General features: G+C 46.2%; 56 protein-coding genes and 2 pseudogenes (1 of these 58 only partly in view). 9 read left to right on the forward strand and 49 right to left on the reverse strand.

The window, feature by feature from the left end; all coding sequences use genetic code 11:
- Positions 1-277 precede the first annotated feature (277 nt).
- Together JEU20_RS04750 and JEU20_RS04755 are read right to left on the reverse strand one after the other, a co-directional pair.
- Positions 278-3,739, reverse strand: a complete 3,462-nt coding sequence (locus JEU20_RS04750) for a translocation/assembly module TamB domain-containing protein (protein ID WP_198243883.1) — start codon at positions 3,737-3,739, stop codon at positions 278-280.
- Positions 3,739-5,460: an autotransporter assembly complex protein TamA gene (locus JEU20_RS04755; RefSeq protein ID WP_198243884.1), complete on the reverse strand. Its 1,722-nt coding sequence runs from the start codon at positions 5,458-5,460 to the stop codon at positions 3,739-3,741. Before JEU20_RS04755 ends, JEU20_RS04750 begins: the two co-directional genes overlap by 1 nt.
- Positions 5,461-5,779: 319 nt before the next feature.
- On the opposite strand from JEU20_RS04755, the gene JEU20_RS04760 reads away from it, so the two are divergent.
- Complete coding sequence (locus JEU20_RS04760; RefSeq protein WP_198243885.1) at positions 5,780-7,324, forward strand: LysM peptidoglycan-binding domain-containing protein; 1,545 nt, start codon at positions 5,780-5,782, stop codon at positions 7,322-7,324.
- A gap of 222 nt (positions 7,325-7,546) precedes the next feature.
- Positions 7,547-7,864 carry a hypothetical protein gene (locus JEU20_RS04765; RefSeq protein WP_198243886.1) on the forward strand — a complete coding sequence of 106 codons (318 nt, stop codon included), beginning with the start codon at positions 7,547-7,549 and terminating at the stop codon, positions 7,862-7,864.
- A gap of 33 nt (positions 7,865-7,897) precedes the next feature.
- Here JEU20_RS04765 and JEU20_RS04770 read toward each other — a convergent pair whose 3' ends face one another.
- From JEU20_RS04770 to JEU20_RS04825, 12 genes and pseudogenes are all read right to left on the reverse strand, one after another.
- On the reverse strand, positions 7,898-8,638 hold the full coding sequence (locus JEU20_RS04770; RefSeq protein ID WP_198243887.1) for a flagellar motor protein: 741 nt from the start codon (positions 8,636-8,638) through the stop codon (positions 7,898-7,900).
- Positions 8,638-9,678 carry a protein-glutamate methylesterase/protein-glutamine glutaminase gene (locus JEU20_RS04775; RefSeq protein ID WP_198243888.1) on the reverse strand — a complete coding sequence of 347 codons (1,041 nt, stop codon included), beginning with the start codon at positions 9,676-9,678 and terminating at the stop codon, positions 8,638-8,640. The genes JEU20_RS04770 and JEU20_RS04775 overlap by 1 nt, the downstream gene beginning before the upstream one ends.
- 96 nt (positions 9,679-9,774) lie before the next feature.
- Positions 9,775-12,030: a chemotaxis protein CheA gene (locus tag JEU20_RS04780; protein ID WP_198243889.1), complete on the reverse strand. Its 2,256-nt coding sequence runs from the start codon at positions 12,028-12,030 to the stop codon at positions 9,775-9,777.
- 13 nt (positions 12,031-12,043) lie between these two features.
- Positions 12,044-12,775 (reverse strand): protein phosphatase CheZ, encoded by a 732-nt coding sequence (locus JEU20_RS04785; RefSeq protein ID WP_198243890.1) that lies wholly within the window; start codon positions 12,773-12,775, stop codon positions 12,044-12,046.
- 21 nt (positions 12,776-12,796) lie between these two features.
- Positions 12,797-13,183 (reverse strand): chemotaxis response regulator CheY, encoded by a 387-nt coding sequence (gene cheY, locus JEU20_RS04790; RefSeq protein ID WP_198243891.1) that lies wholly within the window; start codon positions 13,181-13,183, stop codon positions 12,797-12,799.
- Between the two features lie 140 nt (positions 13,184-13,323).
- Positions 13,324-14,055 (reverse strand): RNA polymerase sigma factor FliA, encoded by a 732-nt coding sequence (locus JEU20_RS04795; RefSeq protein ID WP_281066796.1) that lies wholly within the window; start codon positions 14,053-14,055, stop codon positions 13,324-13,326.
- On the reverse strand, positions 14,052-14,885 hold the full coding sequence (locus JEU20_RS04800) for a MinD/ParA family protein (protein WP_281066797.1): 834 nt from the start codon (positions 14,883-14,885) through the stop codon (positions 14,052-14,054). The genes JEU20_RS04795 and JEU20_RS04800 overlap by 4 nt, the downstream gene beginning before the upstream one ends.
- A gap of 31 nt (positions 14,886-14,916) precedes the next feature.
- On the reverse strand, positions 14,917-16,356 hold the full coding sequence (gene flhF, locus JEU20_RS04805) for a flagellar biosynthesis GTPase FlhF (protein ID WP_198243892.1): 1,440 nt from the start codon (positions 16,354-16,356) through the stop codon (positions 14,917-14,919).
- Positions 16,353-18,470: a flagellar biosynthesis protein FlhA gene (gene flhA, locus JEU20_RS04810; protein WP_198243893.1), complete on the reverse strand. Its 2,118-nt coding sequence runs from the start codon at positions 18,468-18,470 to the stop codon at positions 16,353-16,355. Before flhA ends, flhF begins: the two co-directional genes overlap by 4 nt.
- Before the next feature lie 5 nt (positions 18,471-18,475).
- On the reverse strand, positions 18,476-19,606 hold the full coding sequence (gene flhB, locus JEU20_RS04815) for a flagellar biosynthesis protein FlhB (RefSeq protein ID WP_198243894.1): 1,131 nt from the start codon (positions 19,604-19,606) through the stop codon (positions 18,476-18,478).
- Positions 19,606-20,340: a flagellar biosynthetic protein FliR gene (fliR, locus tag JEU20_RS04820; RefSeq protein WP_198243895.1), complete on the reverse strand. Its 735-nt coding sequence runs from the start codon at positions 20,338-20,340 to the stop codon at positions 19,606-19,608. The genes flhB and fliR overlap by 1 nt, the downstream gene beginning before the upstream one ends.
- A pseudogene (locus JEU20_RS04825) lies at positions 20,325-20,935 on the reverse strand (IS5 family transposase); the annotation flags it as partial. The pseudogene JEU20_RS04825 and the gene fliR, both read right to left, overlap by 16 nt.
- A 60-nt stretch (positions 20,936-20,995) precedes the next feature.
- On the opposite strand from JEU20_RS04825, the gene JEU20_RS04830 reads away from it, so the two are divergent.
- Positions 20,996-22,021, forward strand: coding sequence for an IS630 family transposase (locus tag JEU20_RS04830; RefSeq protein WP_198243546.1), 1,026 nt, complete (start codon positions 20,996-20,998; stop codon positions 22,019-22,021).
- Here JEU20_RS04830 and JEU20_RS04835 read toward each other — a convergent pair.
- The 8 genes from JEU20_RS04835 to ilvA form a co-directional block, all read right to left on the reverse strand.
- A complete protein-coding gene (locus JEU20_RS04835; RefSeq protein WP_281066798.1) occupies positions 22,008-22,199 on the reverse strand; it encodes a transposase in 192 nt (63 codons plus the stop codon). The two genes, JEU20_RS04830 and JEU20_RS04835, sit on opposite strands and share 14 nt — an antisense overlap.
- 102 nt (positions 22,200-22,301) lie before the next feature.
- Complete coding sequence (gene fliQ / locus JEU20_RS04840) at positions 22,302-22,571, reverse strand: flagellar biosynthesis protein FliQ (RefSeq protein WP_198245888.1); 270 nt, start codon at positions 22,569-22,571, stop codon at positions 22,302-22,304.
- Positions 22,572-22,586: 15 nt separating this feature from the next.
- Entirely contained in the window at positions 22,587-23,291 is a 705-nt protein-coding gene (gene fliP, locus JEU20_RS04845; protein ID WP_198243896.1) for a flagellar type III secretion system pore protein FliP, read from the reverse strand.
- A gap of 38 nt (positions 23,292-23,329) precedes the next feature.
- Entirely contained in the window at positions 23,330-23,749 is a 420-nt protein-coding gene (fliO, locus tag JEU20_RS04850) for a flagellar biosynthetic protein FliO (protein ID WP_198243897.1), read from the reverse strand.
- Positions 23,749-24,234, reverse strand: a complete 486-nt coding sequence (gene fliN, locus JEU20_RS04855; RefSeq protein WP_198243898.1) for a flagellar motor switch protein FliN — start codon at positions 24,232-24,234, stop codon at positions 23,749-23,751. The genes fliO and fliN overlap by 1 nt, the downstream gene beginning before the upstream one ends.
- 35 nt (positions 24,235-24,269) lie before the next feature.
- Complete coding sequence (fliM, locus tag JEU20_RS04860) at positions 24,270-25,253, reverse strand: flagellar motor switch protein FliM (RefSeq protein WP_198243899.1); 984 nt, start codon at positions 25,251-25,253, stop codon at positions 24,270-24,272.
- Between the two features lies 1 nt (position 25,254).
- Positions 25,255-25,782, reverse strand: coding sequence for a flagellar basal body-associated FliL family protein (locus tag JEU20_RS04865; protein ID WP_198243900.1), 528 nt, complete (start codon positions 25,780-25,782; stop codon positions 25,255-25,257).
- 156 nt (positions 25,783-25,938) lie between these two features.
- Positions 25,939-27,468, reverse strand: coding sequence for a threonine ammonia-lyase, biosynthetic (gene ilvA / locus JEU20_RS04870; protein WP_198243901.1), 1,530 nt, complete (start codon positions 27,466-27,468; stop codon positions 25,939-25,941).
- Positions 27,469-27,556: 88 nt separating this feature from the next.
- On the opposite strand from ilvA, the gene rpiA reads away from it, so the two are divergent.
- Together rpiA and JEU20_RS04880 are read left to right on the forward strand one after the other, a co-directional pair.
- Positions 27,557-28,213, forward strand: coding sequence for a ribose-5-phosphate isomerase RpiA (gene rpiA / locus JEU20_RS04875; RefSeq protein WP_198243902.1), 657 nt, complete (start codon positions 27,557-27,559; stop codon positions 28,211-28,213).
- 79 nt (positions 28,214-28,292) lie between these two features.
- Positions 28,293-29,420, forward strand: a complete 1,128-nt coding sequence (locus JEU20_RS04880) for an aminotransferase class V-fold PLP-dependent enzyme (RefSeq protein ID WP_198243903.1) — start codon at positions 28,293-28,295, stop codon at positions 29,418-29,420.
- A 31-nt stretch (positions 29,421-29,451) separates the two neighbouring features.
- Here the strand turns inward: JEU20_RS04880 and JEU20_RS04885 are convergent, their stop codons facing one another.
- The 20 genes and pseudogenes from JEU20_RS04885 to JEU20_RS04975 all read right to left on the reverse strand — a co-directional run bounded on the left by JEU20_RS04885 (position 29,452) and on the right by JEU20_RS04975 (position 44,355).
- The gene (locus JEU20_RS04885) at positions 29,452-30,231 is read right to left on the reverse strand and encodes a TatD family hydrolase (protein ID WP_198243904.1); all 780 of its coding nucleotides are present in this window, start codon (positions 30,229-30,231) and stop codon (positions 29,452-29,454) included.
- Positions 30,232-30,305: 74 nt separating this feature from the next.
- On the reverse strand, positions 30,306-30,656 hold the full coding sequence (locus tag JEU20_RS04890) for a PilZ domain-containing protein (RefSeq protein ID WP_198243905.1): 351 nt from the start codon (positions 30,654-30,656) through the stop codon (positions 30,306-30,308).
- Positions 30,649-31,620, reverse strand: a complete 972-nt coding sequence (gene holB, locus JEU20_RS04895) for a DNA polymerase III subunit delta' (RefSeq protein ID WP_198243906.1) — start codon at positions 31,618-31,620, stop codon at positions 30,649-30,651. The genes JEU20_RS04890 and holB overlap by 8 nt, the downstream gene beginning before the upstream one ends.
- Positions 31,613-32,242, reverse strand: a complete 630-nt coding sequence (gene tmk / locus JEU20_RS04900) for a dTMP kinase (RefSeq protein WP_198243907.1) — start codon at positions 32,240-32,242, stop codon at positions 31,613-31,615. Before tmk ends, holB begins: the two co-directional genes overlap by 8 nt.
- Positions 32,239-33,231, reverse strand: coding sequence for an endolytic transglycosylase MltG (gene mltG / locus JEU20_RS04905; protein WP_198243908.1), 993 nt, complete (start codon positions 33,229-33,231; stop codon positions 32,239-32,241). Before mltG ends, tmk begins: the two co-directional genes overlap by 4 nt.
- Positions 33,224-34,069 (reverse strand): aminodeoxychorismate lyase, encoded by an 846-nt coding sequence (pabC, locus tag JEU20_RS04910; protein WP_198243909.1) that lies wholly within the window; start codon positions 34,067-34,069, stop codon positions 33,224-33,226. The genes mltG and pabC overlap by 8 nt, the downstream gene beginning before the upstream one ends.
- 3 nt (positions 34,070-34,072) lie before the next feature.
- Positions 34,073-35,317, reverse strand: a complete 1,245-nt coding sequence (fabF, locus tag JEU20_RS04915) for a beta-ketoacyl-ACP synthase II (RefSeq protein ID WP_198243910.1) — start codon at positions 35,315-35,317, stop codon at positions 34,073-34,075.
- 175 nt (positions 35,318-35,492) lie between these two features.
- Entirely contained in the window at positions 35,493-35,723 is a 231-nt protein-coding gene (acpP, locus tag JEU20_RS04920) for an acyl carrier protein (RefSeq protein ID WP_198243911.1), read from the reverse strand.
- A gap of 137 nt (positions 35,724-35,860) precedes the next feature.
- Positions 35,861-36,589: a 3-oxoacyl-ACP reductase FabG gene (fabG, locus tag JEU20_RS04925; RefSeq protein WP_198243912.1), complete on the reverse strand. Its 729-nt coding sequence runs from the start codon at positions 36,587-36,589 to the stop codon at positions 35,861-35,863.
- Positions 36,582-37,532 carry an ACP S-malonyltransferase gene (gene fabD / locus JEU20_RS04930; RefSeq protein ID WP_281066827.1) on the reverse strand — a complete coding sequence of 317 codons (951 nt, stop codon included), beginning with the start codon at positions 37,530-37,532 and terminating at the stop codon, positions 36,582-36,584. Before fabD ends, fabG begins: the two co-directional genes overlap by 8 nt.
- Positions 37,533-37,739: 207 nt before the next feature.
- Positions 37,740-38,708, reverse strand: coding sequence for a beta-ketoacyl-ACP synthase III (locus tag JEU20_RS04935; RefSeq protein ID WP_198243914.1), 969 nt, complete (start codon positions 38,706-38,708; stop codon positions 37,740-37,742).
- Positions 38,705-39,733, reverse strand: a complete 1,029-nt coding sequence (plsX, locus tag JEU20_RS04940) for a phosphate acyltransferase PlsX (protein WP_198243915.1) — start codon at positions 39,731-39,733, stop codon at positions 38,705-38,707. The genes JEU20_RS04935 and plsX overlap by 4 nt, the downstream gene beginning before the upstream one ends.
- Before the next feature lie 147 nt (positions 39,734-39,880).
- The gene (gene rpmF / locus JEU20_RS04945) at positions 39,881-40,063 is read right to left on the reverse strand and encodes a 50S ribosomal protein L32 (RefSeq protein WP_198243916.1); all 183 of its coding nucleotides are present in this window, start codon (positions 40,061-40,063) and stop codon (positions 39,881-39,883) included.
- Entirely contained in the window at positions 40,064-40,570 is a 507-nt protein-coding gene (locus JEU20_RS04950; protein WP_245395107.1) for a YceD family protein, read from the reverse strand. It lies immediately after the preceding gene.
- Positions 40,571-40,750: 180 nt separating this feature from the next.
- A pseudogene (locus tag JEU20_RS15060) lies at positions 40,751-40,932 on the reverse strand (type II toxin-antitoxin system HicA family toxin).
- A complete protein-coding gene (locus JEU20_RS04955) occupies positions 40,929-41,147 on the reverse strand; it encodes a type II toxin-antitoxin system HicB family antitoxin (protein ID WP_198243918.1) in 219 nt (72 codons plus the stop codon). Before JEU20_RS04955 ends, JEU20_RS15060 begins: the two are co-directional and overlap by 4 nt.
- 83 nt (positions 41,148-41,230) lie before the next feature.
- On the reverse strand, positions 41,231-42,007 hold the full coding sequence (locus JEU20_RS04960; RefSeq protein WP_198243919.1) for a pentapeptide repeat-containing protein: 777 nt from the start codon (positions 42,005-42,007) through the stop codon (positions 41,231-41,233).
- Positions 42,008-42,026: 19 nt separating this feature from the next.
- The gene (locus JEU20_RS04965; protein WP_198243920.1) at positions 42,027-42,887 is read right to left on the reverse strand and encodes an ion transporter; all 861 of its coding nucleotides are present in this window, start codon (positions 42,885-42,887) and stop codon (positions 42,027-42,029) included.
- 1 nt (position 42,888) lies between these two features.
- Positions 42,889-43,467 (reverse strand): NADPH-dependent FMN reductase, encoded by a 579-nt coding sequence (locus JEU20_RS04970; protein WP_198243921.1) that lies wholly within the window; start codon positions 43,465-43,467, stop codon positions 42,889-42,891.
- Positions 43,468-43,479: 12 nt separating this feature from the next.
- On the reverse strand, positions 43,480-44,355 hold the full coding sequence (locus tag JEU20_RS04975) for a ribose-phosphate diphosphokinase (protein ID WP_198243922.1): 876 nt from the start codon (positions 44,353-44,355) through the stop codon (positions 43,480-43,482).
- Between the two features lie 168 nt (positions 44,356-44,523).
- Here JEU20_RS04975 and JEU20_RS04980 point away from each other — a divergent pair, with 168 nt between their 5' ends.
- Positions 44,524-44,928, forward strand: a complete 405-nt coding sequence (locus JEU20_RS04980; protein ID WP_198243923.1) for a DUF1931 family protein — start codon at positions 44,524-44,526, stop codon at positions 44,926-44,928.
- 14 nt (positions 44,929-44,942) lie between these two features.
- Positions 44,943-46,500, forward strand: a protein-coding gene (locus JEU20_RS04985; protein WP_425356678.1) for an IS3 family transposase whose coding sequence is annotated in 2 segments (ribosomal slippage) — positions 44,943-46,214 and positions 46,216-46,500 — 1,557 coding nt in all. Because the reading frame shifts where the segments join, the coding sequence is not laid out codon by codon here.
- A gap of 238 nt (positions 46,501-46,738) precedes the next feature.
- Here the strand turns inward: JEU20_RS04985 and ppc are convergent.
- The gene (ppc, locus tag JEU20_RS04990) at positions 46,739-49,549 is read right to left on the reverse strand and encodes a phosphoenolpyruvate carboxylase (protein ID WP_198243924.1); all 2,811 of its coding nucleotides are present in this window, start codon (positions 49,547-49,549) and stop codon (positions 46,739-46,741) included.
- A 102-nt stretch (positions 49,550-49,651) separates the two neighbouring features.
- Between ppc and nhaR the strand changes: the two genes are divergently transcribed.
- Complete coding sequence (gene nhaR, locus JEU20_RS04995) at positions 49,652-50,551, forward strand: transcriptional activator NhaR (protein ID WP_198243925.1); 900 nt, start codon at positions 49,652-49,654, stop codon at positions 50,549-50,551.
- A 389-nt stretch (positions 50,552-50,940) separates the two neighbouring features.
- On the opposite strand, the gene JEU20_RS05000 is transcribed toward nhaR, so the two are convergent.
- Complete coding sequence (locus tag JEU20_RS05000) at positions 50,941-51,201, reverse strand: Rho-binding antiterminator (RefSeq protein WP_342590460.1); 261 nt, start codon at positions 51,199-51,201, stop codon at positions 50,941-50,943.
- Between the two features lie 172 nt (positions 51,202-51,373).
- Here JEU20_RS05000 and JEU20_RS05005 point away from each other — a divergent pair, with 172 nt between their 5' ends.
- Positions 51,374-51,712 (forward strand): DUF5335 domain-containing protein, encoded by a 339-nt coding sequence (locus JEU20_RS05005; protein WP_198243926.1) that lies wholly within the window; start codon positions 51,374-51,376, stop codon positions 51,710-51,712.
- Positions 51,713-51,842: 130 nt separating this feature from the next.
- Here the strand turns inward: JEU20_RS05005 and JEU20_RS05010 are convergent, their stop codons facing one another.
- The 5 genes from JEU20_RS05010 to JEU20_RS05030 all read right to left on the reverse strand — a co-directional run.
- Complete coding sequence (locus tag JEU20_RS05010) at positions 51,843-53,438, reverse strand: phospholipase D-like domain-containing protein (RefSeq protein WP_198243927.1); 1,596 nt, start codon at positions 53,436-53,438, stop codon at positions 51,843-51,845.
- A gap of 2 nt (positions 53,439-53,440) precedes the next feature.
- Positions 53,441-55,012, reverse strand: coding sequence for an endonuclease/exonuclease/phosphatase family protein (locus JEU20_RS05015; RefSeq protein WP_198243928.1), 1,572 nt, complete (start codon positions 55,010-55,012; stop codon positions 53,441-53,443).
- 34 nt (positions 55,013-55,046) lie between these two features.
- Positions 55,047-56,630, reverse strand: a complete 1,584-nt coding sequence (locus JEU20_RS05020) for a glycoside hydrolase family 57 protein (RefSeq protein WP_198243929.1) — start codon at positions 56,628-56,630, stop codon at positions 55,047-55,049.
- A 2-nt stretch (positions 56,631-56,632) separates the two neighbouring features.
- A complete protein-coding gene (locus JEU20_RS05025) occupies positions 56,633-57,223 on the reverse strand; it encodes a hypothetical protein (protein WP_198243930.1) in 591 nt (196 codons plus the stop codon).
- Positions 57,224-57,492: 269 nt separating this feature from the next.
- Positions 57,493-57,671, reverse strand: the final stretch of a protein-coding gene (locus JEU20_RS05030) for a gamma carbonic anhydrase family protein (protein WP_198243931.1). The gene runs 358 nt beyond the window's last position; only the last 179 of its 537 coding nucleotides appear in the window; its start codon lies beyond the right edge, outside the window; its stop codon occupies positions 57,493-57,495.

A 57,671-nucleotide genomic window follows, 5' to 3' on the forward strand; every position in this document is an offset into this window, starting at 1 on the left:
CAGAGAATGAAACCGTGCAGCAAGGATGAAATCAACAAATGTTTCTACAGGGTCGTTAATAACTGAATGAATCCAGAGCAGTCAATGGAATTAAACGATACAATATAACGATGCGTGCGCTGTGATCTGAAGTGTCTATTCATTAGACCTATTCGAGCCCGATCATCACCGTTTACCGAAATTTCTTGGGAATCGTCATTCCGGGGTAGCACAGTGGAAACTAAGAAAACCACAAAGGCACTGCGTAACATCAGCTATGTCCTTTCCTGGCGTTTTCTCAATCGCTCGAGAAATGATACTTCAAGTCAATACGCTGCGTTTCACCTGAACGTGTGTGTACGCTAAGATATTTATTCAATCGATAGCGTAAATCGACGGCGTAGCGATTAGCAAACAAGCCCATCGTCACACCAACATATAAGTCTGGATTTAAGTAATGGCCCAATTTAACGGCACTGTCGACCAAGGTATCGGCCTGTACAAATTCAAACTCATCAAGACCGAGTTGCTCTGTAATCCAGGATAACTGACCTGCACCATAGCTTATTGCGGCATTGGCCAATGCAGCTGAGTCGCCTTGGCCTAATTGTTTAAACGATTTACCGGTGACCAGGTAGGCTAAAGCGTCTGATTCCGGTAAAGAAGGTTCAGTATAAATACGGCTATAGGGATTTTTTAATGGCCCTGTCACACTTAAAATAGCCACCACGGGTTCTGACTTGGCTTTGCGTACGGCTTCAATATTCATCCAGGGGTTATCTGCCGGTCCATTGAACAAAAATTCACCGCGGCGCAAGACAAGCTCCTGACCATAGGCCTTGTATGTCGCCCCCTTCATTTCAGCTTTGCCTTGTAAGGATTGTTTATCTTGGTCAGCGACATAGCGCAACTTTCCCACCAGCTTGGTTTTAAGACCAAAGCCCGAGAAATACAGCTGTTCGCCCAAGAAAATAGCGACATCAATAGCAGTCTGTGCCAGCTTTATCGGTTTGGTTTTTTTGTTTTCGGCACCGATAACCACCTCATCCTCACTCGGCGCAACCACATTGTCCGGAATATCCTTGATTTCAATTTTGCCACTATCAATACTGACGTTACCTTCTATTTTGGTCAACTTATCGGCTGTCGTCACCGAAATATTCGGTGAAATAACGACTTCACCTTCTGCTAATCGGACGATTAGAAATTTTTCACCCTCAACCTTCAGATACATCGGAAAATCATTTTGTGTCGTTACATCCAGATAGCCATTTGTATTGATTGTTCCCTTACCGGAACTTAATCCCCCAACAATTGACAGTCGCCTGACGTTATCCGGCGCATTTTTAATATCGACAAAAACATTCTTGGCCGTTATCCCTAATGGCAGAATGTCAAAATGGCCATCATGAAATTGCGCTCGGCCACTGAGTAAAGGCTCGGCACTGTTACCCGCGATATTGAAATGGGCTTTAAATTGGCCATCAAGATTTTTGATCGAGCTAAGCAAGCTGTCGATAAAAGTCATATCAATGACTTCCGCATCAATTTCGCCGGTTAATGTTCTGATGTGTTGTCTCCCTTCAGCAGGCCCAGCATTTAAATGGGCACGAATAAAATCATGTTCAGTGACTCCCAGATACAAATCAGAGCGTAATTGATCATTCTCATAAATCGCCTCTAGTTTCGAAGCGCTAAACTGCAAACGATGTTCAATTTTTTTATCATCACGGAGAATAACCTGACCATCCTTAAGGTTGACGCGGATAGCCGCACGCGTCTTTTCAGGACTGACGCTGAACTGGCTGTCGGCGTGCAACTGGCCATTTATGCTAACTTCAGGCGGTAGCCAAGGCGTTACGGTTCGCAAGGCATTATCGACAAGCACAACATGACCGCTAAATTTTTGCCGTAGATTGCCGGCGGCCGTAAAGCAAAGTGAACTGCTGGCCTGCTGCAGACAGGTTTCGGATAAATCAAGCCAAACAGCGCCGTTCTCAGCTTGCAGGTTTATAGTGACCGGCGTCCGTAAACGCCATTTTTTTAGCTGCGGATGGCTAACACCCAATCGTGTAATAAGACCATGCCACCCTGTATTATCCCAGCGGCCATCGCCATCGAGCAGAAGCTGTAAAAATGGTGCTTCAAACCTTACTTTAACCGCATGTCTGGCCTGACTGCCATGGCCTGTGATTTCGATTTTATCGATGACTGTCTCTGCCAGAACAAGTCCTGAGGCCAGTAAGTTTACAGTCGATTGCCGTAAAGCCTGATGCACATAATCGGCATCTAACACCAAGCGTCTCAAAGCGAAGTCGTTATATCGCATCCTCTGCCCGCGTAATTTTGCATGGACAATGGGATTTGATAATGCCCCTTTGATACTGACAGCGCCATTCAATGTACCGGCCAGAGTAGGCCATGCTGTTTTCAGGTCGGATGCGGCAATATTGAACAGAAGGTCGGCATGCTGTTGATTGAGCCATCCTGTGAGCCATAGTTCATTGCGCCCGGCCCTGAGATTGAGTGCTTTAAAATGCAAGGTTTCCTTGGCCAGCTCAATCTCGCCGGATCCGTCAATATTTTGCCCCTGTAACTGGCCATTCAATCGTTTTAAATCCAGCGTCAATGTCATATTTTCATCGACAATATTTCCATGAGCATGCGCATTAAGGTTCAGTTTTCCAGCCACAGGTGCGCCAAATATTTGCGGGTTGATTTTTCTCGCTTCGGCATCCAGGTCAAAACCTATGCCATTTTGCCAATTCAGGCGACCATTGAGTTTTAGCCGGCCTTGTTTAGCGTGCAACTGCAGCAATTTGATTTTAAGCTGTGTTAAGTCACCCGTTGCCGTCATTATCAAACTGGAATCAGAATAGTCTGACGGCGATATGACCGCATCGAGTTGAGCCAGATAGTTCGATGTTGAACCTTTAATATGCAGTGTGCCCTGTTGACTGCTGATTTGTGGCTTCCCTGAGAATGGCCACTGTAATTTTCTCCACTGTGTTTTGATGTCAAATTCAGGCTTGGCACCATCGAAACGCAACACACCGGTTTGGCGACTCACAACAGCCCCCGAAATACGATGAGAAAATGTCATTTGTTGCAGATTGCCATCGAGCTGTAATTGCCCCTCCAATAATGCATTGTCCATGACATACGTCCAATTGATGTCGGCAACAAGCGGCCATCCCTGTTGTATCAGTACGCGACTTTTTCCTTCAACCTGCAAAGACGCCATAGCCAGTGAAATATCCCTGATGTCCAATTGATTATCCACCCATTCAAACGCCGCTGACAGGTGCTGGATTTGAGTTTTTGACGGCCCATTTTTCCAACTGACTTGTTCTGCGCTCAAGACATCGACAATGATGTCGATGGGAATAACGGGCAACGGCAGACTGACCTCTCGATTTTGTTTATCTTCCTGCGGTAAACCTTCAATGGCGATCTGCTGCAAGCTGAATTGAATAATATGCAACTGTCTCTGGAATAACGATGCAGGCTCCCAATCTAAGTTGAGCGTACCTATCACAACATTAAATCCCTGATCATCCGTATACTGCAATTTATTCAACTGTAACGGCCCAAGTAACGTGCCATTGATCTGCCCTATCTGCAATGATTGCCATTGTGAACTGATCGCCATCAACACAAAACGTGAACCTGTTTCTGTCGCCAACAAGCCGGCCAGACCTACAATCAGACTCATCGCCGTGATCAGGCAAAAACGGATAATGCGATAAACAGCCTTCATTACAATCTGTTTCCAGCCGCAAAATGTATCCGGAAAGAATCGCCTGAATCATTTAATGGCATCGCAAAATCCAGTCGGATCGGCCCGATCGGTGAAATCCAACGCGCGCCTAAGCCGGCGCTATATTTGATTGAAATCGAATTGGAATTGAAGGCATTTCCGCCATCCATAAAAACCGCCACCCCCCAGCGATCGTTGATCAATTGCTCATACTCCAGACTAGCGACAGAAATGTATTTTCCACCGACGATATCGCCATTATCGTCAGTCGGACCCAGTTTCTTATAGCCATAACCGCGGATAGAATTTGTGCCCCCCGCATAAAAGCGGTAAGAAGCCGGCAAACGATTCAAATCGGTCGTTAATGTCGCGCCTAGATTAACACGGCCGATCACCCGAGCCGGCCACGGTAAAGGCGCAATCACCAGGCCTGTCAGTGACGTTTGTATAAAGGAAACATCCGACAGTAATGGCTTCACTGCAGTCGACAGAGTTAGATCAAGACGATAGCCGGAAGTCGGTCGCACCAGCTGATTCTTATGTGACCGTAGCCAGCGCGCCCCAGGAACCAATAATGTGGTGGTTTGGGTAACATCGCTGACGGTAAATTTCTCTCGATTGAAATCAAGAAGTAGCGTCTGTTGCCACCGGCTTTTATACACATGTAAATATTGCAATGACAGTTTTGCAGACTCGGCTTTAAATGTACTCGGCTTCTCGTATTTATAACCGGCGCCAAAGGTAACACTATCGGTGCGCGGCCTAACGAAAGGAATGACATAACGCGCTTCGGCACTGGATAAAATCGGTGAAATATCCAGACTTACATTTAAATGATGGCCTTTGCGGTTGAGACGGCGGTTTTGGTAATTAGCCGAGGCAATCGGCCCAATATCGGTCTCATAACCGATGCCTACGGTATAGTCATGTCTTTTGGAAGGCTCCAGTGTAATCGCCACCGGCACGCGCAAGTCTTCAATTTCATCCATCTCGGGCTGAACATCTACATGGGTGAAATAAATGCTTTCTGCCAATAAATTATAGGTTTGTGCCAGTTTTTTGCTCGAATAAGGCTGGTCTGCCTCAATCACAATAAAGCGCTTTACAAACTCAGGATCAAGCACATCTTGTTTGATTGTAATCGTTCCAAAATAATGCTGCCGTCCTGAATTCATCACCAATTCAATTTCGGCACGATGTTTTTTAGGATCGACACGCAATATTTTTGTCGTCAACTTATGATTTAAATAGCCATACTCTAAAGCTAATGAATTCAGGTCAGATTTAATTTTCTCGTATTTACCATGATTCAGAATATCACCCTTTTTAATCGGCAAAAGGGCCATAAGCTTCTGAAATGCTGGCATCTTTCCGGCTTCGCCATCAATCCGTACACGAATAGATTCAACCCGAACCGGCTGTCCCGGATCAATTGAAAAGTCAGCTTGCCAACAGTCATTCGCAAAGATTAGTTTTTTTTCGATGGTCGGCGCGTAATATCCTAATGCGCGCAAGGCTTTATTGATTTCCTGGTCGCTATGTTCAAATAATTTTTGAATCCGCCACTTCGGTGTATGACAAGGTTCTTGCGCTAACGATAAAAACCCCTGTACATTCCGACTCTGTTCCTCATTGAGTCCTTCAATATGCAATGCCGGGTCAATAGCATAAGCCAATGCCGGCACCAACAAGATCAAAAGCACAAATTTAATGTGATGCATATACCGAGCCGTGCGCTTTCTGCCAGAGTAACCCAAAAGAATATGATACACGCCTGTTTTAAATCCACGAAAAGTTACATCAGCAATTCCGGCTGAAAATTTGACACAACCCAGCAATGGAGTGATCTTCGCAAAAAAGTTTACGAAACATATTTTTTCAATCTCTTATACACCAAGGCTTACAAGACGAGCGGGAATTGCTGAAGTTACATCACGCCATCGAACATTAGCTAAACATGTGGCGTGTCGTGTCTGAAAATGGCCTCCTCCTGCCTAACCCGCTATAATTGACGCGTTATTCCATTTAAAAAAACAGGGTATGCGTCAATTCAATCATTTTTTTTCGAGTCTGGCCTTTATTCTGATTACAGGGTGTGCGCAGCAATCGACGCCTAAACACCTGGCCATTCAGAATCCACCTGATCTATATGCGGCTATCGATAAGGCGACAGAAACAGAAATTGACAATAATGCCGCCAGCAATGCTATCGAATCGACTGTAAACCCCCCATCAATCGAAACACCGTCCAAATCGCAAACAATCTGGCAACGCATGAAGACCTTATATGCACTGCCTGAAATACAACATGACCGGATTGAACGCCATGTAAACTGGTATTTAAAACATCCCGAATATTTATCTCGTATCCAGACACGTGCCACACCCTATTTGCATTTTATTCTTGACGAAATTGAAAAGCAGGGTATTCCAGGAGAAATTGCGCTGTTGCCCGCCGTTGAGAGTGCTTTCAAACCAGAAGCCTATTCACCAAGTCATGCCTCTGGGCTGTGGCAGTTCATTCCATCAACCGGCCGCTATTTCGGCCTGAAACAAACGCCATGGTATGACGGACGCCGCGATGTGGTGGCCTCGACTCAAGCGGCAGTCAGCTATTTAAAACAATTGAGCGAAGAGTTTGAGGGTGACTGGCTATTGGCATTGGCATCCTATAATGCCGGCAAGGGCAATATTCGTAAAGCCATACGCAAAAACCGTAAAAAGGGTCGGAAAACGGATTATTGGTCTTTACGTCTGCGTCGGGAAACCATGAATTATGTGCCAAGATTATTGGCCATCGCTAAAATATTTTCTGATCCTGAAAAATATCATCTTGAATTGAATGATATTCCTAATGAACCCCATTTTGAAATCATCACACTTGACTCACAAATTGACATCAGCAAAGCGGCCGAACTGGCACAATTACCTGTGGATGATTTTCTTAAACTCAATCCGGCATTTAATCGCTGGATGACCTCTCCTAATGGCCCACACCGGCTGCTGGTGCCTAAAGATAAAGTTGCCATATTTAAGGAAAATCTGGCTAAACTGCCAAAAACCGAGCGGGTAAAATGGCGCTATCATACCGTTAAAAAAGGTGAAAGTTTAAGCCGCATTGCCAGAAAATACAGGGTTTCCATCTCGTCAATCAAAAACAGTAATCACCTACACAGCAACCGGTTGCAGACCGGAAAACAGTTACTTATTCCCTTATCCGACCGTCCGCGCCAAGTCGCGGGCTTGCAGAATATGCCGTATTACACCGTAAAAAGAGGCGACAGCATCTGGAAAATTGCGCGCCGCTTTTCGGTATCCCAACGCGATCTTGTGCGCTGGAATCGCTTGTCTTACAAAAAACCACTGCGCCCCGGACAACGCCTGCTGATTAAGCGTTCTTTGACAAGCAGAAACAATAAAAATATTCACTACACCGTTAAAAAAGGCGATTCCTTATTCCTGATCTCGAAAAAATTCAACGTCTCGATTTCAGATCTAAAAAAATGGAATCACCAGACCATTGACCATTTTTTACAGCCCGGTCAAACATTGAAAATCGTAGTTGACAGGAAACCTTCGACTTAATACGGCACCAAACCATTATTTTCCGTCTTTTTCTTGAACGCTTATGACTCAAACTTGTCTGAATAGACTCATCCGCAAATGAGCAATGACATGCCAGTGGTTCATTGTTTATCGAGGGCAAAGCGAAAAATTTTACTGTGGCCATCGACTGCTGGCGTAACATTGCTCATGTGTGAGAGGATAAATATAACCCTTTTTAAAAGAGTTCTTTAACCTTATGACATGAATACTGCAAACGACCCTCGTCTCTCGCAAAACAGACGCCAAACCGAACGCCGCCGCCAAGAGCGGCGCACCATTCAATATCCATATGGTTCGCCCGAATGGATTGCCGCCATTCAACAACATTATCTGCTTTGGCCTAAACAGGACCGACGCCAACGCGACAGGCGCCATCAAGATCGACGTTATACGGCGGCTGAACGGCGAACAGGAGAGTCAAAACGGCGCCTTTATAGAAAAAAAAGCTCACAAAGTTTACAGGACCTTTTAACAGAAGAAGAAAAACAAATGTTGTTGCAGCTATTATCTTCTGATTAAAGAATCAATGCTGTCTATTGCGAAACTCGGCGTTCAGACCAGATAGCCTGACAGTCTTAATTGAATATTTCTCGGATTTTCGCCTTCGGCAATCGAGCGAATGCCTTCCAGCATCATTTCCTGTGCATGTGAAATCACTAATGCCTGGTTCTTCAATTTATTGGCAATCGGCAAAAATAATAAATTGGCGAACCCAACCCCATAAATCGTAGCCACAAAGGCAGTCGCAATACCTGACCCTAACAGCTCGGGGTTCGCTAAATTCTGCATCACATGAATCAATCCAATAACGGCGCCTAAAATACCAATTGTAGGTGAATAACCGCCCATCGCAGTAAAAACACTAGCGGCTTTATAAATCCTTCTTTCCCGGGTATTGATTTCGACGGCCAAACAATCTGCAATTACATCCGGTTCGTTACCATCCACCAACAATTGCAAGCCTTTTGCGGCAAAAGGATCTTTTTCACGCTCAGCGACACCTTCCAACCCCAATAAACCTTCTTTTCGCGCCAGCGCACTCCAGTCAATAATCTTTTTTATCTGCCGTTGTAAATTGATCTTCTCCGGTACAATCACCCACCGCAGAATTTTGATGCTGTGCAAAATAGTCGCCGGCGGAAAATGCAATAATGTCGCACCCACGGTGCCGCCAACCACAATAAGAAAGGCATGAAAATTCAGCAGAAAAGACAGTGAACCGCCAGCTAATGAATTCCCCATAATAATGGAGGCCGCACCGACTAATACGCCTAATATGCTTAAAAAATCCATTAGTTCAACCTATCAAAAGTTTGCCCGATTTGTTCCAGATTCAGAATATTATCTGCAAGCCCCGCATCTGCAATGGCCTTAGGCATCCCATAAATAACACTACTCGCTTCGTCCTGCGCCCAAATTTCAGCGCCTTGTTTTTTCAATTGCTGCGCACCTTTCGCGCCATCAGTGCCCATACCGGTTAAAATAATTGCCAAGGTTTTTCCGGTAAAATTTTTAGCCACTGACATAAAGGTTAAGTCTACGCAAGGACTGTAAATCTCGCCCGCTTGTTTATCCCGTAACATTACCTGACAGCGATTGAATTGTTGACTGATTTCCAATTGTTTACCGCCAGGACAAACCATCGCTATCCCCGGCTTCAATAAATCGCCCTGTTCGGCCTGAACCACATTGATCTTACAAACCTCATCAAGCCGTTTGGCAAAGCTTCGGGTAAAGCTTCCTGGCATGTGTTGGATAATTAACACCGGCGCCGAGCAATGTGCAGGAATATGCTTTAAAATTTGTTGTACCGCCACAGGCCCACCGGTGGATGCTGCAATCAAAATCAAATCGAACTTACCTGATCTGTTTTTAAATGCCGCTGCTGATTTAGGCTGAGGTGTGATAATTCTTTTGCGTTTGTGCAAACGCTCTGCCTGCTGCGCGACCATTCTGACACGCCGTCGCAAAATAATCTTTGCAAGTGCCTTATCACTGTCGATATCGTCCAGTTTTTTGGGCAAGAAATCCAATGCGCCGGCATTCAAGGCGTCTAATGTCGCTTGCGCACCAACGTGAGTCATGGCGGAAAACATTAAAATAGGTGTCGGTGTATTCGCCATTATTTTTTTTACCGCGGTAATGCCATCCATAACCGGCATTTCAACATCCATGGTGATGACGTCGGGCTTTAATTCCTGAGCCAATCGCACGGCTTGCATACCATTTTCAGCAATACCGACAACCTGACAGTCTGGCTCTTCCTCTAATATCTGCTGGATTCGATGACACATAAACTTTGAATCATCGACGATTAAAACACGTATTGTCATCGCATTATGCCTGGCTTCCAGCATTGAAAAGTTTCCATTTGAAGGTGGGGCGTTACAACACCAGGCATCTACTGCATTCTCACAGTTCTTGAGACTTTAAGCGGCATACTTGACCATCAACCCGGGAACATCAAGAATCAAGGCGATTTTCCCATCACCGGTAATCGTTGCGCCAGACAAGCCATCTAATCCATGCAATTTTGCACCGAGCGGTTTGATCACCACTTCTTCCTGACCAATTAATTGATCGACGACAAAACCGACCTGCCTGCCACTGGCATTCACGACGACAACATGCCCGGTTGAATATTTATCCAGCACATAAGATGGGTCATTGACCAGCCATTCGCTCAAATAAAACAGTGGCAAGGCTTTTTCTCTGACCATTACGACCTGCTGACCATCGACAACATTGGTCTTTCTTAAGTCAAGGTCCAGAATTTCCAACACATTAGCTAACGGTAACGCAAAATTCTGGCCTCCAAGTTTGACCATCAGTGTTGGCATAATGGCCAGTGTCAGCGGCACCTTAATGATGATCGTACTGCCTTTGCCTTCTTCTGAATCGATCTCGACCACGCCATTCATCTGTGAAATGCGTGTTTTAACCACATCCATTCCTACACCGCGGCCAGATACATCCGAAATTTCGGTCTTGGTCGAAAAACCGGGCAAAAAAATCAGGTTATAACATTCTTTGTCATCCAGCCTTGAAGCGGTTTCCTCATCCATCAAGCCCTTTTCGACGACTTTCTTTCGTAAAACATCGGCATTCATGCCTTTTCCATCATCCTTGATCGATAACAAAATATGATCGCCTTCCTGTGAGGCGGTTAAAACCACCACGCCTTCCCGCGGCTTACCCGCCGCAACCCGCTCCTCAGGTGACTCTATGCCGTGATCAACCGCATTCCGAACCAGATGCACCAAAGGGTCTGCTAAAGCTTCGACCAGGTTTTTATCCAGGTCGGTGTCTTCGCCCACCATTTCAAGACGAATTTCCTTTTTCAGGCTCCGAGCCAAATCTCTGACCACGCGCGGAAAACGACCGAATACCTTTTTAATTGGCTGCATTCGCGTCTTCATGACAGATAATTGCAAATCCGCCGTCACCACATCTAAGTTGGCCACGGCCTTGGAAAACTCTTCACTTGGGCCTGAATTTGCATTCAGTGTTTGAAAACGATTGCGCACCAGTACCAGTTCGCCAACCATATTCATAATCTCATCCAGAACTTCGGTATCTACCCTGACCGTAGTTTCCGCAGGAGGTTGAGTACGCGCCGGCTTTTTAGCGGCAGTGTCTTTTTTGGTGGCTGTGGACGATGCTGGTTTTGGTTGATCGGGCTGTTTTTTTGCCGCTTTTTGCGCTGATTGCGCATTAGAAGAAGCTGACTGAGACTTAGACCCCGTTGTTTGAGCAACAACTTCGGGTTTGAATTTTCCTTTTCCGTGTAACTTATCGAGAACCTGTTCAAATTCTTCTTCGGTGATTTCATCGGATGCCATCGCTGTATTTTCCGGTGCTTTATCATCCGCCGACTCAGTCATACCGGCAGCGATTTTCTCCACTGAAAATTTACCCTTTCCATGCAATTGATCGAGTACCTGCTCAAATTCTTCTTCGGTGATTTCATCGGATTCCGTGCTCTTATTTTCCGGTTTTTCCGCATCAGCCGCTTTCGTATCACCAGTCGCGAGTTTATCCGCTGAAAATTTACCTTTTCCATGTAAGGCATCTAGCAAATCTTCAAACTCATCTTCGGTAATTTCATCATCACCGGATTCAGCGATGTCTTGATCTCCACCAAGCATGGATTCAAATTCCTGCTCAACCACATCCGCAATCTGCTCAGGATCGGCAATACCGGCACTAACCTCAGTGGGCTCCGTTATTTCAGGGGCGGTGTCGTCAACTTCAGTAGCGGATGATTGATCCGTCTGCGTTGCGTCTTCTCCATTATCGGGCGTGGTAAATTTCAATAGTGCCTGCAACAATTCGGGGTCGGCTTCTTCAGGATCATTGCCGGCACGGATTTGGTCGAACATATCGATTAAAACGTCGACCACACGCAGCACAACATCCATTAGGTCAGGCGTCACCTGTCGCTCGCCCTGCCTCAATACATTAAAAACATCTTCAGCTTTATGACACACTTCAACCAGAGCATCGATAGCTAAAAAGCCTGCACCACCTTTAACGGTATGGAATCCTCTGAAAATTGCATTCAATAATTCCAGGTCGTTCGGGGCTTGCTCCAGCTCGACCAGTTGTTCACCCAACTGATCGATAATCTCGCCCGCTTCGATCAAAAAGTCCTGTAAAATTTCATCATCTAGATCAATCGCCATACCCTTTTATCCTCTAGAAGCCAAGACTGGATAACAGATCATCCACATCATCTTGCGAATGCGCAACATCGCCTTTTTTGTCATCCACACCCGGCACTGCAGGCCCTGGTAATTTTTCATCAACAGTTTCTGCACTAACTGGCGTTGCCTTGTTTTTACCACCGGAAAGGCGAATCAAATCCACCATACTGAGTTCGAGATCCTGCACCAGCTCGATGACACGCCGGATAATCTGACCGGTTAAGTCCTGAAAACTTTGCGCCATCAAAATTTCATTTAAACCGGACTGTATTTGATGCAAGCCTTTTTGCGAGTACATAAAATGCTGTGCAATCTTTTTACTCATGATCCTGAATTCTTCGTACGGCAGCTCCTTATCCAGAAAACGCCCCCATTGATGCGCCAACTCTTCTGCTTGCTGGGTCAATTGCTCTGATACAGGCAACAACCGTTCAACAGCGGTTAATGTTTTATCTGCCGCTTCCTCAGTCATCGTCATCACATACTGCAAGCGATCTTTGGCATCTGGAATATCATTTTCTGTTAACTTGGCGACTTTGGCATCAATTTCGAAGCTGCTCAATGTATCATGCAATTGTCGGGTCAATTTTCCGATTTCCTGAAATAACTGGCTTTCTCTCAGTCCTGCAATTTCATCTAAAATCGCATCGGCTTTTGCTTCATTGTTTTCTTCCAGTGCTTTAACCAGGTCTTTTGCAAGCGCAAGACGTGTTTCTTGACTCATAACGTTCTCCGTAATGGGCAGCTATCCCTCAATGCGTTCAAAGATTTTTTCGATTTTTTCTTTTAATGTCGCCGCCGTAAATGGTTTGATGACATAACCATTCACACCGGCTTGAGCCGCCATGATAATCTGTTCACGTTTTGCTTCTGCTGTCACCATTAACACCGGAAGATTCGCAAGGTCCGGATTAGCGCGTACCGCTTTGAGTAAATCAATACCGGTCATGCCGGGCATATTCCAGTCTGTAACCAGAAAATCAATGCCTCCTTTTTCCAGAATAGGTAATGCGGTTTTTCCATCATCCGCTTCCACAGTATTGGTGAACCCAAGATCACGTAATAAATTCTTAACGATACGTCTCATTGTCGAAAAATCATCGACAATCAAAATCTTCATATTTTTATCCAACGCTCATCTCCAACTGTCTTATCATTGCTTGCATCATTTTCTTTATTCAGCTATCCCATTATTCAAATATCCCGCTTCGGGATTTAAGTATAAACCAGTTTAAAAAAATTTCCGGCCTGTACGCTTAAAATCACACCTGATTATTCTTTATCCAACCATTCTGCTAACCGGGCTTTAAGGCGTAACACGGCTTGTGAACAAATTTGACTGACCCTAGATTCACTGACCTCCAACACCTGCCCTATTTCCCGTAAATTCAATTCTTCATGATAATAAAGCGATACAACCAGTCTTTCGCGTTCTGGCAATTGTCGAATAGCGTCTGCCAAAGCACGATGAAAATCTTTGTCCAATAAATTATCCACCGGTTGTTGATTATTCGCGTGTGCTTCGCTGAGAAAAGCGTCACCGTGCTGATCCATCTCATGCATACTGAAAACTTTGCAGCCCACAGTATCTTGTAAAATATGCTGATACTCACTCACAGAAATACCCATATACTCAGCCACATCTTTTTCCAGTGCTTCCCGCCCCAGTTTATTTTCAAGCTCGCGTATAGCTTCTGAGACCTGCCGTGCTTTTTTATGCACAGAGCGCGGCGTCCAGTCCGAACGTCTGACTTCATCCAGCATCGCCCCGCGAATACGGATGCCGGCATAGGTTTCAAAACTTGCACCTTGTGAAGTATCGTAATTTCTTAAAGCTTCCAGCAAGCCCACCATGCCGGCCTGAATCAAATCATCGACCAACACGGTATCGGGCAATCGTCCTTGTAAATGATAAGCTATGCGTTTGACGAGAGGAATATGCTGAAGAATCTGATCTTCGGCACTTCCAGTTTGAATTGAGGCATACATTGCTGCGCCATTCACGCCACATCCTCTTCCGAACTGTATTGAATCATGCGTTCTACAAAAAATTCCAGATAACCGCCGGCCCGTGACTTAATTGGCCAATTATTAATGGTTTTTGCCAATTGTTTAAACGCCATTGTCACCTGGCTTTGTGGGAACAATTCGACGACCGGTGTTTGCTTTTGCACCGCCTTGCGTAAACTCTCATCCATTGGGATAGAGCCTGCAAATTGTAAATTCACATCCAAATAACGATCGGTAACCTTACAGAGTTTGGCGAATAAATTGCGCCCTTGTTGCGCCGATTGCACCATATTCGTGACAATATGAAATTTACTCAGTGCATAATCGCGGTTCAATAATTTGATATAGGCATAAGCATCGGTCAACGAGGTTGGTTCATCACAGACCACGACGATGATTTCCTGACAGGCACGGGCAAAATTGACGACACTTGCCGAAATTCCAGCCGCCGTATCGACGATTAACACATCCAAATCTTTATCGATCTCGCTGAAAGCCCGAATAACGCCAGCTTGTTCAACCGTCGATAATTCAGACATATGCTGGATCCCGGAGGAGGCCGGAATGATTTTCAACCCGGCAGGGCCTGTCAACATAATTTCGGACAGTGTTTTTTCGCCCCTCAAGACATGTGATAAATTATATTCTGGCGACAAACCCAACAATATATCGACATTCGCCAAGCCCATATCCGCATCGAGCAGCGCTACCTGACGCCGCATGCGAGCCAGGGTAACACCTAAATTAACGGCTAGATTTGTTTTTCCGACACCGCCCTTACCACTGGTCACAGCGATGACACGAACCGGTTTTGTTTGACTCATTTTTCTAATTCCAGCTGCCTGGTCCTGTACGTTAGGCATGGCCTTCGGCCACCCATTGTTCATAATCGTCTAATTCGTCCTGCGCTTGCTCCAACGCCTCTGTACAGTGTTGAATCAAATGTTCAGGATCGGGTTCAGCGATATCTTCCGGTACTTGCTGCCCATTCGTGACAAAAGCCAATGGCAATTGCTGCTCCATAATGGCGGACAAAACCGCACCGGGCGATATCGTCTCATCAAGTTTAGTCAAAATACCGGCACTTGGGGAAAATATTTTAAAGGCATCAATAATTTCCATAGCGACACGATACGGTGTCGTGGCTGACATGACCAGATAACGTTGAATCGGCCTATCGTCCTGTTGCAAGGTGTCGATTTGTTCGGCCAACCGCATATCTTTCTGACTCATGCCGGCGGTATCGATCAAAATCAAAGCTTTATCTTTAAAGCTATGGATATGATGGCTCAATTCATCGGCATTGTTCGCAACTCTGACGGGCACATTCAGAATCCGCCCATACGTGCTGATTTGTTCATGTGCACCGATCCGATAATTATCCGTCGTAATCAACGCCACTTGCCGATGCCCATGCTTCAGAATAAATTGCGCCGCCAGTTTCGCCAATGTCGTAGTTTTACCGACACCGGTCGGCCCAACCAAAGCCACAACGCCACCATGTTCCAACAAATCATCCTCCGCCACGGGCAAAATACGGCCTAACATTTCCTGCGCTTTTTCAAATGCGAATTCGGTCTCTTTATGTGTCCCCAGCCGATTGGCGATTTTGATACCCAATTTTTTAGAAAACCCCATATCCGCCAAGCGCCGCAATAAATCCAGTCGTACCGGATGATGCTGCCGATCCTGATGCCAGTTCATTTCCGCCAGGCGCGCATCGAGTACCGATTTCAGCGATTTCATTTCTTTGCCCAGTTGTTGCCGTACTTGCTGCATCATCTCGTCAAGTGGAAATGGCGTGACTTCCTTTTTCGTTTTTTCAGGCTTGCTTACTTTTTTGCGCGTCAGTGACTCATCCAGTAATTGATCCAGATGCGGTGACTTATCCAGTTTAGAGGCGATATGACGACTGCGTTGTCGGCTACTGGCCAGGTTGATTTTTTCCGCATACCCCACATAGGCATCGGCAGGCGAGCGGCGCGCTGGAGATACCGTGCCATCGGCTCCTTTTTTACGCGCACTTGGCACCACATGCACCGGTTTTTGTGTTCGTCCAAAATCAGTCAGCTCAACTTTATCCGGTTTAGGCTGATCTGTCGTTTTCAAGTCATCATCAATATCTGTTTTCAACGTATTTTGAACGGCCTGCTCATCAAAATCACGCGCGGCAACAATTTCAACACCGCCATCGACTGAACGATTCGACATAATCACCGCATCGCTGCCAAGCTCATCTTTGACCATCGCCATGGCTTTTCGAATATCTGGCGCAAAAAAACGTTTTATTTTCATTGTGCTTCCTCAACACTCTGTGCTTGCTGACCAACCGTTGAAATCACACGAATTTGTTTATCCTGTGGAATTTCGTTATAGGCCAAAACATGCAATCCGGGAATGGAATGGCGTACAAAGCGTGCCAGCCAGGGCCTGACATAAGAGGAAACCAGCAAAACCGCCGGTTTTCCTTCCATTTCGATGCGTTGAACAGTCTCTTCGAGTGATTTTAACATTTGTTCTGCAAGTCCAGGTTCCAGACCAGCGCCGCCCTCGGTCGCCGTTTGCAAAGATTGCTGCAAAATCCGTTCCAACTCAGGATCTAACGTCATTACCGCCAATTCCGGCTCTACCCCATTGATTTCATGGACAATTGAGCGCCCTAATGCGGCACGGACCGCCGATGTCAACATGTCGGGATCTTGACTCTTCGCTCCATATTCGGCCAATGTTTCGGCAATCGTCCGAATATCGCGAATAGGAATACCTTCCTGCAAAAGGTTTTGTAGCACTTTGACCACCACGCCTAAAGGCAGCGTTTTTGGCACCAAATCCTCGACCAGTTTCGGCGCCACTTTAGCCAGATTATCCAGGATCTGCTGTGCTTCTTCATAGCCAAATAATTCATACGCATGTTCTTGCAGCAGATGGCTTAAATGGGTTGCCACCACGGTACTCGGGTCGACAACGGTATAACCTAAGGTTTGCGCATGATCTTTTAACGATGGGTCGATCCAGACCGCATCCAAGCCAAAAGCTGGATCTTTACAAGGCTGACCCGATAATTCACCAAAAACTTGACCGGGATTGATTGCCAACTCCAGATCGGGAAAAATCTCGGCCTCGCCGACAGTCACGCCTTGTAAGGATATTCGATATTGGGTAGGTGCTAAATCGAGATTGTCGCGAATATGCACCGATGGAATCAAAAAGCCCAGCTCTTGTGACAGTTTTTTCCGAACCCCTTTAATCCGCGACATCAATTGCCCGCCCTGATTTTTATCCACCAGCGGAATCAACCGATAACCCACTTCTAACCCGATCATATCAACCGGTTGTACATCATCCCAGCCCAATTCCTTGATTTCAGGCGGCCCTTGCTCTGAAGGCAAGGCATCGACCCTGTCGCGTTCTACCGCTTCCTTCTGATGGCGCTGCCGAATCATCCAGGCCGCCGCCAACAACATGGCCGATAACAAAATAAAAACCATATTCGGCATGCCGGGAATAATGCCCAACATGCCCATCACCGCCGCCGTAATCAGCAACACTTTCGGATCATCGAATAATTGACTGGCGACCTGATTACCAACATTCTGATCACTGCCTCGCACCCGTGTCACAACAATCGCAGATGCGGTTGACAGCAACAATGCCGGAATCTGTGCGACCAGCCCATCCCCGATGGTCAACAAAACATACACCTCACCGGCATCGGCAAAGCTCATGTCATGCTGGCCCACGCCAATCGCTAAACCACCGATAACATTGACAAACAAAATAATAATACCCGCAATGGCATCACCTCGGACGAATTTACTGGCACCGTCCATAGAACCATAAAAATCGGCCTCGGCGGCGATTTCTTCCCGCCTTGCTTTGGCCTGCTCCTGCGTAATCAGGCCAGAATTCAAATCGGCATCAATCGCCATTTGCTTGCCCGGCATGGCATCAAGGGTAAAACGAGCCCCCACTTCGGCGACACGCCCCGCGCCTTTGGTGACGACGACAAAGTTGATGACGACGAGAATGGCAAATACGACTAACCCGACGGCGAAATTACCACCGATGACAAAAGAACCGAACGCCTCGATGACCTTGCCTGCGGCATCTCCGCCCTCATGCCCCTTTAGTAAGACAACGCGGGTGGAGGCAACATTCAGGGCCAACCGCAACAGAGTCGACACCAGAATAATGGTTGGGAATACGGCAAATTCCAGCGGTTTCATGGTATATAAAACCACCAACAAAATAATCAGCGAAAATGCAATATTGAAGGTGAAAAACAGATCCAGCAAAAATGGCGGCAGCGGTAAAATAATCATCGCCAGAATCATGACGATGACCAGCGGTGCGCCCAATCCTAGACTGGACACATTGCGAAAAAACGCGCTTATTTTAGCCATGTCCATATCGGTTACCTCTGTCTGAATTCATCGGGCACATCAATCTTATCGGGAGGCACCGGCTTCTCCCAGCCATTTTCGGTCGCCGCCTGTAACTGGAACACATAAGCTAAAACCTGAGCCACTGCCAAAAATAGGCCATGTGGAATTTCCTGATTTAATTCAGTGGAATAATACAGCGCCCGTGCTAAAGAGGGTGCGGCAACCAGCGGCACATCGGCGCCAATCGCAAGATTTCGAATTTGCGCGGCAATCAAGTCGGTCCCCTTAGCCACGAGTATCGGCGCGCCCTCGCCATTTTGGTCATATCGCAAAGCGACAGCAAAATGGGTTGGATTGGTCACGATGACATCGGCTTTAGGCACCTCATCCATCATCCGGCGTTGAGAAATTTCCATCTGTGCACGCCGAATCCGGCCTTTTATCTCAGGATTTCCCTCCGATTCCTTGCTTTCATCCTTAATCTCCTGCTTAGTCATCATCAATTGTTTGGTGTGATTCCACAACTGATAAGGCACGTCGATCAGCACAACCAATAATAACGCCGCACTTAACAATAAAAAGCCCCGGGTAATGATATCACCGGTTTGATAGATTGCCTGTTCAACCGGTAAGCGATTCATCTGCATAAAATCATGCCAATATACGTCAAATAACAGCCAGGCCATCAGAAACACAATACTCACCTTGGCAATGGCTTTCAAAAGCTCCACAGCGCCTTGCAGGCCAAACATCCGTTTCAGGCCTTTTAAGGGATTGAATTTGGAAAATTTGGGCTGAATCGCTTCACTGCTGAAATTCCAACCGCCCATCATCATCGGCGTGATCAACGCCGCCACCATCATGGTCAAACCAAAAACGGCAACCAACGACACAGCATCGAATATAGCTTGACTGAAATGCTCGGTCAGTGCTTTCGAATCGAAAATTTCACTGCGACTGAGACTGAAATGCTCGACCATGATGTCAGCCAGACTCAATGCCATGGATTTGCCTAGAAATAGCAACATCACCGCACTGACAATCAGCGACACAAAGGTGTCTAGTTCCTTCGAACGCGGAACCTGGCCTTTTTTGCGGGCATCGGCCAGCCGTTTCGCCGTCGGCTGCTCGCTTTTATCTTGCCCAGAATCTTCTGCCATCAGGGTATTCTCAAAATATCACGGATCAGAGCAAAACTCCTCGCCAATATAGCCTGAAAACCGTCCAGCATATCCGGCATCATGATCCAGATTAAAACCATTCCCATCATAATGGTAATGGGAAAACCGATGCCAAAAATCTGTAACTGCGGTGCAGCGCGTGAGGCCACACCAAAACTGATATTGACAAATAAAATCGTCGCCAGAACCGGTAATGCCAATGAAACACCGCCGACAAAAATCTGACGGCTCCAACGTATTATCTTCCATAGATCAGCACTATTCATGCCAATATCGGCAATCGGCAGCGTGGTAAAACTTTGTGCCAGCATTTCAATCAGGATTAAATGGCCATTTACCGCCAATAAAATCAAGCTGGCCGAAACAATAAAGATCTGTGCCACCACCGGGACTTGTACGCCAGTGGCCGGGTCAACCAGGGAAGCAAAGCCAAGCCCCATGCTGTAAGCGATCGACTGACCTGCAACCAACATAACCGAAAATGCCATTTGCAGAATAAAGCCAGTTGCAATACCGATAAAAATTTGCTGGATCGCCACCATGAACCCCCGATGGCTAAATAGCTCTATCGCCGGCAAGGGCGGTAATACGGGAACAATGACAAAGGTAATCAAAGCCGCTAGTATCACACGAATCCGAGCGGGAACACGGCGACCACTGAAAACGGGAACGGAAATGAATAGGGGCTGTTGCCATTTCACATAGGTAACCATAAAAAGGCGCAAGCCAGAGCGATAGAGCCTTCAAAATTTCGTTTGAGTTTGTCATATCGCGTGGCGATCGCTCTGAAATGCTTAAGTCTTGCAAACACATTTTCAACGAGATGGCGATATTTGTAGAGACACCAATCCATTTCATCATTTCCCCGAGTTGAATTCTTTTTCTTGGGATAACAGGAACAGCCCCTTTGTCTTTAATTTGAAGACGTAATGCTTCACTGTCATAGCCTCTGTCAGCAACTATATAGTCACCTTTTGGGAGCTCTGCAACTAATTTCGGTGCTTCTTTACAGTCATGAACTTCGCCGCCTGTCACTGAGAAATGAATAGGAAGACCACAGGCATCAACGGCCATATGAATTTTACTGGTGTTCCCGGCGACAGATTTCCCTATCGCTGTTTCTTGTTCACAGGCCGCACCACTACTATGCTGATGTGCTTTCACAATACTCCCATCAATAAATTCCCATTCCAGGTCTGGATCAACAACCAAGGCGTTAAAAATACCCATCAGTTTTTCTTTACGAGACCAGTCATTGAATCGTTTATATACCGCATTCCAATTACCAAAAGCCGTGGGTATACTCTTCGCAAATGAGAATTTAGCATAAAAGATGACGTAATGGAGTGAAATATATAAAATAAGGCCATGTCGAATTACACCCTTCCAGAGACTGAATTAGCCGATTTGCGCGAAGCCCATGGTGAGCTTCGAGAAAAACGTGATGCAGACCGAGTTAAAGCCATCATTCTTTTAGGTTCAGGCTGGTCAGCAACAAACGTTGCCGAAGCACTTCTCATTGACCGCAATACAATCCGTACCTACTATCGAAAATATAAGAAAGGTGGTCTTGCTAAACTCCTACAAACTCAGCATGTTGGAAGTGCCAGTTTCTTATCGGTTTCAGAAGCGACCGAGTTGGATGAATATCTGCAGAAAAATCTTCACTTAACCGCTAAATCGGTTGCAGCTTACATTAAAGAGCGTTGGCAGGTTCGCTATAGTGAACGCGGTGTGACAGCCTTGCTGCATCGCTTGGGTTATGTCTATAAAAAGCCCAAGCTGATACCCGGCAAAGCTAATGCAAAAGCCCAACTGGAGTTCCTTGAGAAATATCAACAACTAAAGGAAGACAAGCAGCCCGAAGACTTGATATTGTTCATGGATGGTGTTCATCCACAACATAATCCTGTAATGGCTTGTGGTTGGATTAAGCGTGGTGTGGAATTCACGATTCAGAGTAATACCGGGCGTCAACGTCTCAATGTCAACGGTGCAGTCAATATCGATTCTCTGGATACTGTCTGCCGCTTCTATGACACCATCAATGGCGAGGCAACGATTGATCTTTGTAAGGCGATTGAAGAACGTTACCCGAAGGCTGGGACTATTTACATCATTTGCGATAATGCACGCTACTACCGATCAAAGGCTGTCAGACAATTTCTTGAAATGTCGCGAATTGAATTAGTGTTTTTACCGCCGTATGCGCCGAATCTTAATTTGATTGAACGGTACTGGCGATATTTCAAGAAAGAAATCTTATATGACCAGTATTATGAAACATTCAAAGAATTCAAAATAGCCTGCGAGACATTCTTTTCTGAGCCAGAAAAGCATGTCGACAATTTGCGCTCACTTTTAACTGAGAATTTTCAAATTATCGGTGCATGATGGTTTGCTCTATTTTCATGTGCGGAGAGTATAAATCTCTCCAGGGACAACCTACTCGCAAGCGATAAAAAATACCTTCGACTGTTTTTCGAAGACAAGGTTTGTCATAAATTCCCATTTTCAACATAATTATCTTCAGTTTCTCCCAAAGTTCATCCGTAAGCATTTGTCGGGGCATAGTTTGCTTGTTTTTGAGTCAAAACAGCCCCTAGTGCTCCAATACGAAAAAATGGCCAGATAAATGCAGCAACCCAGTTCAAAATCTGTTGCTCGGTGAGAATCATCCGATCAAGTTAGGAATTTCCCGTACCAGCGTTTGAAAATAATCGATGATCATTTGCAACATCCATGGTCCTGCAATCATCAACACGACAATGATCGTCGCCAGTTTAGGAATAAAGGTCAATGTCTGTTCTTGAATTGAAGTGGCCGCCTGAAACATTGAAACTAAAAGCCCTACAGCCAACGAAGATAATAAAATTGGCGCCAATAATTTAACCGCGACTAAAACGGTTTCCTCAGCAATGACTGATATGGTTTCCGGTGTCATCATGGCGCGGCTCCTTTAGACATAAAAACTGGCAGCCAGCATTTCCATCACGATTGACCAGCCATCAGCCAGCACAAATAGCATGATTTTAAATGGCAGAGAAACAATCATTGGCGACAGCATCATCATCCCCATCGACATCAGAACACTAGCGACAACCAGATCGATAATCAAAAACGGTAAAAACAATAAAAAGCCAATCTGAAACGCTGTTTTTAACTCGCTAGTAACATAAGCCGGCAACAACAAAGAAAATGGCACATCATCGACTGATTGAAAATCCTCCCGATTGGCAATACGCATGAACATTTCCAGATCGGTTTCCCGGGTTTGTCTCAACATAAAGGTCCGAAAAGGCCCCGAGGCTTTTTCCAATGCCGTGGTCAGGGTTATTTTTTCATCCATATACGGTTGAATCGCTTCGCTGTTGACCTTGTCAAACACCGGCGTCATGATAAAAAAAGTCAAAAACAATGATAAACCGAGCAACACCTGGTTGCTCGGTGCCTGCGCAGTACCAATCGCCTGCCTGAGCAGGCCAAGTACAATGACGATGCGGGTAAAGGAGGTCATAGTCAATAACAATGCCGGCAGCACGGTCATTAACGTCATCAAGGCCAGAATCTGAATCGTGACCGTATATTCCTGTCCGCCCTGAGGATTGCTGGTCACCGTAATAGCCTGAATGCCTGGCGCCGCCAGCGCCGCTTGATCAGGCATGAGCAGCGTCCACACAAACACAGCACATACTATTGACTTCATTGTTCAGAGCCTTTCATAACCTGGGCGAGCTTTTTAGCAAATACAGCTGTCGTCGGTGTACTATCGGACTTTAATTGCGCATCGCCTTCAAGAACCAACAATTTTTCAATCCGGCCCGGTGTCACACCCAGCAAAATCTGTTTCTCACCAACTTGAATCAATACCAGCTTTTCTCGCATACCGAGCGCAAGACCTGTCACCACTTTAAGCGTTTGCCCTTGGGCGGTGGTCAAATGTTGCGTTTTTCGAATCACCCAAACACAAAACAAAAATATCGCCAGCACCACAATCAGACTGGCCGCCCAATTGGCAACATCCTGCAATGACAGGTTTTTTGTTGTACCTTGAAACTGCGATTGCGCAGCGCTCGCCTGCTGAACAAAAAAGATAAGCGAAAAATAACTAAAAAAACGCATCAGCCCAATTTTTTGACACGTTCGGATGGACTGATCACATCGGTCAATCGAATCCCGAATTTATCGTTGACGACCACCACCTCGCCATGCGCAATCAAGGTACCATTCACCAGTACATCCATCGGTTCGCCGGCAAACCGGTCTAATTCCACCACCGAGCCTTGTGTTAACTGCAATAAATTACGAATATTGATCCGGGTACGGCCAATTTCCATCGAAATCGTTACCGGCACATCCAGAATAATATCCAGATTGACATCATCCCCACCACTCAAGCTTTTCGCGCTAGCATCACTTGCATCCTGTAAATCAGGGAACGTCGCCGAGTCCACACCACCTTGCTCTTCGCTTGCCGCTTGTTCTTTCAGCGCATCACCCCAGTCCGCTTCAGCCTCGGTTGCACCGTCAACCTGTTCCTGCTCGGCCATCGCCGCCGCCCAGTCATCGCCAACCGGTTCTTCATTCTCGTTATCGTTTTCACTCATCTTTATTTGTCCCGAAAGCTTTATAATCTGATAGACTAAATTGAATTCTGAGTCAGTTTTTCTTCAATCTGAATGGCATAATTACCATCTGAAACGCCGAGCTTACCGCGAAAAATCGGCACGTCTTCGGCCGTCAACACCACCGACTCCGGCATATCGATCGGAATAATATCGCCATCTTTAAAATTCATAACATCTTCCACTGTCATCACTTTTTCGACCAAAACGCTAGTTAGCGGCACTTCACAACGCATCACTTCGTTTCTGAGTGACTCTTGCCAGCGATTATCGATTTCCCCACGATCGCTAGTCACCGCATCGAGTAATTCACGAATCGGCTCAATCATTGAATAAGGGATAACAATATTCAAATCGCCGCCACCGCCCTCCAGTTCAATATGAATCGTGGAAATCACCACAATTTCAGATGGGCTGACGATATTGGCGAACTGTGGATTGACTTCTGAATTGATATATTCAAAATCAATATCCATTACCGGCTTCCAGGCTTCTTGCAAATCCTTGAACAACAAATCCAGAATCAAGCGAATGATACGCATTTCGGTCATTGAAAATTCGCGCCCTTCAACCTTGTTGTAAAACTGCCCACCACCTCCAAAAAAATTATCCACAGCCGTAAACACCAATCGCGGTTCCATCACAACTAATGCCCGCCCTCTCAGCGGTGACATACGTATGATATTCAGGTTGGTAGGCACAAACAGACTCTGGATAAATTCAGAAAACTTCTGAATCTGGATGCCAGATACAGAAATTTCAGCCGAACGCCTTAAAAAATTAAATACCGAAACCCTGAAATATCGTGCCAACCGCTCATTGATCATTTCCAGCGTTGGCATACGCCCACGTACAATCCGCTCTTGATTAGCGAAATCATAGGGGCGTAATTCCTGACTATCGCTGCCCTGTTCCGGCGCTTCGGTTTCTACATCACCATCATCGACACCATGCAGCAGCGCATCAATTTCATCCTGTGAGAGAAGGTCAGCCGTAGACATCTTATTGCATTACAAAGCGCGTAAAAAAGACATCCTTGATCCGTTCCTTACCGGTCATTTTTTTCATCGCCTTGTTAACCTCATCCAAAATGATTTTCTGTAATTCCTGCTTACCTTCACTCGTTGCCAGCTTGTCAGAACCTGCCGCACTGATTGCCATCAGTAAATTATTCACGATCATCGGCTTGTGTTTTTCCAAAAGTTCTTCCGCTTTGGCATCTTCAGACATAAATGACACGCGTATCTCAATCAGACTAAAACGACTGCCTTGCGGAAAATTGACCCGCAACGGCTGTTCCAGGTCATAGTAGATCAATACCTTTTCGGAGCCTTCTTCATCTTCCTCTTCAGCCGCCTCAGCGTCTTCTTGTGCCTGCTCGGCATTGTCACCTTCGGCAACCGGCTCGTCGCCACCCATAAAAAAATAAGCCCCCCCACCACCGGCTAAAAGCAGCACGACGACGCCAATAATAATGATCATTTTTTTGGAAGACTTGGGTTCTTCTGTGTTTTCGGGTTCTTCGGCCATCGATCAATTCCTGTTTTTAAGAAGTTTATGCAAAATACAGACCACTACGCCTTTTTACTTGATAAACAATATCTTCAATATCGTCTATAGGCAGTGTCGATTCTTTGACACCTCTGAAAACGCAGCCGCCAATGGGATTTTAAGTCTAGCAAAAACTCAGTTTTTTTCTTGTCCACCGGCAAAAAACACATAGGCTGGATTGTCTGTTTCTTCCTGAAAAACAAAACCTAAATCCGTCAACATATGCTGAAATTTATGCCGTTCGGATTTTTTCATTTGCAATCCGATCAACACTTTTCCAAAGGCTGCCGCATGGTTTCGATAATGAAATAAACTAATATTCCAACGCCCGCCTAAAGCTACCAGAAATTTCAACAACGCGCCCGGGCGCTCTGGAAACTGAAGGCTATAAATAATTTCATTTAATGGACAAGGCGCATGCCCGCCCACCATGTATCGAATATGATCCTTAGCCATCTCATTTTCGGTCATGTCGGTCACTTTAAAACCATCGGTTTCCAACTGCTCAATCAAGGCCGCCTTGTCGGATTCTTCCCCGCTACTGCTGATACCGACAAAAACCTGTGCGATTTTGTCATGAAAGTAACGATAATTGAATTCGGTAATATTGCGCTTTCCTAGCATTTTACAAAACTTAAGAAAGCTACCGGCCTGCTCAGGAATAGCGACGGCCAGCAATATTTCACGATGTTCACCGACCTGGGTGCGCTCGGCCACATAACGCAAACGGTCGAAATTGATATTGGCGCCACTTTCGATGGCGATAAAGGTTTGACCACTGGCGTTTTGCTGTTCGACGTATTTTTTGACCCCGGCGACAGCCAGTGCACCTGCGGGTTCCGCAACCGAGCGGGTATCATCGAAAATATCCTTGATTGCGGCGCAAATTTCATCGGTATTGACCACAATCACCTCGTCGACATAGTGATGCGCCAGCCTGAACGGTTCTTTACCAATCTGTTTTACCGCCACGCCGTCGGCAAACAGGCCGACTTGTTTGATAATGGTGCGACGGCCCGCTTTTAACGCCCGATTTAGACAATCCGCATCATCCGGTTCGACACCAATTATTTTTGTTTCCGGACGTACAAATTTAATATAAGCGGCGACACCTGCAATTAGGCCGCCCCCGCCGACCGGTACAAATACCGCATCGATATGGCCATTGTGCTGCCGCAAGATTTCCATGCCAATGGTGCCTTGCCCGGCGATAACATCCGGGTCATCATAAGGGTGCACAAAAACCAGACCTTTTTCATCGGCCAGTTGTCGAGCGTGTTCACAGGCTTCATCATAAGAATCACCAAACAACACCGTTTTTGCACCTCGCGCTCTGACCGATTGCACCTTGATCTCGGGTGTCGTTTTAGGCATCACAATCAAGGCTTTGATACCCAGTTTTTTTGCCGACAAGGCAACACCTTGCGCATGATTTCCGGCCGATGCCGCGATGACACCACAGGCTTTTTCAGCATCCGTCAATTGAATTATTTTATTGTAGGCCCCACGCAATTTGAAGGAAAAAACAGGTTGTAAATCCTCACGTTTCAAAAACACTTGGTTATCAAGACGGCCTGATAAAACCGGTGCAAAATCCAGCGGCGTCTCAATCGCAACATCATAAACCCTAGCCCGCAATATACGTTCGATATACTTTTGTATCATGGATAAGTGCTGAAAAATTGGTCTCAATCGGGTATTATCCCATACAATTTATGATATCTTCGATAACTCTAACCTTGCAGGATAAACAATGACTCAAGATGAATTAAAAAAACAAGTCGCTCAAGAAGCCATCAAATACATTAAAAATGTCCCCGTTGTCGGTGTCGGCACCGGCTCTACAGTGAACTTTTTCATTGAAATGTTGGCTGACCACAAAGCCGACATCGAAGGCGCGGTATCTAGCTCAGAAGCCACGACACAACGTTTAAAAAATATTGGCATTCCGGTATTGGATTTAAACAGCGTCGGTGATATCGAGGTCTATATCGATGGCGCCGATGAAGTCGATCCGCGCAAAAAACTGATTAAAGGCGGCGGCGGCGCACTGACCCGGGAAAAAATCATCGCCGCCGCCAGCCGTAAATTTGTCTGTATTGCAGACGAAACCAAATGTGTGGATGTGCTGGGCAAGTTCCCGCTACCCATTGAAGTCATTCCCATGGCGCGCAGCTATGTAGCCCGCGAAATGGTCAAAATGGGCGGTCAACCGGTTTGGCGTGAAGATTATTACACCGATAATGGCAATGAAATTCTCGATGTTCATAACCTTGAAATTCTGGACCCTATTGCCATGGAAAAGACTATCAATAATATCGTCGGCGTCGTCACCGTCGGTATTTTCGCCATGCGTGATGCCGATGTTGTGTTGATCGGCAAAGGCGACCGTGTTGAAGTGATGGAATAAGCTTCGCTTGCCCGAAAGCGGTTAATCCGAACATTAGCCCGGCTTGGCCGCTTTCAAAACCGCCGCACGGTATCATGACATGTCACACCCTGAATTTCCGCTCGACTCTGATTTAATTTATCTTAACCATGCTGCCGTAGCGCCTTGGCCTAAACGAACCGCTCAAGCTGTCGCTGACTTTGCCTGGCAGAATTGCCACTATGGGTCCCAGTTTTACCTACAATGGCTAGAAACCGAAAAAAAATTGCGCCAACAACTGGTAGCAATTTTAAATGCGCCATCAACTGCCGATATCGCACTGGTTAAAAATACCTCCGAAGCCTTGTCATTTGTCGCTTATGGCATAGACTGGCGTGCTGGTGACAATATCGTCAGTAGCAATGAGGAATTTCCATCCAATCGCATCGTCTGGCAATCTTTGGCTGACCAGGGCGTCCATTTCAGGGAAGCCGATTTACACCATCACACCACCACCCCAGAGCAAGCCTTGTTTGATCAGGTGGACAGCCACACGCGGCTGATCACCATCAGCTCCATTCAGTTTGCCAGCGGCCTGCGCCTGGATTTAGATAAAATTGGCCGTTTTTGCCGCGAACACAACATTCTATTCTGCGTCGATGCCATTCAAAGCCTCGGCTGTGTCCAATTCGACGTGCAACGCTGCCAAGCCGATTTTGTCATGGCCGACGGCCATAAATGGATGCTGGGACCGGAAGGACTGGGCGTTTTTTACAGCCGCAAAGCGGCGCGGGAAAAACTGAAATTAACTCAGTATGGCTGGCATATGCTTGCTGACATCCAAAATTACGAAAACAAACCCTGGAAAATTCATCCAACGGCTAAGCGCTTTGAATGCGGAAGCCCTAATATGCTTGGCATCCACGCCTGGTCAGCCAGTTTGTCTTTATTACTAGAAACCGGCATGAATAAGGTCGAGCAGGCCGTTTTTGAACGCGTCGATTTCTTGGTTCAGCGTATTCTTCGCAGCCCACATTTACACATACTGTCAGCCCCTGATGCCCCGTTAAAATCCGGCATCGTCATTTTTCGGCATAATAATATCGATAACCAAACCTTGTTTGAAACACTCAGCCGACAAAACATCGCCTGTGCATTACGCGGTGCAGGTATTCGTTTTTCACCGCATTTTTACAACAGCTTTGAAGAACTGGAAAAAGCGGTCACTGCGGCCGAAATATGCGCCTGACGGCTTAGCGAAACAACACACATAAATTTAACTATTTTGCAGTCGTTGGAAACAAACGATGAAAATTTTCACTCGACTGCTGCGCGATGTCGTCAACGCTGGTTTCGCGCAACTGGGCGAGGTATTCTGCAACATGACGCACATAGGTCGGATAATTGGGTTTACCCCGATGCGGCACCGGCGCCAGATAAGGCGAATCGGTTTCGATTAAAAAGCGTTCTGCCGGAACTTTTGTGGCAACCTCTTGTATTTGTTTGGCATTTTTAAAGGTTACGATACCGGAAAAGGAAATATAAAAGCCTAAATCCAGCGCATATTCGGCATAAGCCCAATCTTCGGTAAAGCAATGAATGATGCCACCGACCTGATCGGCACCTTCTTTCGCCAACACATCCAATGAATCCTGCCCGGCTTCTCGCGTATGAATAATCAATGGTTTACCGGTCATTTTAGCCACTTCAATATGACGCTTGAAGCGTTGATGCTGCCAGTCCAAGTCACCTTCACTGCGAAAATAATCCAGGCCGGTTTCTCCAATCGCGATAACTTTAGGGGTATCCGCCAACGCCAGCAGTCTCTCCACACTTGGCTCTTCACCTTCGGTCACATTCGGATGCACGCCTACCGACAAATATACCGAGTCATAAGGCGAAACCAACTCGACCATATCTGGCCAAGCCTCAAGATCGATGCCGATACATAGCATTTGGTCGATTTGTTGCGCTTTGGCGTCTGCCATAAAATTAGCAAAATCGTTTTGAAAAGGCGTAAGATCGATACGATCTAAGTGACAATGGGAATCAATAAACATAAAACTGCGGAAGTTAGAAAAAACAGGTGGAATGGCCACATTCTTGCAGCCAAGTCATCGCTAATGGATTCAAATTACATGGTATGGGTTGGCCGCTCGCTTTCTAATGCGCCAGCCAGATAAGTTTCTATTTTATTGCGTGCTGCACCCTGATCCTGATCACTAAATTGTACCCCTATCCCCGAAGCCCGATAGCCTTCGGCCCCTTCAGGCGTGATCCAAATGATTTTACCGGCGATAGGCAAACGCTCCGTCTCCTCCATCAGACTTAACAACATAAAAACTTCTTCGCCCATTTTATATTTGCGCTTAGTCGGAATAAATAATCCGCCATTTTCAACGAACGACATATAAGCGGCATATAAGGCGTTTTTATCTTTAATGGATAGTGACAAAATACCTTGTCTTGGTGATGCTTCAGCCATGCTTGACACCTAATTGAGACCATTCGATCAAAAGCTTTTCCAGCAGTAATTGTTGATTGCATTGCGTCAACAATAATTGCCGGCCCTCCAGTACCGATTGATAATATCGACACAATTGGGCTAATTCTAGCTGGCTTTTAATTTCTTGCAAGGCGGAATCAAATCCCTCTCCATAAAACAGTTTCAATAGCCGAACCAGCCATAAACACATCCAGTCCAACAGAATCACAGGCTCTACGGGGTGTTTCAGCCAGTTTTCGGCGATTTTCACCACATTAACTTGCCCAGGATCCCGTCGCAAGCTCAGCCACTCATCAAACACTTGCCCGGCTAAAGCCAGATAATTCTTTTCATGATAATCCAATGCTCTTAATGGTGAACCATTCGCCAATGCCAATAGCGCATCGGCCTGCATCACCTGATGCTGAGCCAGCCATGTTTGTATCTGCGCTTGATCTAGCTGCGTAATTTGGATTTGTTGACAGCGACTACGAATGGTCATCGGCAAACGCGCCGGCTTATCCGTCACCAGAATAATTGTGGTTCGCTCACCCGGTTCTTCAAGGCCTTTTAAAAAGGCATTGGCGGCGGCTGGATTAAGCTTGTCGGCTGCATCGATTAAAATAACGCGCTGCCCTTCAAACTGAGGCTTTAACGCCATCTTGGCTAACAAGCCCCGCACACTATCAATCCCCAAACCTTTCCCAGCCTCCGGTTCCAGCACAATAAAGTCAGGATGCGTACTCGCCTGCCGTAAAACACAGGCATGACAATGTCCGCAAGCTAACCCTTCGCCACTAAGTCGCTCACACAACAAACTGGCGGCAAAACATTCGGCCAATTGGCGTTTACCAATGCCAGCTCTGCCTGCAATCAACACCGCTTGCGGGATACGCTGCTGGCGCAGGTAGTGTGTCAATGTTTGCCAATAGGGTATCAGCCAAGGATAAATGTACTCAGCCATCTGCCATCAGGGAATCAATGCGGCTTTTAATCGCGCGTTGGACCTCGTCGAGAGGTTGGCTGGCATCAATGACAACGAAACGCTCGGGCTGTTGCTGAGCCCGATTTAAATAGGCTTGCCGGACCTTTTCAAAAAAGTCGTAGCGTTCCTGTTCAAATCGGTCCAATTCACCACGCCCTTTTGCTCGCACCATGCCAATTTGTACCGGCGCATCCAGTAACAAGGTCAAATCAGGCCGCAAGTCGCCTTGCACGGCGCGTTCCAACCAGGCAATTTTATCCATAGCCATACCACGCCCACCCCCCTGATAGGCATAGGTTGCATCGGTAAAACGATCACATAACACCCAATCACCCCGCGCTAAAGCTGGCTTGATAACATGCCGGATATGCTGGGCTCTAGCGGCAAACATCATCAACAGCTCGGCCATTGGATCAACTGCTTCATCATGCGTTTCCAGCAATAACTGACGAATTTTTTCAGCCAATGGCGTGCCGCCGGGTTCGCGTGTTTTAACCACGTAAATACCTTGGGCGGTTAACATCTGTTCAAGAAAGCTCAGGTTTGTCGTTTTGCCCACACCTTCTCCGCCTTCCAGGGTGATAAATCGTCCCTTAGTCATCGTCGTTTCTTCTGATATTTATTGACTGCATTGACATGTTCCCGCAGTGTCGCACTAAAGACATGACCACCATCACCACTGGCAACAAAATATAAACTGTTCCCGGCGGTAGGATGCATGACGGCATGAATGGCTTCACGCCCAGGCATCGCAATCGGCGTAGGTGGCAGCCCTTTAATCACGTAAGTATTGTAAGGCGTCGCCTGTTTTAAATCCTTACGCCGAATATTGCCCTGATACCGCTCCCCCATCCCATAGATGACGGTCGGGTCAGTTTGCAGCAACATGCCTTTTCTGAGTCGCCGGATAAACACACCGGCAATCATCGCCCGTTCAGAAGGCTTGCCCGTTTCTTTTTCGACGATCGAGGCCAAGATCAGCGCCTGATAAGGGGTTTCAAGCGGCAATCCCGGTTGCCGCTTGACCCACTCTTGTTGTAATACCTGTTGCATTTTTTGATAGGCTCTTTTCAGTAATTCCAAATCGAGCGTATTTTTTTCAAAAAAATAGGTTTCCGGAAAGAACAGACCCTCCGGATGACTATAAGGACTCCCAAGCCTCTTTAACAGCGCTTGATCATCGAGTTTATCCAACGTATGCCGCAGGTTTTTTTCTTCCAGCAAACGCTGGCGAATTTGTTTAAATGTCCAACCTTCAGGAAATGTAATCGCGTATTGTCGCGCTTTTCCAGACACAAACACGGCTAGAATATCGGGCAGAGTCATGCCAGGCTGCAATATATATTCGCCGGCTTTCAGTTGATTGGTCACTTTTTTTTGGTAGGCGATAACGCGAAACCAATAAGGATTGACGGCCCATTTTTGTTGCAGTCGGCGTGTTATCTGCCTGAATGACTCGCCTTTTTTAATGACGAATACATCGCTGTCGGTCACGACCGGCCGACTCAAAGCCTGCTCATAGTCTCGCTTCGCCCAAAAAATTGCCATCACGACCATAACGATAAGCAACAGCAGCAGTTTTTTAAGCATTCTCCACCTGTTGCTGCCAGAGCTGTTGATAGGCCTCCTGTAGCCGACGAGTATTTGACCCGATGGTAAAATGAGTATCACCCAGCTTCCTGACCGGCCAAATTCCAATCACCGAATTTGTCAAAAATATCTCATCGGCTCGCAATAACTGCTCTGGCAACACACGTGTTTCAGTCACGGATACGGAGAACTGTTTAGCCAATGAAATGATTAAATCCCGCACAATACCTTTGACCCCACATTGGTCCACAACCGGCGTAAACAGGACACCATTTGAAAAATAGAATATATTGCTCAGAGTACCTTCAATCACTTCACCCCGCCCATTCAGCATCAAGCCTTCGTGAATATCAGGCTGCTGCCATTCACTGCGCGCCAATACTTGCTCCAAGCGATTGAGATGTTTTAACCCGGCTAATAGCGGATTTAAGCCCAAAGGTGTTTGACAAAACCGGACACAGACACCGTTTTGTTTTAATTGCTCCGGATAATCCGGCCAGGGGTGCAGACTAAGCAATCGAGTAGGTTCGGGCTTTTCAGGGGGGCGATACCCGCGGCCACCACAACCACGGGTCACAATGAGTTTCAATACGCCGTGGGGGCAATGCTCGATGAGTTGCTCGGCCTCCCGTCGCAATACAGAAGGGTCCGGCATAGGAATCGACAACCGGTGACAACCTTTCGTCAGGCGTTGTAGATGTAAATCCCAGAACAACGGCTTAGATTGATAAACTTCCAGCGTTTCAAACAAGCCGTCGCCATACTGCAAGCCCCGATCATGTACATCAAGGCCGGATCCGCGCTTTCCATTCAACAAAAAGTCCGCAGATCCTGTCATGTCTTACGAATAACGTTTAAAGACCAAGCTTCCGTTAGTTCCACCGAATCCGAATGAGTTAGATAAGGCAATATTGATGTCCATTTCCCGCGCCTGGTTCGGGACATAATCCAGATCACATTCAGGGTCTGGGTTTTCCAGATTGATCGTCGGCGGCGCCACCTGGTCTCTAATGGCCAATGCCGTCAATACCGCTTCTATACCCCCTGCTGCACCTAACAAATGTCCGATCATCGATTTAGTGGAGCTGACAGCCGTGTTGTAGGCATGATCACCCAGCGCAGCCTTCATTGCCTGAGTTTCACCGACATCGCCAGCTGGTGTTGAGGTCCCGTGTGCATTGATATAATCAATTTGCTCCGGATTGACACCAGCATCACGCATTGCATTTTTCATACAACGTGCCGCCCCTTCGCCACCCGGAGCTGGCGAAGTAATATGAAAGGCATCGGCGCTCATGCCAAAGCCAATCAATTCAGCATAAATTTTGGCACCGCGCGCTTTAGCGTGTTCCAGCTCTTCCAACATGACCACCCCAGCACCATCGCTCAAAACAAAGCCATCCCGGTCTTTATCCCACGGCCGACTGGCGCGTTGAGGCTCATCGTTACGACGCGAAAGTGCTTTCGCCGCTGCGAACCCGCCCATTGCCGTAGGTGATGTGGTGCAACGCTCGGCACCACCCGCCAGCATGACATCTGCATCACCATGCTGAATCATACGCGCCGCATCACCGATACAATGCGTTCCCGTTGAACAGGCGGTGACGATAGCGTAATTAGGGCCTTTCAATCCGTATTTAATCGACAGATTGCCAGAAATCATATTAATGATGTTTCCGGGAACAAAAAAAGGCGAAATACGCCGCGGCCCGCCTTTCTGATACGTCGCATAACACTCTTCAATCCCAGTGATCCCACCGATACCCGAGCCAATCGCAACACCAATGCGTTCGGCATTTTCATCTGTGATATCCAGACCTGAGTCTTCCAGCGCCTGACAGCCCGCCGCAATGCCATAATGGACAAAACCATCCATACGTTTAGCATCTTTTAACGGAATATATTCACTGATATCAAAATCACGAATAACACCCCCGAAAGTCGTGGCAAATTTGGAAATGTCAAATGAATCTATGGCTGTAATTCCACTTTTGCCGTTAACAATACCATCCCAGGTATCGGCAACATTATTGGCTAAAGGCGTAACTGCGCCTAATCCAGTTATAACAACTCGACGTGTACTCAAGGTGGTGTCCTGTCTGATTAAATTAGATAAGAAAAAACCGAATCGTCTGGATGTCAACATGAAATAGACGAAGCCCAAAAACCACCATTTAGAGAACTAAATGGTGGTTTTTGCCCTGTCTTTAGAAGATAGGGAGACAATCATCTGGCAGGCAAAAACCTGCCGAGGAATTCAATTACAAATTGTTATTGATGTAATCGATAGCCAGCTGAACGGTTGTGATTTTTTCAGCTTCTTCATCTGGAATTTCGCATTCAAATTCTTCTTCCAGTGCCATGACGAGTTCCACTGTATCCAAGGAATCAGCACCAAGATCGTCTACGAAAGAAGCATCGTTAGAAATATCTTCTTTAACACCTAATTGTTCTGCGACAATCTTTTTTACTCGTTCTTCAACATTACTCATAATTATTTTCCCCAAACAATGCAAATGTTACACACACTCGCTTCAATATTTGCTATAAAATTATTGTTAGAAACCCCGTCACTGGCTATTCCAGACGGCGGGTGCATTATACTTGAATTTACCCAAATGCCACAAGATTATGGCATATACATCCCGCCATTAACGTGAATTGTCTCGCCGGTAATATAAGATGCACCATCTGAGGCCAGAAACGATACCGCATGAGCAATTTCATCCGGATTCCCCAACCTTCCCAGAGCGATAGATGACAGCAAAGCCTGTTTATGCTCATCTGCCAATGCCTTGGTCATGTCGGTATCGATAAATCCTGGCGCCACGGTATTGACCGTAATATTACGCGACCCCACCTCTTTAGCCATGGATTTTGCAAACCCCACTATCCCCGCCTTAGCCGCAGCATAATTGGTTTGCCCAGCATTACCGGTGGCGCCAACCACGGATGAGATATTGATGATACGGCCGCCTTTGGCCTTCATCATGCCACGCAACACCGCTTTACTCATTCTGAACACCGAAGTCAGATTGGTATTGATAATATCATGCCACTCTTCTTCTTTCATTCGCATCAGCAAATTATCCCGGGTAATGCCGGCATTGTTGACCAGCACCACCGGCACACCGTATTCATCATTGATTTTTTTCATCACCTCGGCAATGGAATCCGGGTCGGCGACATTCAAACGCAAACCTGCGCCATTTTCAGCCAACCAGCCTGAAATAGCCTCTGCGCCGGCATCGCTGGTTGCTGTACCAATCACAAAAAAGCCATCACGCGCCAATCTTTCGGCAATCGCGCGACCAATCCCCCGACTAGCGCCGGTCACTAATGCAATTTTTTTATCCATCAATTTGCTCCAGAACTTTTTCCAAGGTCGCCGGATCATACATTGTAAAATGACCCAGATCTTTAACGATGCGTCGATTCAGCCCCATCAGCACTTTTCCCGGCCCACATTCAACAATGGCCTGCACGCCCTGATCATGCATGAAACGGATCACATCAACCCAACGCACCGACTTGTACAACTGCTCCTGCAAGACACCCTGAATAACTTCAGGCGCGCTATGCGCTGCCACATCAACATTATGCAACAATGAAACATGCGGCGACTCTATTTTGATTTCTTGCAGGCGTTCGCCCAGTTTTTCCGCCGCCGGCTTCATCAAAGCACAATGCGACGGCACACTGACGGGTAGTTTTAACGCCCGTTTAGCACCGGCTTCCTTTGCTGCCGCCATCGTGCGCTCCACTGCAGCCACATGCCCTGCAATCACAACCTGCCCGGGCGCATTGAAATTAGCGGCCGAGACCACCTCATCACCGGCATTTTCAGCACACAGATTGACAACAACATGATCTTCCAAACCAATGATCGCCGCCATCGCGCCAACCCCCTCTGGCACCGCTTCCTGCATAAATCTGCCGCGATCGGCAACCAGCTTGATGGCATCTCCAAACGCCATAGCATCAGCGCAAACCAAAGCAGTATATTCACCCAGACTGTGCCCGGCCATCCAAGCCGGTCGCATAATGGTCGAGTCACACCAGACTCGCCAGACTGCCACCCCCGCCGCCAGCATGGCCGGCTGCGTTTTATCGGTTTGATTCAATTCCTCGGCTGGGCCATTTTGCGTCAGCGCCCATAAATCATAGCCTAGCGCGTCCGACGCTTCCTCAAAAGTTTGCTTGACGACAGGGTATGCTTCGGCCGCCTCCTTCAACATGCCTACTGACTGCGAACCCTGGCCTGGAAACACAAACGCCAGACCGTAATTTTGTTCATTTATCATGATTTCTCCACCATTTGTGTTGTTCGTTCAAAATAACTTAATCTGGTAGCGGGTTAAAACCGTAGCTCACTGAAAAATAATGTTCAGACGCCAGCAAAAAAACCCTCTTTTTAGATTAAACATTATTGAATCCCTGTGTTTTTTACCGGGGCACACATGACACCCTACGCAGAGTGCAGACATGAACTATCTACACAACATCAGTTAATACTTGATCAAGGCCGAACCCCAGGTAAAGCCAGCACCGAAAGCCTCCAGCAAAATCACCTGATCACGCTGAATTCGACCATCTCGAACCGCTGCATCAAATGCCAATAGCACCGATGCCGACGACGTATTGCCCTGATTTTCCAGCGTCAACACCACCTGCTCCATCGACATTTGCAATTTCCTGGCCGTTGCCGCAATAATTCGGGTATTAGCCTGGTGCGGCACCAGCCAATCAACGCTATTCTTTTCCAGGTTATTGGCTGCCAGTGTTTCGTCGACAATCCGGCCCAAGGTATTCACCGCCATCTTGAAAACCTCATTGCCGCGCATGCGAATATACGGCTCTTCGTCCCGTTTGTCTTCTGCTGCTGCTACAGGATTCGGACAATAAAGCAAATCTTCGTAAGCGCCATCAGCATGAATATGGGTGGATAAAATCCCAGGCTGCCTTGATGCTTCTAGCAATACGGCACCCGCGCCATCGCCGAACAGAATACATGTTCCCCGATCAGTCCAGTCCACAATTCGGGAGCAGATTTCAGCCCCTACCACCAAGGCTTTTTTAGCTGTACCGGATTTGATGTATTGATCAGCGACACTCAAGGCATAGACCGATCCTGAGCAGGCTGCCTGAATATCGAATGCCGCACAGCCTGAAATACCGAGACGTCGCTGCAATAAACACGCCGTGCTAGGATAAACCCGATCCGGCGTTCCTGTTGCAACGATAATCAAATCGATGTCTTTTGCATCGACACCGGCCATATCAATAGCGCGCCGCGCCGCAATTTCAGCCATGCTGGAGGCGGTTTCTTCCGGCCCGGCGATCCGGCGACTTTTTATACCTGTACGCTCGACAATCCAACTATCCGAGGTATCGACCGTTTCCGAAATATCATGATTCGTGCGAACCTGCTCCGGCAAATAACCTCCGGTTCCGCTAATTCTTGCATATTGCATCAATCAAACTCCTGTTGCGCCAGCGCACGTTCAACTTTATCGCTGATTTTTCGGGTCACGTCTTGTTGTATTTCCACTTCGGCCAAATGAATCGCCGTTTCAAAAGCCAGTACATCTGCACCGCCATGACTTTTAATCACCAACCCTCGCAAACCGACGAAACTGGCTCCATTATAAAGTCTCGGGTCGATACTGTCCTTAAATGATTTCAACACAGGATAAGCGACAAGGCCTGCCAGTTTCGTCCACATATTCTTATTGAAAGACTGCTTCAACTTAAGGCCAATCATTTTGGCCGCACCCTCAATCGACTTCAGTGCAACATTGCCGACGAAACCATCGGTGACAATTAAGTCCACATCCACAGAACCGGCGTTAATCGAATCACCTTCGACAAAACCAATATAATTCAGACTGGCATTTTCCAAAAGGCGGGCGGCTGATTTAACCTGCTCATTACCCTTGACATCTTCTTCACCGATATTCAGCAAACCAACTTTGGGTTGTTCGATGTTTTCCACAGCCTTGACAACTTCCTCTCCCATGATGGCGAATTGAAAAAGCTGCCTGGCAGTACAATCAACATTTCCACCCAAATCCAGCATATGCGTATGACCATGAATAGAAGGTAAGGTTGAAATAATCGCAGGCCGCTCGATCCCTGGAATCATCTTGAGCACAAAGCGTGCCGTCGCCATCAGAGCACCGGTATTTCCCGCACTGACACAGGCATCTACCACACCCTCTTTAACCAGATTAATGGCGACACGCATCGAAGAGTCTTTTTTGTTTTTCAAGGCTTTTTGTGGGGATTCATCCATTGCCACAATCTGTGAAGCATGTTGAATCGTGAGCCTGTTTTTATAAGTATCTAGTGCATCACCCAGACACGCCTTGATTTGCACCTCATCCCCAACCAATACCAGTTTTAAATCGGGATTAGCCTGTAAACAATTTAGCGATGCTGGAATGGTTGTCGCCAAACCATGATCGCCCCCCATCGCATCGATTGAAATAGTTGTCGTCACGCCTGCTCGTTACTCCGAAATTCGTTTCATTCGAATTTAATCCGAGCTGATTTTCAAAAAATCAGGCCAGATTCCCCTTGAAACAGTCAGAAAAAGAAACGGCCTGCATTGCAGGCCGGTCTCGTTGTTCTATTGAACGCTGTCGATTTAGTCTTCTTCGTTCACAGCGACAATCTGACGACCTTTATAAAAACCATCAGGCGTCATATGATGGCGTAGATGCATTTCACCAGTTAATGGGTCTTGCGATAATGTTTTAGAACGTAATGCATCATGCGAACGACGTTGACCACATCTTGAACGGGTCACTTTACTTTTTTGAACGGCCATCTAAGAGTCTCCAGTATTTTTAAGTTGTGCCAAAATAGAAAAAGGGTTGTCAGATCTAATTGTTGAATCTTCCGTTTTTTTAGCCTGTGCCTTCTGCTTGACCAGACATTCATGTCTATGTCGTGGAAAATCGGGCAATGCCAGAAGAATTTCGTCTTCGACAATATCTTTCAAGGCTAAGGTGTCCTCTTCCAGCCATAAAGGATCAAATTCCTCAGCCAATCTATTGGCTTGTTCATCCGAGGAAACAACCCCCAAATTAACCGGAATATCCAACGCCCACGATAGATTTTTCAAGCAGCTTTGGCAAACTAAGGTTAATTCCGCCTTGATATGCCCTTGTACGGTTGCCACCCGACCTTTTTTTTCAAAGGCGAAATCGATCGCCACATCGCCCGCGTTGGCCGCCAGTTTTTCAGCCAGCCGAGAAAACCCACTGATCGGTATCCGGCCAATGGTTTCCCTACGCTGTTCCGCATAAAGGATGGGGTCTATAAATTCAGGCAATCTATCCAACATAACTTCGGAATGATATACGTTATTCTATTTATCGTCAACACGTTTGCCGGCTTCAATCAAAAATACCACGAGTGCAACCCTCTTTAAGTCCGCTACTCCATTCACACCAAGGTATTTTCGATAAATCGATAAGACTCATCACTACCATAGAGCGCATTGTTGAACCATCTATTCAGCACTCAGGTTCTTTAGAATTTTTCTTGCCAATTGCTCTTTTATTTCTTTATGCCGTGGAATTGCTTCAACAGCACACCATTTCTGGGATTTATCCAAAGAGAATGCGATCCGCCTTCCCGCTTCAAATAGCAGCCCGCGACTCTCAATTTTTGCTCCAAATCCCTTCGCTTCATGCAACCTGTACCTTGTCACGAATGACATCTTCAGGTAAGCCTCGAAGAATATCTTCCCTGCGGTCTTCCAATATCAATTCGATAGCGTCTCTAAGATTATTTTTTGCCTCTTCTATTGTCTCACCTTGCCCATTTGCCCCGGGTATCTCTGGACAAATTGCCCAATACCCGCCCTCGCTTGCCTTTTCTATAATAGCTGTAAATTCAGCCTTCATCATTGTCTCCTGGTTTAATTCTGGGACTGATATTCAAATAGCTTGTTCATCGCCCAGAATATTTTTGTTATATCAAAAACTTATTAATCCAAGAATACAGCACGAGAAACATTTTTAGCCTGCGACAGGCCACGAACTTGGTCCCAGCCTTTGACGTCTTTCAAAATCGTTGCCTCAAAATTCGCACCACTGACGTCAGCTCCCATCAGGTTGCTGCTGGTCAAATCGGCCTGCTGCAAATTAGCATCCTTTAACACCGCAGAACGTAAATCGGCCACATGAATAACCGCCTTTTTCAAATTAGCCCGGGTCAAGTCCGCAAACATCAGCATCGCCCGGCTCAAATCGGCTCCAGTCAAATCTGCATCAACCAGCTTGACCTTCTTCAGACTAACACGCATCAAGCCCATAGGTTGATTTTTCATATCCGCGCCCCAGCGCACATTGCGCAAATTAGCGCCGGTCAAATCAGAATTATCCAGATTGGCAATGACCCGACTGCCTGAAAAATCAACATTTTTCAGATTACAGCGCATCATGCTAACCGCAAAAATACTCACCTTCGATAAATCGGCACCTTCAAAATTAGCGCCAACCATCACGGTCAAATCCAGATTCAAGCCTGACAAATTACTATGACTCAAATTAGCCCGGCGCAAATCTGCACCCCATAAATCCGCCTGCCGAAAGTCCAGTCCCGACAAATCCAGGCCAGTTAAATCTTTCCGTCTCAAATTGACTTTTTCACCCGGCCTGACGTTTTCAAGCAGCTTAACAACTTGCTCACGACTTAATTCTGCCGCCATCACCGCATTGAAGGCAACGCACAAGGCGACCGATAACAATGTTTTAAATATCATGGTTTTATCCTCTTTTAGATTATTCTGTCTCGTCATCAGCCAATGCATGACCACAAATCCTGCAAAAATTAGCGTCGAATTCGTGCCCTACCGCGCCGCAGTCCGAACAGGCGTTATTATTGATTGTACGCTTCACCTTGATCAGCTCCGCGCTGTAAATTCCGGTCGGCACCGCAATAATGCCATAACCGACGATCATCATCAGCGATGCAACCATCTGTCCTACCACGGTTTGTGGCGCAATATCACCATAACCTACGGTGGTCATCGTCACAATCGCCCAATACACCGACCTTGGAATGCTGGTGAAGCCTGCCTCACTCCCCTCGACGACATACATGACCGAGCCAAAAATGATAACCAATGTCCCCACTGCATACAAAAATATCAGAATTTTTTGCCGACTCTGGCTCAACGCGACCAACAAAACCTGCGCCTCGCCCATATATTCGGACAATTTGAGCACCCGGAAAATGCGCAACAGACGCAAAACCCGGATCATCAGCATATACTTGATCCCCGGAAATAAAAATACCAGATAGGTCGGAATAATGGCCAGAAAATCAACCACACCAAAAAAGCTGCGCAGATAAAGCCAGGGCTTACGGACACACAGCAAACGCAGAATAAATTCGATACTGAATAGAAGAGTAAAAAACCATTCCAGCGTATAAAACCATTGTCCAAATCGCGCCTGCAAACTGCCGACACTGCCCAGCATAACCGCTAACACACTGACCAGAATACAGGCAATCAAAACCAGATCGAAGGCTTTAGCCAAGGGTGTTTCTACACCAAAAATAATTTCATGCAGCTTTTCCCGCCAACCTGAAAAAGGTTCACCTTCATTATAATGCGTTTTTTTCCGCCTTCTCGTCATGCTATCGCGTATCAGCGCCCAAAGCCAAAACCAATTGCTGCCCTAACCGCAAAATCGCCTGTCGTTGTGCGTCATCTTTCATAACATCATCGTCCCAGCCTTTCGCGGCAAAGGAGACGGCCTGCTGCTCGGCCAAAACATTGACACCTAAATTACTCAACAATATACGCAAGAACATCAATCCACGAACACCGCCCAACGCACCCGGCGATGTCGCCATAATGGCCGCATATTTGCCGCGAAATGCCAATAATGGCGCTTCATCCGCTTGCTGTTTACGTGAGGCCCAATCCAGCATATTTTTTAATACCGGCGTAAACATGCCATTATATTCCGGTGACGCGATCAAAAAACCATCGTGAGCCATTAATAATGCCTTAAACGCCAGTGCCGCATCAGGAATGCCCTGTTCGGCTTCCAGATCGGCGTTATACAAGGGGACATCGTAATCGGCCAACTGAATAATCGTCACGTCGGCGCCGGCTGCCATCGCCCCTTCGGCCGCGACAGCCACCAGCTTCTGATTAAACGAAGCCTTCCGGTTACTGCCGGAAAATGCCAGAATTTTAGTCTTGCTCATGGAAAAAACCTTTCATTGAAGATTCAAAAGCGCTTGCGCCAGTCGCTGCGCTAGATAGATACAGGCTGTTTTATGCGTCACACTATCGCAGCTCCAGACTTGTTTAATGCCCGCCTGATACAATGCTGTTTCTGCATCGCCACAAAACAACGGATGTGTGACGGCTGCATAAACCTCAGAAGCGCCCGCTTTTTGCAATAATACCGCGGCCTGAATCAACGTGCGACCGGTACTGAGCACATCATCAACCAACACCACCGGTCTACCGCAAAAATCGTACTCTGGCAGCGTAACAACAACATTTTTATCACCTAACCGCTGTTTATGAGCCACCGCATAGTCAAAACCGGTTTGCTCGGCAATAGCACTGACCCACTGCTTCGATTCTGTATCAGGCCCTAACAGCACGGCCGAAACAAACTGCTGCCGCAAAAACACACCAATATCGGCGGCGGCCGTTAAGGTGATCGCATTCTCCAAGGGAATGGCTTCAGATAAGCGCTGAATACGATGCAAATGGGGGTCAACCGTAATCACATCATCAAATAATTCAGCCAACAGACGGCCAATAATCTTCTGACTCACCGCCTCACCCGGCCGATTCGCAATATCCTGCCTCATATAGCATAAATAGGGCGCTACTAGGGTCAAGCGTTTTGCCCCCAGCTCTCTGGCCGTTTCCGCCGTCAACAGCAATTCGATCAACTTATCGTTTGGCTGATTCAAACTGCGACAAATCACCACATGTTCAGCTAAATCGGTCGGCAGCCGTACCAAGCTCTCACCATCCGGAAAATGGTGACACTCGATGATATGGCAATCTCTGTCAAGTACCGCCGCCAGGCGTTCAGATTGTGCTTGATATTCGGAAAACGTCAGTATTTGCATCGCAAGAAATCAATTGAAGAGATCAATACTCTCATCATCCCAGAAAACGAACACGGCTGACAAGCAATCCTTTAACCTCAATAACCTTGTTTTTATGAATGCTATCCCCATAATAACAGTGCAAGTAATTTATAAAATCATAACAACATAAGGAATAAGACTATGGTAATGGCAGTTAAACAATTTGAAAAAATTTTTCGGGAAAGCGCATCGTTAGACATCGACAAAAATGATATCAAACGTCTCGAAGACTTTGTCAATCAACGTGTTTATGACCTGATGATACGCGCACAAGCCAATGCAAAAGCCAATGGCAGGGACATTATCCAAGCGCAAGACATTCCGGTGACAAAGGGGCTACAAGAACAAATCCAGTATTTTAAAGGCTTAGACGAAGAACTCAACTTAAGCGTTATTCTTGAAAGCCTGGCGAAACTTCCGCCTCTGTCTCTAGATTATAGCGAAGAAGCCGAACAGAAATTACCGGAAATAGCCGGCGCTATCACCGTAAGTGTGGCTAAGTTGTTTAAAATCCCCCCTATGTCAACATACCTGTCGCCTAGGAAATTTTAAATCAGGAGACAAAAATGAGCGTATTTAGCCAAGAATTTAAAGTACAATCAGTAGAAAAAGCATTATCCAGAAGACCAGAACAATCGCTAAAGCAAATTGCAGTTACTTTAGGTGTGGGTTACTCCACACTTCAAAAATGGATTCGGTTAGCTAAGAAAAATCAACTCGAAAAAACAGAGTCAAACATGTCAAAAGAAAAAAGCCCTCAAGATTGGAATACAGTAGAACGTTTTGAAGCCATTGTTCATTGTCATCATCTCACCGATGATCAGGCTAGCGCCTATTGTCGTGAACAAGGCATCTACTTACATCATCTAAATACCTGGAAAGCGGAATTTTTGTCAGAATCTAAATCAACAGAATCCGTATATAAACAGGCGCAAACAAAACTCAAACAAGAAAACAAGCGTTTGCATAAGGAGCTAAACCGCAAAGAGAAAGCGTTATCAGAAACAGCGGCTTTACTGGTGTTATCAAAAAGTGCCAAGCGATCTGGGGGAAAAGGCGGCCGATTAATCGCCTACTCAGATCGCCAACACTACAGCGCACTCATTGATGAAGCCGTTGACAATGGAGCGCGGCAGAAATTAGCCTGTGAACTGGTGGGTATATCAGCTCGAACCTATCAGCGTTGGAACCGGGGAGAAGGACTCTCAGAAGACCTACGACTGCACAATACAGCGCCTGTGCACAATCAATTATCCGAGGCCATCAAGCAAGAAATCATCACCGTGATTAATAAACCGGAATACAGCGCTTTAACGCCGCATCAAATCGTTCCGAGGTTATTGGATTTGGGCTGCTATCTCGCATCAGAATCAACCTTTTATCGTGTCATGAAAGCCCACAACCAGCTTAAGCACAGAGCTAAAGGAGCCGCAGGTCAGCATAATAAACCGCAGTCACTCAAAGCCACACAGGCCAATCAAATCTACTCGTGGGATATTACGTATTTATTAAGCCCCGTCAAAGGGCAGTATTTTTACCTCTACATGGTGATGGACATCTATAGTCGGAAAATCGTAGGCTGGCAAGTTCATGATGCCGAATCAAGCGCACACGCTGCTGATTTGATCGAAGATATCGCTCGCCGGGAAAACATCGACAAAAAGCAATTGGTGATACATTCTGACAACGGCAGTCCGATGAAAGGCGCAACATTAAGGGCCAAATTGGTCGATTTAGACATTGCCACGTCGTTCAGCAGACCTCGTGTCAGTAATGATAATCCTTATTCAGAATCGTTATTTAAAACAGTCAAATATCATCATACCTTTCCAGAAAACCCTTTTTAAAACATTAAGCGAAGCCAGGAACTGGGTTGAAGCTTTCGTTTGTTGGTTCAACAATGAACATCAACACAGTGCGCTCAAGTTTGTAACACCCAACCAACGCCATAACGGCTTAGACAGCGCCGTACTCGAAAAAAGAAAACGAGTCATCGAGCAAGCAAAAAGAGACAATCCAGAGCGATGGAATGGACGACAAACACGAAATTTAACGCCCATTGGCCATGTTTATCTTAATCCGGATAAGGAAAATTTCAACACAACAGAATGTCAAGCAGCTTAATAAAATTCATTTCGTAAATTATTGCAAAAAATGCGACAGGTTGGTTGACATTTAGCGAATCATTCACCCGAGATTAAAAAATCCGGGCTCTGAGGAATGGGAGCAAGTCGAACAGGTTTTTGAACTGTTGCAGTAAGTTCACATCGTTAGGCGCTCTCATCAAACCGGCTCACGCGCATGCCTGAGCCGGTTTTTTTCGCTTATTTGAAATAAACAGCCTCAAATTTCGCCTGTGGAGTTAGCCTGTATTTCTCATACCGGCTGCAATAGCATTAATGGTTCCCAGTAATGATTTTGTCAGCAATTTCTGTTTGTCAGCATCTAGTTCCTGGCTTCTGATTTCCTTCAACAAGGCTACCTGCATAAAATTCAAAGGCCCCAGGTACTCATCCCGGCGTCTTAATGAAGCCGCCAGTTTAGGATTTTCAGCCAATAACTGGTCACTTTCTGCAATGTCCAGTATCCAGTTTACACAATGGTGATACTCCCGGCTTATCATCATATGAACCTGTTTACCGGTATTTTCATCCAGACACAGCCCCGCATACTCCTTGGCGATATTCATATCCGACTTGCACAGCGCCATTTGGGCATTACTGAGTAGATTTCTAAAAAATGGCCAGTCCTGATACAAGCGCTGTAAGGTCTCTAAGCGCTCAGGGTTGGCAGCGCACCAGTATTTCAATGCCGAACCAATTCCAAACCAGGCGGGAAAAGTCTGGCGGGACTGTGCCCAGGAGAACACCCAACCGATAGCCCTGACCGATTGCTTGGAGCGGTCTTTTTTCTTACGATGGGATGGCCTGGAACCAATATTTAACTGACTGATTTCAGATACTGGTGTCGCTTCGTAAAAATAGTCCAGAAACCCTGGGGTATCTTCTGTTAATTGGCGGTAGCTTTGTTCACCGATTCTGGCCAGCTCATCCATCAAGGCAAGATTTTCAGGCTTGTCCTTAGCAACCGGTTTAATCAAACTCAAACTGGATTTTAATAAGCCGGTCACGCCCATGGTTAATTCATAGACAGCCGTTTCCTGATTGTTATAGCGATAAAAAAGGACTTCCCCTTGCTCTGTGAATTTAATTTTGCCTCTGACAGTCGCCGGCGGTTGTGCCAAAATCGCTTCATGAGTCGGCCCACCACCTCGACCAACCGTTCCTCCACGACCGTGAAACAACCGACACTGAACATTATATTCATCGGCTATTTCAATGATTTTTTGCTGCGCCCGATACAGCCCCCAGGCTGAAGCTAAAATACCGCCATCTTTACAGGAATCTGAATAACCCAGCATAATTTCCTGAGGCTTGCCATATGCTTTCAGCAATTCCTGATATTCCTGCTGTTGAAACAGCCTATGCAAAATATTTTCAGTTTCATTCAAATCCTCAATGGTCTCAAATAATGGACTGATGCCAATATGACAAAACCATTTACCCGCCAAACGTCCCGCCAGACCATTCTGTGCAGCCAGCAACAGAACCTCCATAATGTGACTGGCAGAATGAGTCATGGAAATCACGTAACGACTGAAACAATCTTCACCCAGCTCATGACGCATCTGAGCCATTACTCGGAATAATGATAGTATCTCCTGACTTTCTGGCGAAAGCTGATTAAAATCGTAAATCAAACCACCTGGAGTCGTCATAGCCTCGGCCAGCAGCTTCATTCTTTCTGCTTCATCCAGGGCAAAATAATCAATATCGGCAATTTGTGAGAAAATCTCGGCGACGGCTTCACTGTGTCGACTAGACTCCTGCCTGACATCCAGTTGCATCAAATAAAACTGAAAGGTATCCACCAGCCGGATTAAATCCTGTAATTCAAGATCCGCAATCGCCTTGTCACCATGGCTGATTAATGATTTCTGGATAACCCGCAAATCCTCCAGTAATTGCCCGGCACAACCATAGGGATGATTGGTTACGGTTACCATATCGCCGTTAATACGCTGTTCAATCTGTAATAAAGCTTGTTCCAGTCGATACTTCATCAAGGACAATTTATGCCGGTAAGGTTCCTGCTGACAACGCTGGCCTATGCTTTCAGCCACATCCCCCAATAACTCAATATCTGCCTGCAAGCTTTGATTGAATTCTTCAGTTGGGTGACATAAACCATAAGAAAAAGCCAGTTGTCCGCGCAAAAAATCAACCCGACTGATGTATTCCTTTAATATTGTTCTGGCCTGAAGTCTTAATGCCAATTCGGTAGTCTCTGGTTTTACATTCGGATTGCCATCGCGGTCTCCACCGATCCAGGAACCAAACTTCAAAAAACTGGGTATCTGCAACTGCTCAACGGCCTGCTCACCGTAAACATCATGTATGGCACGCTGCAATCCTCTATATAACTGAGCCGTTGATTCAAACAAAGAAAGTGGAAAATAAAACAATCCTGAATCAATCTCTTCAGTGACACTGATTTTACGACTGCGTAACTCATCCGTTTTCCACAGTAATTGAATGTAGTTTTGCAATTGATCTAGCACTTGTTGACGGAAATACCCCGACACCGGATATTGTTCCAGTTTTTTATGATTCAGGAATATATTTCTAAGCACCCCCCGGACAGTCCGACGCTTGGCTTCTGTCGGATGCGCTGTCATGACAGGCATATATTCAAGTTCATTAAACAAGACCTGCAAGTCATTAACATCTAAACCCTGTTCTTTAAAACTATGCAGCGTTTCATGAAAAGAGCCCTTCCAGAAATGCTTGTTTTTTTCGATCTGGCTTCTACGCTGAAAAAGATTGGTGGATTCTTCGGCGGTATTCAACAGATTAAAATACAGGTTGAATGCTCGGATAACCTGGGTCTGTTTTTCTTTTGACAGATTTTCAAGCTCTCGAAGCAATGTCTCTTTTTTGGTTTCGCTGCCATCGGCCTTAAAGGCACTAAACTGATTTCGTAAATGTTCTACGGTTTCAAGAACATCAGAACATTCATTAGTCTCCAGAACCTGCTCAAACTGTTGCTGCAATAACTGGAAATTGTTTCGTAACTGGGAATCATCTTTTATAAATTGCTCATTCATATCCATTCACTGTCAAAATTAATCTTGCTATCTACTATAAACAATTAGTAAAAATAGTAAATTAGGATATTTAGATTTAAACTATAGGTTTTTTCTATATAAGCACTTATGGAACGCCTCAACTATCAACATTTATATTATTTCTGGATGGTTGCCAAACACGGTAGCATCAGTGCAGCCTGCGAAATTCTTCATCTAGCACAGCCGACCATCAGCACACAGCTCAGTATTTTGCAAGAGTCTTTTGGCACAATATTATTCAGAAAACAAGGACGCCGACTTGAGCTGACAGACACAGGGCGAACTGTTTTTCACTATGCCGATGAAATCTTTTCCATCGGGCGGGAATTAACCCAGGTTTTAAAAGGCGAACATAGTGAAAACAGTTTACGATTATCACTCGGTATGACCGATGCCATGCCTAAACTAATCGCCTATCGTTTAATAGAGCCTCTTGTAAAAATGCCTGAATCCGTTCAGATTCAGTGTCATGAAGATAAAACAGAGCGCTTGCTTGCAGAAATTTCCTTGCATAGCCTGGATATTGTGTTATCAGATGTGCCGGCGACTCCGGCTAGTGGTAAGGGCATATTTAATCATTATCTGGGGCAATCCCAGGTTGCTATTTTTGCCCATCCTGATCTTGCCAAGCGTTATCAGGATAACTTTCCCCGTGCGCTGAATGGGGCTCCGTTCCTACTGCCTACGGGAAATACCGTATTACGACGCTCTTTGGACCAATGGTTTGATAAAAATGACTTATCGCCATCCGTTCAAGCCGAAATTGAAGACAGTGCACTGCTGAAAACCTTTGGCAGTAAAGGGATTGGCCTGTTTTTCTCACCCATTGCGGTGTCAGATGAAATTCAGCTTCAATATGGCGCAAAAATTCTAGGAAAAATTGATGATGTTTTTGAGCGCTTTTATGCCATTACCGCGCAGAGAAAATTGAAAAATCCATTAATCAAAGTTATTCTCGATAATGCACAACAAAGACTCTTTGAATAGACAAGATATCCGTATCTACGCCAAATAATTAGTCGACGGTAGTGGTCAAGTAAATTAGTACCTAATGTTACGCAGCGGCTCTTCAATCTCATTCCTTCATCATTACCGTGAAAGAAAAAACCATCTCTGACCTCTATCTTTTATCGACACAGAGCGCACAGAGTTATAGTTTGTATCGTTTAATTCCATTGACTGATCTGGATTCATTCAGTTATTGAGTGCAAAACTTCGATTCATATGCGTTCGTTTGCCGTACCAGCAATGCGATTTTGTTACCGTATTTATAGGACTATGATCCTTGTCTTTACCGACACAGTAAACCAGCAGCTCATACAGGGAATATATTTTATTTCAATAAGTTGGGAGGGTTTTTTTTCAGAACCGTCTATTTAAAAATAAACTGTCTTAAATTTTGCCTGCGGCGTCAGAACCCGCATTTCGGCTAAAGAATCAAGCGCAATATGCTGCTGCCATTGCTGATAACATTCGATCACTAAAAATTCCCGCTTCTCTGCGGAAGTCGTCACATCCTGTGCACAGCCTTCTACAATCAGACCATTTTTTAATTTAAGCCTAACCCGGTAGCCATACAGACAGGCGATCTCGACATAATCATGTAAATCACATGGTATCAGCTGCTCATTCATCATTATCATATATGCGCCCTAGTAGCTGTGAAACCGGTGTTTATTAGACCTTCTGCCCTAAACAAAAGGACAAGCCTTCAGTTTTACTTGACCACTACACCTTGTAATTCATTCAACAGCCCTCATTTAAATAAATACTATCAGCTTAAAATTTTTATGTACGGGAGAATTTACTATGATTACACGTGAACTACCAAAATCCGCATGGCAAAGTTATTTTGATCAAGTTTCCAAACAACTTAAAGAGATAGAACTAGCTGAACTTGAAGTTGCCAGTCTGAAATTAGGTGACCAGATCGAAACCGAATGGGTACCATTTTATGGCATAACTTATGATCCGAAAGATGATTTAGTTGAATTTGTTTTAGAAGGCCTGGATCACTTAATCAAAAATCCCAGCCAGATATTTGTAACTGAAGATGATGGCGGCCTAAAATGCATTGACGTAATTGATGCAGAAAACAACAAGCACATCGCCAGACTCAAAGAAATCTTAAAATTACCACCCGCTTAAAGCCAATCTCGCTTGCCTTGGTCTTTCCGGCTGAGGCAGGCAATTTCAGGTCCATAGAAAAGTAAACACTGAGGACAAAAGGGGCAGGCCTTTGATTTATGAGTGCGGGCTATATATGCACCTTTATATACTACCAAAACACCCGTAATTCACGTTTAATTTGCTCAAATTCATACAAATAGGGCTTGGCGACCTCATGATTGGCGGCGACGACGATAAGGTCGTGGGAAAATACCGAAGTGTTGTACCAGTTAAAACTGCCATCGATCACAATATGCTCATCAATAATGCAATATTTAGAATGAATCGGTGAATAAGGTACGGGATGATCATCTTGCCCATAGACCAGGCCAATCGGAATATTAACCTGCTTTAAACGCTGTATGGCAGGTAGCAATGGACGGTTTAACTCCTCATCCATGCTGCGCTCCACCCCGATTTTGCCTTCCCGCGCTAAATGCCCGTTCAGCAACAGCTCGACATGAACACCGCGATGCCAAGCTACAATCAAGGCGTCGATAACGCTATCATGATGATCGCCGCGTAATTCACCGATCAGAAACAGACAAATACGGATTTGATATTTTGCACGGTGAATCTCAGCCAGAATAGCCTGATGTGGTCGGTAGGCCTGACCATTGAGCAGAGTATGCCGACCAAAAGTGTACAACAGATTGAAATGGCTCAAAGGGTCGATACCGTATTTTTGAATCACCCCGCCCCGCTGACTTTGAAAAATATTGTCCAGCAAACGACACACACCTTCAGAATGGAAGGTCATGCCCGATTCCCAATTTGCCCACCAGCGATCGAAGGTAATATTGAATGACCCCATGATGCAATCCTGATCATTAAAAATAATGAATTTGGTATGCATATCCGGCTCGACTTCGATCAAATGATGTTTGGTCGTGCAGAACACCCCTAACAACTCGACTCGTGATTGTTTCAAACGGGCATAGGTGGCGCTGTTGGTCATGGTCATCTTGCGCCAATCGACAATGCATTGTACAAAAACGCCCTGTTCGCTGGCGTGAATCAGGTGATTGATAAAATCATTATCGTCAATACAATCGACACTGACCTTGATGGTACAAAATCTGTCGGGCTGCTGGTGTTTGGCCTGGATGGTCTTGTCAATATGATCATGAATAAAGCGTTTGGGGTGAAAGGGATGATAGGGAAGGCCTTTGGTAAATTTAGGTACCAGGTGCAGAGATTCAAAATGCTGGTTATACCAGTCCACATCACTTTGCAACTGCCCTGCATCGACTTCATAGCTTCGGTAATGATTGGGTGTGGACCATTCCTCATTGATATGCCGCTGCTGGGGATAGGCATCTTGTAATTGATACCAATCCATGTAAATGTATTCCTTTTCCGAAGCGATCGAATGTTCACCCATATGCACGATAAAGGCAATTTTGATGCAATTGATCCAGCCGAAATGCTTTGAATGGGGGTACACATAAAAATCACGCGTGCTGCGCTTATGCCGATCCCATTCCACGGCATAGGGGTCGGTATCGACGATATAGGTTTCACAGACGCCCTGATCCCGATACACTTTCAGAATAACTTTCAGGTTACAGGATACACCATGAAACATATCGAACTCTATTTTTCCCCAACGAATATCAAACGTATCTTTAAAATCATTGATACGCTGAAAATAGCCGCCAAGCTGACCAAAAACGGGACGGGCATAGTGTTCAGCGGTTTGCATGCTTAATCCTCTTTCCGGGCTTTATGCTTATATTGCGTTGTCCCATGCTTGTGCACCGGATCAGATTGAATCTCCGGCTCAAAGTGGAATAAATAACCGACATGATCCGACACCCGTCCATAGTCGTGTTCGGTAAACAGCGTAGTGGCCGATGTGCATTTAAGTTCATGATCACGATTGGCAAACACAAAATCGATTCGATAATCATCGCTCAAATAATCCCCCCAATGCACATCATCAACCCGAAAACGTTGCGCCGACAGCCCCTGCTGATTGGCTTGTAAATACTGATCTTCATAACCATAATGCTGCACTACCAACCGATACCCTTCGGAGCCAGCTGCCACATTGAAATCACCACAGAGCAAATTGGCTTTCAGCCCTTTTGAACGCGCTTGGCAGGCCCACTCATGCAAACGCCCGAATTGTTCAGAAAAACCGTTTTCCCACCAGCTCAAATGGACGGAGAACACCTGAATCAAGCCCATATACGGGACTTTGAGCCAAGCTTTCACCGCTTTTCGCGCATGAATGTTGTACGGATCCTGCGATTCAGAGACATAGCGCCCTTCGGGTTCAATCAACGGATAACGACTTAACAGCGCAACCCCTTCCCTGTATCGATCGAAACCTAGATGCGACCAGTCGTAAAACAAATGCAGCGGCGCCTTCAATCGCTGATTGATAATATTAGCCGCATTCGATGACCAATCACCCTGCCCATCATTCCAGTTTTCGGCCACTTCCTGAAAACACACGACATCGATCTGCAGCTCATCAATCGCACGCGCAATGGTAGAAAATTTTTCATCCTGCTGTTGCTCCTGATAACAATGCAAATTGAGAATCAACAACGACAGAGGCTTGTGGCTGATAACATAATTCTGCCCGGCATTATTATCCCAAACCGTTTCCGCCTTTCCTTGACAGGCAATGCTGTACTGCACTCGGAAATGGCGACCAACCCGTAATTTGACCGTCCATACCTGAACACCGTATTGGTTGGGATTGCGCGCATTACTGCGACATAATTTATCCCAATACAAAACGGTGCTATGGGCATCGGTTTTTCTAAGGCTTTGCCAATCATCCACAGTCCAGTGAACCTGAACCCGCTGCGGCTGCAATGCGGTATTGACCAGCACTCTCAATTCCAGACTTTTCTGGCCGGGCTGTAACTGATTCTGATGCGCAATATGGGCGATTGTACGCCCCTGACCGAGTAGAAAACCTGAATCCGCATCACTGTGATAATTTAATCCATTCCGGTTATCCCAATATTCCCGCCCCTCACATCGCAACCTGAGGCCAAATTGAATATTCCCTGGCAAGGGTTTCGTCTCCGTAGCAGAAAACAGTATTTTCGCCTGCCAACACTCAAGCCCTGTGCGCTGCTGGCGTTGAAAAACAGCCGAACAGTTCTGCCATTCCCCCGACTCACCCGCCCAAATGACATCCACCTGTTTATGAAAACCTAAGTTTTCGACTTCAATATAAAATGTCAGCTGTTGCTGCGGCTGCCGTTTTTTACGGCTGATGATATTTTCAACGGCAAGTAATGCAATTTCGCTCATATGCGCCTCCTGCGACAGAAGCCGCGGCTACAAATTATTCGTACTGATGAAAATCCAGCGTTGGAAAAATATCATCCATAATTTCCAATGCCGCGACATAGCGTGCATCCAAACGATTCTTCTGCAAGCCATCCACTAAATAATTAAACCGCGCCAGATGATCTTCCAATTGTTTATTGGCGTATTCGCGCGTAGTACCGGCCGTTAACATAAAAGACCAATCTGAAGCCTGCGCCAATAATAAAGACCGTAATGCCTGATTGACAGCTCGCTCTTGCAAATCGGTCAATTGCACCGTTTTCAAATCCTTGATCAAGTTTTCCAGCGTCTCGGCGGCTTGATGCAAACACGGATAAATCCAATCATTGCTATCGTTTATCCAATACCGATAGGCGCCTTGATGCCCCCAGCTTGAATCGGCCGGCCGCAGTGTTTGCAAGGTATCGTGCGTTGCCAGATAATCCTCACCGGACTGCAATTGCAGTGCATATTTTCCAGATGCCGCCAAACGCAAAACCTGCTCTAGCCATAGCGGGCCTTCATACCACCAATGCCCAAACAATTCGGCATCAAACGGTGCCACCATCATCGGTGCTTGTCCCAATTGTTGACTTAACCGGGTAATGTGCTGTTGCCGCTGCCACAAAAAATCTTCGGCGTGCTGCCGCGCTTTTTTAATCGCTCGCTCTGGATCATACCACTGTTTGGCCTCGGTATTGCCAGTAATGCGATGATATTTAAGCCCTATATGGCCTGGAATCCTATCTTTGGAAATAAACTGCGCCAAATAATCCGGCGCTAATTCATAGCCCATATCGCGATGAAATTCCCGATAATCGGCATCCCCCGGATAACCTTCATCTGCACTCCACACCTGCCGCGAACACAATGGATCGCGTGCAAACGCCGCCACGCCGTTGCCACAATCCACTGGCGCATAAACACCATTCAGTGGTTTTTCATCCGCACCTTCCAGCGCATGGCTATCGACAAAAAAATACCGGACGCCGTATTCTGCTAACACCTGTTCAAGCCCGGCATAAAAACCGCATTCCGGTAACCAAAAGCCATCAGGCTTAAAATCAAATACCTGTTGAAAAGTCTCAAGCCCAATCCGAACCTGATTGCGGACTGCCGACGCATTCTGTCGCAACAAAGGCAAAAAACCATGCGTTGCCGCCGTCGTGATAAGACAGAGGCCACCACCTTGCTGATGACGCCTGAATTGCGCCAGAATATCACCCGCACAGGCATGATACAGCTGACTGAGCTGTTGTAATTGCTGTCGATAATGCAGCGCGATACGCTGAACCTCCGGCTGCCCCAACGTGCGCCTGATCTCAGCCTCGATCAATTGCTGTCTCGCCAATAAATAACGCCGATAACGCTGCTTCAATAAATCGCTCTGCAACAAAGTCATCAGCGTAGGCGATAAAGAAAGCGTCAAACGATATGCAACACCATCGGCCTGCAAACGATCCAACATCGCCAGAAGTGGCAAATAACATTCGGTTATCGCCTCGAACAACCACGCTTCTTCCAGAAAATCTTCGTATTCCGGATGATGCACATAAGGCAAATGCGCATGCAACACAATATTCAAACCCGCCAACGCCATCGTTATAATCCTTGCCCTGAATGATTGAGGGTTGTCATCGTATCACCCTGCGCTTCCCGTTGCCCGTCCAGGGTCTGCGCAAAACTCGACGCAACACAAGTCGATTCCAACACAGCACAAAATTGATGTCGCGCATCAAAGCAACCGATTGAGACACGATGATGGCTATTTTGAAGCGATGACGGTAACGGAATAATTGTCTTTTTTGACTGACAATCATTAATTTCCGGGCGAAAAAAAACCTCTACCTGCTCCGTCGTACCGGCTGAAGACAACTTAATCACCGGCACCTTATCCGCAACGACTTCCGGTAAACGCCAATACACATGCAAATGCCCAGCATCGACCGGCATCACGACACAGACGGGCTCTGCATGATTGACTCGCTGAGTAATGGAGCGATACTGGCGCCGGATCGTTCGACTGACATCGCGTAACATTTGTGCTGAAACAGCCTGCTGGGAACGCTGCATGCGCGGCGCAAAATCACGCGACACAGCCTGGCTGATTTCAACAATAGCCTCAGCCGTCAATACAAGCCGCTTATCAAATCTGGACTGAAACAGCCTCAACTCCTGTTGTGTCGTACGCACTCTGACCTGCGCCCTATTCAAAAGAGTAGAAACTTTAACGGCTGTTTAACATTTACGCAAGCGGTGCCGCGATAATATAGCTGCGCGAATCCCCCCGAAACACTATTCCAGTCTTCGGCATAGATATTTAACCTGGACCCTGGTGAAATATCCGAGTTAAGAGTTGCTATGCGTTTTATTAGATTTCACTATCGCTCTCGGTAACTGCTCCATGCGCTGCTCTTTGCTCTACATCTATGCAGTCATACCTATCCTCCAAGAGGACATATTCAACCCATCACCAGATATTCATCTTTCAAACTAACATAATGTACAGCTGAATAATCCAGAAAACGCTTTTCTTCGTCGGTTAAGGCTCTCGCCTGCCGTGCCGGTGCCCCCACATAAAGATAACCACTCTCCAAACGCTTACCCGGCGGCACCAGCGCACCAGCGCCCAGCATGACGT

The sequence above is a fragment of the methane-oxidizing endosymbiont of Gigantopelta aegis genome (assembly GCF_016097405.1).
Classification (GTDB): Bacteria; Pseudomonadota; Gammaproteobacteria; order Methylococcales; family Methylomonadaceae; genus Methylomarinum.

Bases quoted from the DNA above. Each gene is read 5' to 3' on its own strand.
- JEU20_RS04750 (WP_198243883.1), bottom strand. From the start codon at position 3,739: ATGAAGGCTGTTTATCGCATTATCCGTTTTTGCCTGATCACGGCGATG.
- JEU20_RS04755 (WP_198243884.1), bottom strand. From the start codon at position 5,460: ATGCATCACATTAAATTTGTGCTTTTGATCTTGTTGGTGCCGGCATTG.
- JEU20_RS04760 (WP_198243885.1), top strand. From the start codon at position 5,780: ATGCGTCAATTCAATCATTTTTTTTCGAGTCTGGCCTTTATTCTGATT.
- JEU20_RS04765 (WP_198243886.1), top strand. From the start codon at position 7,547: ATGAATACTGCAAACGACCCTCGTCTCTCGCAAAACAGACGCCAAACC.
- JEU20_RS04770 (WP_198243887.1), bottom strand. From the start codon at position 8,638: ATGGATTTTTTAAGCATATTAGGCGTATTAGTCGGTGCGGCCTCCATT.
- JEU20_RS04775 (WP_198243888.1), bottom strand. From the start codon at position 9,678: ATGACAATACGTGTTTTAATCGTCGATGATTCAAAGTTTATGTGTCAT.
- JEU20_RS04780 (WP_198243889.1), bottom strand. From the start codon at position 12,030: ATGGCGATTGATCTAGATGATGAAATTTTACAGGACTTTTTGATCGAA.
- JEU20_RS04785 (WP_198243890.1), bottom strand. From the start codon at position 12,775: ATGAGTCAAGAAACACGTCTTGCGCTTGCAAAAGACCTGGTTAAAGCA.
- JEU20_RS04800 (WP_281066797.1), bottom strand. From the start codon at position 14,885: ATGAGTCAAACAAAACCGGTTCGTGTCATCGCTGTGACCAGTGGTAAG.
- flhF (WP_198243892.1), bottom strand. From the start codon at position 16,356: ATGAAAATAAAACGTTTTTTTGCGCCAGATATTCGAAAAGCCATGGCG.
- flhA (WP_198243893.1), bottom strand. From the start codon at position 18,470: ATGGACATGGCTAAAATAAGCGCGTTTTTTCGCAATGTGTCCAGTCTA.
- flhB (WP_198243894.1), bottom strand. From the start codon at position 19,606: ATGGCAGAAGATTCTGGGCAAGATAAAAGCGAGCAGCCGACGGCGAAA.
- fliR (WP_198243895.1), bottom strand. From the start codon at position 20,340: ATGGTTACCTATGTGAAATGGCAACAGCCCCTATTCATTTCCGTTCCC.
- JEU20_RS04830 (WP_198243546.1), top strand. From the start codon at position 20,996: ATGTCGAATTACACCCTTCCAGAGACTGAATTAGCCGATTTGCGCGAA.
- JEU20_RS04835 (WP_281066798.1), bottom strand. From the start codon at position 22,199: ATGCCCCGACAAATGCTTACGGATGAACTTTGGGAGAAACTGAAGATA.
- fliQ (WP_198245888.1), bottom strand. From the start codon at position 22,571: ATGACACCGGAAACCATATCAGTCATTGCTGAGGAAACCGTTTTAGTC.
- fliP (WP_198243896.1), bottom strand. From the start codon at position 23,291: ATGCCTGATCAAGCGGCGCTGGCGGCGCCAGGCATTCAGGCTATTACG.
- fliO (WP_198243897.1), bottom strand. From the start codon at position 23,749: ATGCGTTTTTTTAGTTATTTTTCGCTTATCTTTTTTGTTCAGCAGGCG.
- fliN (WP_198243898.1), bottom strand. From the start codon at position 24,234: ATGAGTGAAAACGATAACGAGAATGAAGAACCGGTTGGCGATGACTGG.
- fliM (WP_198243899.1), bottom strand. From the start codon at position 25,253: ATGTCTACGGCTGACCTTCTCTCACAGGATGAAATTGATGCGCTGCTG.
- JEU20_RS04865 (WP_198243900.1), bottom strand. From the start codon at position 25,782: ATGGCCGAAGAACCCGAAAACACAGAAGAACCCAAGTCTTCCAAAAAA.
- ilvA (WP_198243901.1), bottom strand. From the start codon at position 27,468: ATGATACAAAAGTATATCGAACGTATATTGCGGGCTAGGGTTTATGAT.
- rpiA (WP_198243902.1), top strand. From the start codon at position 27,557: ATGACTCAAGATGAATTAAAAAAACAAGTCGCTCAAGAAGCCATCAAA.
- JEU20_RS04880 (WP_198243903.1), top strand. From the start codon at position 28,293: ATGTCACACCCTGAATTTCCGCTCGACTCTGATTTAATTTATCTTAAC.
- JEU20_RS04885 (WP_198243904.1), bottom strand. From the start codon at position 30,231: ATGTTTATTGATTCCCATTGTCACTTAGATCGTATCGATCTTACGCCT.
- JEU20_RS04890 (WP_198243905.1), bottom strand. From the start codon at position 30,656: ATGGCTGAAGCATCACCAAGACAAGGTATTTTGTCACTATCCATTAAA.
- holB (WP_198243906.1), bottom strand. From the start codon at position 31,620: ATGGCTGAGTACATTTATCCTTGGCTGATACCCTATTGGCAAACATTG.
- tmk (WP_198243907.1), bottom strand. From the start codon at position 32,242: ATGACTAAGGGACGATTTATCACCCTGGAAGGCGGAGAAGGTGTGGGC.
- mltG (WP_198243908.1), bottom strand. From the start codon at position 33,231: ATGCTTAAAAAACTGCTGCTGTTGCTTATCGTTATGGTCGTGATGGCA.
- pabC (WP_198243909.1), bottom strand. From the start codon at position 34,069: ATGACAGGATCTGCGGACTTTTTGTTGAATGGAAAGCGCGGATCCGGC.
- acpP (WP_198243911.1), bottom strand. From the start codon at position 35,723: ATGAGTAATGTTGAAGAACGAGTAAAAAAGATTGTCGCAGAACAATTA.
- fabG (WP_198243912.1), bottom strand. From the start codon at position 36,589: ATGGATAAAAAAATTGCATTAGTGACCGGCGCTAGTCGGGGGATTGGT.
- rpmF (WP_198243916.1), bottom strand. From the start codon at position 40,063: ATGGCCGTTCAAAAAAGTAAAGTGACCCGTTCAAGATGTGGTCAACGT.
- JEU20_RS04955 (WP_198243918.1), bottom strand. From the start codon at position 41,147: ATGAAGGCTGAATTTACAGCTATTATAGAAAAGGCAAGCGAGGGCGGG.
- JEU20_RS04960 (WP_198243919.1), bottom strand. From the start codon at position 42,007: ATGATATTTAAAACATTGTTATCGGTCGCCTTGTGCGTTGCCTTCAAT.
- JEU20_RS04965 (WP_198243920.1), bottom strand. From the start codon at position 42,887: ATGACGAGAAGGCGGAAAAAAACGCATTATAATGAAGGTGAACCTTTT.
- JEU20_RS04970 (WP_198243921.1), bottom strand. From the start codon at position 43,467: ATGAGCAAGACTAAAATTCTGGCATTTTCCGGCAGTAACCGGAAGGCT.
- JEU20_RS04975 (WP_198243922.1), bottom strand. From the start codon at position 44,355: ATGCAAATACTGACGTTTTCCGAATATCAAGCACAATCTGAACGCCTG.
- JEU20_RS04980 (WP_198243923.1), top strand. From the start codon at position 44,524: ATGGCAGTTAAACAATTTGAAAAAATTTTTCGGGAAAGCGCATCGTTA.
- ppc (WP_198243924.1), bottom strand. From the start codon at position 49,549: ATGGATATGAATGAGCAATTTATAAAAGATGATTCCCAGTTACGAAAC.
- nhaR (WP_198243925.1), top strand. From the start codon at position 49,652: ATGGAACGCCTCAACTATCAACATTTATATTATTTCTGGATGGTTGCC.
- JEU20_RS05000 (WP_342590460.1), bottom strand. From the start codon at position 51,201: ATGATGAATGAGCAGCTGATACCATGTGATTTACATGATTATGTCGAG.
- JEU20_RS05005 (WP_198243926.1), top strand. From the start codon at position 51,374: ATGATTACACGTGAACTACCAAAATCCGCATGGCAAAGTTATTTTGAT.
- JEU20_RS05010 (WP_198243927.1), bottom strand. From the start codon at position 53,438: ATGCAAACCGCTGAACACTATGCCCGTCCCGTTTTTGGTCAGCTTGGC.
- JEU20_RS05015 (WP_198243928.1), bottom strand. From the start codon at position 55,012: ATGAGCGAAATTGCATTACTTGCCGTTGAAAATATCATCAGCCGTAAA.
- JEU20_RS05020 (WP_198243929.1), bottom strand. From the start codon at position 56,630: ATGGCGTTGGCGGGTTTGAATATTGTGTTGCATGCGCATTTGCCTTAT.